This is a genomic window from Prochlorococcus marinus subsp. pastoris str. CCMP1986, assembly GCF_000011465.1.
GTDB classification, from domain to species: domain Bacteria; phylum Cyanobacteriota; class Cyanobacteriia; order PCC-6307; family Cyanobiaceae; genus Prochlorococcus_A; species Prochlorococcus_A pastoris.
Map to the genome: position 1 here is coordinate 1,477,489 of NC_005072.1, position 57,075 is coordinate 1,534,563.

The 57,075-nt window shown below is 32.0% G+C and carries 65 protein-coding genes, 4 tRNA genes and 1 other RNA gene (2 of these 70 cut by a window edge); 18 read left to right on the forward strand and 52 right to left on the reverse strand.

Annotated features, from left to right (window positions below):
* The 20 genes from TX50_RS08245 to rplC form a co-directional block, all read right to left on the reverse strand.
* Positions 1–121, reverse strand: partial view of an adenylate kinase gene (locus TX50_RS08245; protein WP_011133167.1) — the 5' portion only. Its footprint begins 434 nt before the window's first position; only the first 121 of its 555 coding nucleotides appear in the window; its start codon is at positions 119–121; its stop codon lies beyond the left edge, outside the window.
* Positions 121–1,440, reverse strand: coding sequence for a preprotein translocase subunit SecY (secY, locus tag TX50_RS08250; RefSeq protein WP_011133168.1), 1,320 nt, complete (start codon positions 1,438–1,440; stop codon positions 121–123). The genes TX50_RS08245 and secY overlap by 1 nt, the downstream gene beginning before the upstream one ends.
* Before the next feature lie 30 nt (positions 1,441–1,470).
* Complete coding sequence (gene rplO, locus TX50_RS08255) at positions 1,471–1,929, reverse strand: 50S ribosomal protein L15 (RefSeq protein ID WP_011133169.1); 459 nt, start codon at positions 1,927–1,929, stop codon at positions 1,471–1,473.
* A 4-nt stretch (positions 1,930–1,933) separates the two neighbouring features.
* Positions 1,934–2,554, reverse strand: coding sequence for a 30S ribosomal protein S5 (gene rpsE / locus TX50_RS08260; protein ID WP_011133170.1), 621 nt, complete (start codon positions 2,552–2,554; stop codon positions 1,934–1,936).
* A 15-nt stretch (positions 2,555–2,569) separates the two neighbouring features.
* The gene (rplR, locus tag TX50_RS08265) at positions 2,570–2,938 is read right to left on the reverse strand and encodes a 50S ribosomal protein L18 (protein WP_011133171.1); all 369 of its coding nucleotides are present in this window, start codon (positions 2,936–2,938) and stop codon (positions 2,570–2,572) included.
* Between the two features lie 14 nt (positions 2,939–2,952).
* Positions 2,953–3,492, reverse strand: a complete 540-nt coding sequence (rplF, locus tag TX50_RS08270; protein ID WP_011133172.1) for a 50S ribosomal protein L6 — start codon at positions 3,490–3,492, stop codon at positions 2,953–2,955.
* 12 nt (positions 3,493–3,504) lie between these two features.
* On the reverse strand, positions 3,505–3,906 hold the full coding sequence (gene rpsH, locus TX50_RS08275) for a 30S ribosomal protein S8 (protein WP_011133173.1): 402 nt from the start codon (positions 3,904–3,906) through the stop codon (positions 3,505–3,507).
* A 10-nt stretch (positions 3,907–3,916) separates the two neighbouring features.
* The gene (rplE, locus tag TX50_RS08280; protein ID WP_011133174.1) at positions 3,917–4,453 is read right to left on the reverse strand and encodes a 50S ribosomal protein L5; all 537 of its coding nucleotides are present in this window, start codon (positions 4,451–4,453) and stop codon (positions 3,917–3,919) included.
* Between the two features lie 75 nt (positions 4,454–4,528).
* A complete protein-coding gene (rplX, locus tag TX50_RS08285; protein ID WP_011133175.1) occupies positions 4,529–4,885 on the reverse strand; it encodes a 50S ribosomal protein L24 in 357 nt (118 codons plus the stop codon).
* Entirely contained in the window at positions 4,886–5,251 is a 366-nt protein-coding gene (gene rplN, locus TX50_RS08290) for a 50S ribosomal protein L14 (protein ID WP_011133176.1), read from the reverse strand.
* Complete coding sequence (gene rpsQ, locus TX50_RS08295) at positions 5,248–5,514, reverse strand: 30S ribosomal protein S17 (RefSeq protein ID WP_011133177.1); 267 nt, start codon at positions 5,512–5,514, stop codon at positions 5,248–5,250. The genes rplN and rpsQ overlap by 4 nt, the downstream gene beginning before the upstream one ends.
* An 8-nt stretch (positions 5,515–5,522) precedes the next feature.
* Positions 5,523–5,741 (reverse strand): 50S ribosomal protein L29, encoded by a 219-nt coding sequence (gene rpmC, locus TX50_RS08300; protein ID WP_011133178.1) that lies wholly within the window; start codon positions 5,739–5,741, stop codon positions 5,523–5,525.
* Positions 5,738–6,220 carry a 50S ribosomal protein L16 gene (rplP, locus tag TX50_RS08305; protein ID WP_011133179.1) on the reverse strand — a complete coding sequence of 161 codons (483 nt, stop codon included), beginning with the start codon at positions 6,218–6,220 and terminating at the stop codon, positions 5,738–5,740. The genes rpmC and rplP overlap by 4 nt, the downstream gene beginning before the upstream one ends.
* An 11-nt stretch (positions 6,221–6,231) precedes the next feature.
* On the reverse strand, positions 6,232–6,963 hold the full coding sequence (gene rpsC, locus TX50_RS08310; RefSeq protein ID WP_011133180.1) for a 30S ribosomal protein S3: 732 nt from the start codon (positions 6,961–6,963) through the stop codon (positions 6,232–6,234).
* Positions 6,963–7,349 (reverse strand): 50S ribosomal protein L22, encoded by a 387-nt coding sequence (gene rplV / locus TX50_RS08315; RefSeq protein WP_011133181.1) that lies wholly within the window; start codon positions 7,347–7,349, stop codon positions 6,963–6,965. Before rplV ends, rpsC begins: the two co-directional genes overlap by 1 nt.
* Positions 7,350–7,625 (reverse strand): 30S ribosomal protein S19, encoded by a 276-nt coding sequence (gene rpsS / locus TX50_RS08320; protein ID WP_011133182.1) that lies wholly within the window; start codon positions 7,623–7,625, stop codon positions 7,350–7,352.
* Between the two features lie 44 nt (positions 7,626–7,669).
* Complete coding sequence (gene rplB, locus TX50_RS08325; RefSeq protein WP_011133183.1) at positions 7,670–8,533, reverse strand: 50S ribosomal protein L2; 864 nt, start codon at positions 8,531–8,533, stop codon at positions 7,670–7,672.
* 12 nt (positions 8,534–8,545) lie between these two features.
* The gene (locus TX50_RS08330) at positions 8,546–8,848 is read right to left on the reverse strand and encodes a 50S ribosomal protein L23 (RefSeq protein ID WP_011133184.1); all 303 of its coding nucleotides are present in this window, start codon (positions 8,846–8,848) and stop codon (positions 8,546–8,548) included.
* Positions 8,845–9,477 carry a 50S ribosomal protein L4 gene (gene rplD / locus TX50_RS08335; RefSeq protein WP_011133185.1) on the reverse strand — a complete coding sequence of 211 codons (633 nt, stop codon included), beginning with the start codon at positions 9,475–9,477 and terminating at the stop codon, positions 8,845–8,847. The genes TX50_RS08330 and rplD overlap by 4 nt, the downstream gene beginning before the upstream one ends.
* On the reverse strand, positions 9,474–10,127 hold the full coding sequence (gene rplC / locus TX50_RS08340) for a 50S ribosomal protein L3 (RefSeq protein ID WP_011133186.1): 654 nt from the start codon (positions 10,125–10,127) through the stop codon (positions 9,474–9,476). Before rplC ends, rplD begins: the two co-directional genes overlap by 4 nt.
* Positions 10,128–10,419: 292 nt before the next feature.
* On the opposite strand from rplC, the gene ndhN reads away from it, so the two are divergent.
* The 5 genes from ndhN (at position 10,420) to recA (ending at position 14,082) form a co-directional block, all read left to right on the forward strand.
* Entirely contained in the window at positions 10,420–10,890 is a 471-nt protein-coding gene (gene ndhN / locus TX50_RS08345) for an NAD(P)H-quinone oxidoreductase subunit N (RefSeq protein ID WP_011133187.1), read from the forward strand.
* The gene (locus TX50_RS08350) at positions 10,880–11,890 is read left to right on the forward strand and encodes an LdpA C-terminal domain-containing domain (protein ID WP_011133188.1); all 1,011 of its coding nucleotides are present in this window, start codon (positions 10,880–10,882) and stop codon (positions 11,888–11,890) included. The genes ndhN and TX50_RS08350 overlap by 11 nt, the downstream gene beginning before the upstream one ends.
* A gap of 104 nt (positions 11,891–11,994) precedes the next feature.
* Positions 11,995–12,066, forward strand: a tRNA-Gln gene (locus TX50_RS08355).
* Positions 12,067–12,083: 17 nt separating this feature from the next.
* The gene (locus TX50_RS08360) at positions 12,084–12,860 is read left to right on the forward strand and encodes an HAD family hydrolase (RefSeq protein ID WP_011133189.1); all 777 of its coding nucleotides are present in this window, start codon (positions 12,084–12,086) and stop codon (positions 12,858–12,860) included.
* A gap of 109 nt (positions 12,861–12,969) precedes the next feature.
* The gene (gene recA / locus TX50_RS08365) at positions 12,970–14,082 is read left to right on the forward strand and encodes a recombinase RecA (protein ID WP_011133190.1); all 1,113 of its coding nucleotides are present in this window, start codon (positions 12,970–12,972) and stop codon (positions 14,080–14,082) included.
* A 2-nt stretch (positions 14,083–14,084) separates the two neighbouring features.
* Here the strand turns inward: recA and TX50_RS08370 are convergent, their stop codons facing one another.
* Both TX50_RS08370 and TX50_RS08375 read right to left on the reverse strand, forming a co-directional pair.
* Positions 14,085–14,330: a DUF2839 domain-containing protein gene (locus tag TX50_RS08370; RefSeq protein ID WP_011133191.1), complete on the reverse strand. Its 246-nt coding sequence runs from the start codon at positions 14,328–14,330 to the stop codon at positions 14,085–14,087.
* A gap of 27 nt (positions 14,331–14,357) precedes the next feature.
* A complete protein-coding gene (locus TX50_RS08375; RefSeq protein WP_011133192.1) occupies positions 14,358–15,806 on the reverse strand; it encodes a DNA helicase in 1,449 nt (482 codons plus the stop codon).
* Positions 15,807–15,899: 93 nt separating this feature from the next.
* On the opposite strand from TX50_RS08375, the gene TX50_RS08380 reads away from it, so the two are divergent.
* Positions 15,900–16,739: a prephenate/arogenate dehydrogenase gene (locus TX50_RS08380; protein WP_011133193.1), complete on the forward strand. Its 840-nt coding sequence runs from the start codon at positions 15,900–15,902 to the stop codon at positions 16,737–16,739.
* Positions 16,740–16,745: 6 nt separating this feature from the next.
* Here TX50_RS08380 and crtD read toward each other — a convergent pair whose 3' ends face one another.
* On the reverse strand, positions 16,746–18,251 hold the full coding sequence (gene crtD / locus TX50_RS08385) for a C-3',4' desaturase CrtD (protein ID WP_011133194.1): 1,506 nt from the start codon (positions 18,249–18,251) through the stop codon (positions 16,746–16,748).
* A gap of 4 nt (positions 18,252–18,255) precedes the next feature.
* Here crtD and TX50_RS08390 point away from each other — a divergent pair, with 4 nt between their 5' ends.
* Entirely contained in the window at positions 18,256–19,134 is an 879-nt protein-coding gene (locus tag TX50_RS08390) for a fructosamine kinase family protein (RefSeq protein ID WP_011133195.1), read from the forward strand.
* Between the two features lie 7 nt (positions 19,135–19,141).
* Here the strand turns inward: TX50_RS08390 and TX50_RS08395 are convergent, their stop codons facing one another.
* Positions 19,142–19,507, reverse strand: coding sequence for a CAAD domain-containing protein (locus tag TX50_RS08395; protein ID WP_011133196.1), 366 nt, complete (start codon positions 19,505–19,507; stop codon positions 19,142–19,144).
* A 287-nt stretch (positions 19,508–19,794) separates the two neighbouring features.
* Between TX50_RS08395 and TX50_RS08400 the strand changes: the two genes are divergently transcribed.
* Entirely contained in the window at positions 19,795–20,943 is a 1,149-nt protein-coding gene (locus tag TX50_RS08400; RefSeq protein WP_011133197.1) for a ThiF family adenylyltransferase, read from the forward strand.
* A 14-nt stretch (positions 20,944–20,957) separates the two neighbouring features.
* Here the strand turns inward: TX50_RS08400 and TX50_RS08405 are convergent, their stop codons facing one another.
* Positions 20,958–22,118, reverse strand: coding sequence for a cob(I)yrinic acid a,c-diamide adenosyltransferase (locus TX50_RS08405; protein ID WP_011133198.1), 1,161 nt, complete (start codon positions 22,116–22,118; stop codon positions 20,958–20,960).
* A 110-nt stretch (positions 22,119–22,228) separates the two neighbouring features.
* Between TX50_RS08405 and larE the strand changes: the two genes are divergently transcribed.
* Positions 22,229–23,053, forward strand: coding sequence for an ATP-dependent sacrificial sulfur transferase LarE (larE, locus tag TX50_RS08410; RefSeq protein ID WP_011133199.1), 825 nt, complete (start codon positions 22,229–22,231; stop codon positions 23,051–23,053).
* A 15-nt stretch (positions 23,054–23,068) separates the two neighbouring features.
* Here larE and speD read toward each other — a convergent pair whose 3' ends face one another.
* Together speD and recF are read right to left on the reverse strand one after the other, a co-directional pair.
* Positions 23,069–23,497, reverse strand: coding sequence for an adenosylmethionine decarboxylase (gene speD / locus TX50_RS08415; RefSeq protein WP_011133200.1), 429 nt, complete (start codon positions 23,495–23,497; stop codon positions 23,069–23,071).
* Between the two features lie 52 nt (positions 23,498–23,549).
* Complete coding sequence (gene recF, locus TX50_RS08420; RefSeq protein WP_327077678.1) at positions 23,550–24,689, reverse strand: DNA replication/repair protein RecF; 1,140 nt, start codon at positions 24,687–24,689, stop codon at positions 23,550–23,552.
* 25 nt (positions 24,690–24,714) lie between these two features.
* On the opposite strand from recF, the gene TX50_RS08425 reads away from it, so the two are divergent.
* Positions 24,715–24,788, forward strand: a tRNA-Arg gene (locus TX50_RS08425).
* 11 nt (positions 24,789–24,799) lie between these two features.
* Here the strand turns inward: TX50_RS08425 and TX50_RS08430 are convergent.
* From TX50_RS08430 to TX50_RS08465, 8 genes are all read right to left on the reverse strand, one after another.
* The gene (locus TX50_RS08430) at positions 24,800–25,246 is read right to left on the reverse strand and encodes a hypothetical protein (RefSeq protein WP_011133202.1); all 447 of its coding nucleotides are present in this window, start codon (positions 25,244–25,246) and stop codon (positions 24,800–24,802) included.
* 3 nt (positions 25,247–25,249) lie between these two features.
* Complete coding sequence (gene ppc / locus TX50_RS08435) at positions 25,250–28,219, reverse strand: phosphoenolpyruvate carboxylase (RefSeq protein WP_011133203.1); 2,970 nt, start codon at positions 28,217–28,219, stop codon at positions 25,250–25,252.
* Positions 28,220–28,272: 53 nt separating this feature from the next.
* Positions 28,273–29,391, reverse strand: a complete 1,119-nt coding sequence (gene gshA / locus TX50_RS08440) for a glutamate--cysteine ligase (RefSeq protein WP_011133204.1) — start codon at positions 29,389–29,391, stop codon at positions 28,273–28,275.
* Positions 29,392–30,912, reverse strand: coding sequence for an anthranilate synthase component I family protein (locus TX50_RS08445; protein ID WP_011133205.1), 1,521 nt, complete (start codon positions 30,910–30,912; stop codon positions 29,392–29,394).
* Between the two features lie 59 nt (positions 30,913–30,971).
* Entirely contained in the window at positions 30,972–31,394 is a 423-nt protein-coding gene (locus TX50_RS08450) for a photosystem I reaction center subunit II PsaD (protein ID WP_011133206.1), read from the reverse strand.
* A gap of 112 nt (positions 31,395–31,506) precedes the next feature.
* Entirely contained in the window at positions 31,507–32,874 is a 1,368-nt protein-coding gene (locus TX50_RS08455) for a sensor histidine kinase (protein ID WP_011133207.1), read from the reverse strand.
* Complete coding sequence (gene rodA / locus TX50_RS08460; RefSeq protein ID WP_011133208.1) at positions 32,871–34,142, reverse strand: rod shape-determining protein RodA; 1,272 nt, start codon at positions 34,140–34,142, stop codon at positions 32,871–32,873. The genes TX50_RS08455 and rodA overlap by 4 nt, the downstream gene beginning before the upstream one ends.
* Before the next feature lie 5 nt (positions 34,143–34,147).
* The gene (locus tag TX50_RS08465) at positions 34,148–35,215 is read right to left on the reverse strand and encodes an Mrp/NBP35 family ATP-binding protein (protein ID WP_011133209.1); all 1,068 of its coding nucleotides are present in this window, start codon (positions 35,213–35,215) and stop codon (positions 34,148–34,150) included.
* A gap of 161 nt (positions 35,216–35,376) precedes the next feature.
* On the opposite strand from TX50_RS08465, the gene hemF reads away from it, so the two are divergent.
* Positions 35,377–36,405 (forward strand): oxygen-dependent coproporphyrinogen oxidase, encoded by a 1,029-nt coding sequence (gene hemF / locus TX50_RS08470; RefSeq protein WP_011133210.1) that lies wholly within the window; start codon positions 35,377–35,379, stop codon positions 36,403–36,405.
* 29 nt (positions 36,406–36,434) lie between these two features.
* Here the strand turns inward: hemF and TX50_RS08475 are convergent, their stop codons facing one another.
* Entirely contained in the window at positions 36,435–36,995 is a 561-nt protein-coding gene (locus tag TX50_RS08475; protein ID WP_011133211.1) for a cofactor assembly of complex C subunit B, read from the reverse strand.
* Positions 36,996–37,163: 168 nt separating this feature from the next.
* On the opposite strand from TX50_RS08475, the gene TX50_RS08480 reads away from it, so the two are divergent.
* Positions 37,164–37,805 (forward strand): ribonuclease D, encoded by a 642-nt coding sequence (locus tag TX50_RS08480; protein WP_011133212.1) that lies wholly within the window; start codon positions 37,164–37,166, stop codon positions 37,803–37,805.
* Here the strand turns inward: TX50_RS08480 and TX50_RS08485 are convergent, their stop codons facing one another.
* Together TX50_RS08485 and TX50_RS09340 are read right to left on the reverse strand one after the other, a co-directional pair.
* On the reverse strand, positions 37,806–38,072 hold the full coding sequence (locus tag TX50_RS08485; protein WP_011133213.1) for a hypothetical protein: 267 nt from the start codon (positions 38,070–38,072) through the stop codon (positions 37,806–37,808).
* 33 nt (positions 38,073–38,105) lie between these two features.
* Positions 38,106–39,368, reverse strand: coding sequence for a lipid-A-disaccharide synthase-related protein (locus tag TX50_RS09340; RefSeq protein ID WP_225866759.1), 1,263 nt, complete (start codon positions 39,366–39,368; stop codon positions 38,106–38,108).
* A gap of 9 nt (positions 39,369–39,377) precedes the next feature.
* Here TX50_RS09340 and TX50_RS08495 point away from each other — a divergent pair.
* Positions 39,378–39,448 (forward strand) — tRNA-Cys (locus TX50_RS08495).
* Between the two features lie 313 nt (positions 39,449–39,761).
* On the opposite strand, the gene TX50_RS09505 is transcribed toward TX50_RS08495, so the two are convergent.
* The 3 genes from TX50_RS09505 to purM form a co-directional block, all read right to left on the reverse strand.
* Positions 39,762–39,923 carry a hypothetical protein gene (locus TX50_RS09505; RefSeq protein WP_011133215.1) on the reverse strand — a complete coding sequence of 54 codons (162 nt, stop codon included), beginning with the start codon at positions 39,921–39,923 and terminating at the stop codon, positions 39,762–39,764.
* Between the two features lie 16 nt (positions 39,924–39,939).
* Positions 39,940–40,554, reverse strand: coding sequence for a hypothetical protein (locus tag TX50_RS08500; RefSeq protein WP_011133216.1), 615 nt, complete (start codon positions 40,552–40,554; stop codon positions 39,940–39,942).
* Between the two features lie 134 nt (positions 40,555–40,688).
* On the reverse strand, positions 40,689–41,732 hold the full coding sequence (purM, locus tag TX50_RS08505; RefSeq protein ID WP_011133217.1) for a phosphoribosylformylglycinamidine cyclo-ligase: 1,044 nt from the start codon (positions 41,730–41,732) through the stop codon (positions 40,689–40,691).
* Positions 41,733–41,829: 97 nt separating this feature from the next.
* Between purM and TX50_RS08510 the strand changes: the two genes are divergently transcribed.
* Positions 41,830–43,362, forward strand: coding sequence for a bifunctional pantoate--beta-alanine ligase/(d)CMP kinase (locus tag TX50_RS08510; RefSeq protein ID WP_011133218.1), 1,533 nt, complete (start codon positions 41,830–41,832; stop codon positions 43,360–43,362).
* A 1-nt stretch (position 43,363) separates the two neighbouring features.
* On the opposite strand, the gene TX50_RS08515 is transcribed toward TX50_RS08510, so the two are convergent.
* The 5 genes from TX50_RS08515 to TX50_RS08535 are packed head-to-tail and all read right to left on the reverse strand — an operon-like array spanning position 43,364 to position 46,581.
* Entirely contained in the window at positions 43,364–43,837 is a 474-nt protein-coding gene (locus TX50_RS08515; protein WP_011133219.1) for a low molecular weight protein-tyrosine-phosphatase, read from the reverse strand.
* Positions 43,838–43,858: 21 nt separating this feature from the next.
* Positions 43,859–44,632 (reverse strand): phycoerythrobilin:ferredoxin oxidoreductase, encoded by a 774-nt coding sequence (locus tag TX50_RS08520; protein WP_011133220.1) that lies wholly within the window; start codon positions 44,630–44,632, stop codon positions 43,859–43,861.
* The gene (locus TX50_RS08525) at positions 44,633–45,343 is read right to left on the reverse strand and encodes a 15,16-dihydrobiliverdin:ferredoxin oxidoreductase (RefSeq protein ID WP_011133221.1); all 711 of its coding nucleotides are present in this window, start codon (positions 45,341–45,343) and stop codon (positions 44,633–44,635) included.
* A 5-nt stretch (positions 45,344–45,348) separates the two neighbouring features.
* Entirely contained in the window at positions 45,349–46,059 is a 711-nt protein-coding gene (locus TX50_RS08530; RefSeq protein ID WP_011133222.1) for a heme oxygenase (biliverdin-producing), read from the reverse strand.
* Between the two features lie 57 nt (positions 46,060–46,116).
* Positions 46,117–46,581, reverse strand: coding sequence for a hypothetical protein (locus TX50_RS08535; RefSeq protein ID WP_011133223.1), 465 nt, complete (start codon positions 46,579–46,581; stop codon positions 46,117–46,119).
* Positions 46,582–46,766: 185 nt separating this feature from the next.
* Here TX50_RS08535 and TX50_RS08540 point away from each other — a divergent pair, with 185 nt between their 5' ends.
* The gene (locus TX50_RS08540; protein WP_011133224.1) at positions 46,767–48,191 is read left to right on the forward strand and encodes an NADP-dependent isocitrate dehydrogenase; all 1,425 of its coding nucleotides are present in this window, start codon (positions 46,767–46,769) and stop codon (positions 48,189–48,191) included.
* Here TX50_RS08540 and TX50_RS08545 read toward each other — a convergent pair.
* The 4 genes from TX50_RS08545 to TX50_RS08560 are packed head-to-tail and all read right to left on the reverse strand — an operon-like array spanning position 48,188 to position 52,739.
* Complete coding sequence (locus tag TX50_RS08545) at positions 48,188–49,546, reverse strand: four-carbon acid sugar kinase family protein (protein ID WP_011133225.1); 1,359 nt, start codon at positions 49,544–49,546, stop codon at positions 48,188–48,190. The genes TX50_RS08540 and TX50_RS08545 overlap by 4 nt on opposite strands.
* Positions 49,547–49,558: 12 nt before the next feature.
* Entirely contained in the window at positions 49,559–50,413 is an 855-nt protein-coding gene (locus TX50_RS08550; RefSeq protein ID WP_011133226.1) for a galactose mutarotase, read from the reverse strand.
* A gap of 10 nt (positions 50,414–50,423) precedes the next feature.
* A complete protein-coding gene (locus TX50_RS08555; RefSeq protein ID WP_011133227.1) occupies positions 50,424–51,329 on the reverse strand; it encodes an alpha/beta fold hydrolase in 906 nt (301 codons plus the stop codon).
* Positions 51,330–51,371: 42 nt separating this feature from the next.
* The gene (locus TX50_RS08560; protein WP_011133228.1) at positions 51,372–52,739 is read right to left on the reverse strand and encodes a cation:proton antiporter; all 1,368 of its coding nucleotides are present in this window, start codon (positions 52,737–52,739) and stop codon (positions 51,372–51,374) included.
* Positions 52,740–52,892: 153 nt separating this feature from the next.
* Between TX50_RS08560 and TX50_RS08565 the strand changes: the two genes are divergently transcribed.
* Positions 52,893–55,439, forward strand: coding sequence for a glycogen/starch/alpha-glucan phosphorylase (locus TX50_RS08565; RefSeq protein WP_011133229.1), 2,547 nt, complete (start codon positions 52,893–52,895; stop codon positions 55,437–55,439).
* A 478-nt stretch (positions 55,440–55,917) separates the two neighbouring features.
* On the opposite strand, the gene TX50_RS08570 is transcribed toward TX50_RS08565, so the two are convergent.
* Both TX50_RS08570 and TX50_RS08575 read right to left on the reverse strand, forming a co-directional pair.
* Complete coding sequence (locus tag TX50_RS08570) at positions 55,918–56,250, reverse strand: hypothetical protein (protein WP_011133230.1); 333 nt, start codon at positions 56,248–56,250, stop codon at positions 55,918–55,920.
* 79 nt (positions 56,251–56,329) lie between these two features.
* Positions 56,330–56,403 (reverse strand) — tRNA-Arg (locus TX50_RS08575).
* A gap of 38 nt (positions 56,404–56,441) precedes the next feature.
* Here TX50_RS08575 and rnpB point away from each other — a divergent pair.
* Together rnpB and TX50_RS08580 are read left to right on the forward strand one after the other, a co-directional pair.
* An RNA gene (gene rnpB, locus TX50_RS09220) (RNase P RNA component class A) lies at positions 56,442–56,819 on the forward strand.
* 21 nt (positions 56,820–56,840) lie between these two features.
* Positions 56,841–57,075, forward strand: the 5' portion of a protein-coding gene (locus TX50_RS08580; RefSeq protein WP_011133231.1) for a ribonuclease III family protein. It continues 515 nt past the right edge of the window; only the first 235 of its 750 coding nucleotides appear in the window; the start codon lies at positions 56,841–56,843; the stop codon falls past the right edge of the window.

Consider the following 57,075-nt stretch of genomic DNA (forward strand, 5'->3'; position numbering starts at 1 on the left):
TTTCTTTTCTTAATAATTCTCCAGTAGATAAATGTAAATAAGAGTTGGCTGCACTCAAAAGGGCAGCTTGAGTTCCTTTACCTGCTCCGGGTGGTCCTAAAAATAGTAAATGTTTTTTCATTAATTATTAACTAATCCCTCATACCTCTGAGAAATAACATAAGTTTGAATTTGTTTAGCCGTATCGATAGCAACTCCTACAAGAATCAATAGAGAAGTGGCTCCTAAACCTTGAAAAGTTTGAACATTAGTTGCTCTTTCCACAGCCGCAGGAATTATTGCTACTGAACCTAAAAATAATCCTCCTAATAGTGTCAGCCTATTTTGAATACCTGACAAGTAATTTGCTGTATTAGAACCAGGTCTTACTCCAGGAATAGCAACTCCTCCCTTTTTTAAATTAGATGCTACATCTACTGGATTAATGGTAAGAGAGGCATAAAAGTATGAGAAACCTAAAATTAAAGCAAAAAATGTTAATGCATATGGCCATGGATTGGAAGAACCCGGATTTAAACTACCAGCTATTTTAATTAGAATTGGATTCCCGGTAACATTTGCAACTGTTATTGGTAAAAATATCAAGGCAGATGCAAAGATAATTGGCATGACCCCTCCAGCATTCAACTTTAATGGCAAATAACTTTGTCTTGTTGGAAGTAATGAAGAATTACCTATCTGTCTTTTTGCACTAACAATTGGTATGCGTCTTGCTCCCTCTTGAACAAAAATTATTCCTACGATTGTTAGTAAAAAGACTCCGAGTAAAACAGCTATACCTAGAACATCTCCACGATCGCCAGTTTGTGCTTTTTCAATAGTTGAACTCAAAGCTTTTGGCAAGGTTGCAACAATATTTAAGAAGATCACTAATGAGGCTCCTTGACCTATTCCTTTCTCCGTAATAATTTCACTAAACCACATTACTATCATTGAGCCTGTCACAAGGGCAATAGATGTTTGCAAAACAAAAGCGGTTTCACTTATACCCTCGATTGCATACTGTCTAAGAATTAACGAGAATATTATACTTTGTAAAAAACCCCATCCCAAAGAAACATATCTGGTAATCTGAGCGATTTTTCTTCTACCTGCTTCACCCTCATTTTTTTGCAAATCTTCAAGGACAGGTAATGAAGCAGTCAAAAGTTGAATAATAATTGAAGCATTAATAAATGGTAAAATTCCAAGTGCAAATATTCCTAAGGTTGAAATTCCTCCTCCAGTAAAAATATCTAGAAAACCAATTAATTGACCACCCTGGTCAATAAAACTTTTAAACGCAACTCTATCAATTCCAGGCATTGGTATATAAATACCCAGTCGGACCAAAAGCAGAAGACCTAAAGTTGTTAAAACTCGATTCCTTAACTCTTTATTTAAAAATAATTGAGTGACTATTTCTGAAGCACTAGGATTTCTACTTTTGTTAATTAACATCGGCAAATAAAATTAAATTTATGAGTAAATTTATTTATTATTAATAATTTCGCAAGATCCACCTGCAGCTTCTATTTTTTCCTTAGCAACTTTAGTGAATGCATGAGCTTGAACTTTTAATTTCACTTTAACTTCTCCATTACCTAAAATTTTGAGAGGAAATTTCGGCTTAAATAACAACTTTTTTTTCACAAGCGAATCTATATTGACAACTTCACTTTCTTTGAATTCACTTAATTTGCTTAAATTAACTATTGAAAAATTTTTTTGATTAATAATTTCAAAATGCTTTAACTTGGGAACTCTTCTGTAAAGGGGCATTTGACCACCTTCGAATCCAGGTCTTGTAGGTCTACCGGATCGAGATTTCTGTCCTCTCATACCAAAACCACAAGAAGCTCCCTGCCCTGCCGCGATACCTCTACCTTTTCTTAATTTTTTCTTTCTTGAACCTGTGTTTGATTTTAGTGTATTTAAAGTTGAAGTCATAATTTTAAGAGTAAAGCTGTTCAAGAGAAATACCTCTCTCTCTAGAGGCAGATTTGTGGGTTCTTAATTGAGAAAGAGCCACCATTGCAGCTCTCGCATTATTCAAGGGAGTTTTACTACCTAATCTTTTAGCTAAGACGTTTTTAATACCTGCTAATTCTAAAACTGTCCTAATTGACCCACCAGCAATTACACCCGTACCAGGTGCAGCAGGTCTAATAAGTACATTCGCTGCTCCATCTCTCCCTTTAGATAAAGTAGGTATAGAATTATTCGGAGTTAAAGGAACTCTAACAAGATGTTTTTTACCGTCTGAGACTCCTTTCCTTACTGCTCCTATAACATCTCCTGCCTTCCCTACTCCTACTCCTACTTGTCCTTTCTCATTCCCAACAACAACAATTGCTCTAAAACTCATTTTTTTACCACCTTTTACTGTTTTAGATACTCTTCTAATTTGAACAACTCTTTCTTGCCACTCAGAATCCCTCTCATTTTTAGAGTCACCTCTTCGATTTCTCTTTCGATCATTATTACGATTACCTCTCCTCTGTTCATTAGCATTAGATGAGGGTGGATTCTCAGTCTTTGACTGATTTTCTTGTTTTGTTGGAGTGTCTGTCATGATAAAAATAAATATTTAGAAATTCAAGCCTGCATCACGGGCCGCATCTGCAAGAGCTTTAACTCTGCCATGATATAGATTCCCACCTCTATCAAAAATTACTTCTTTAACACCTTTCTTCATTGCTCTTTTAGCTAATAACTTACCAACAATTGAAGAAGAGCTGCAGTTAGAAGAGAGTTTTTCTTTATCTTCCTTAAGTTCTTTATCTACTGTAGAAGCAGAACATATAGTTTGTTGTGCATCGTCGTCAATAACTTGGGCATAAATATGATTATTTGAACGGAAAACAGCTAATCTTGGGCGTGCGGTACTACCGATTAGGTAACGCCTTAATCTTTTATGCCTTTTTTGAGTTTGAAGTTTCCTTGAAATTTTAGCCATGATTTTTAAAGCAATTATTTTTTGCCGGATTTACCAGCTTTTCTGATGATTCTCTCATCTTGGTATTTGATACCTTTACCTTTATAGGGTTCTGGAGGTCTGATTGATCTGATTTTTGCTGCTTCATTTCCAACAATTTCTTTATCAATTCCAGATACAGTTACATTGGTATTACTTTCAACTTTGTATGTTATACCATCGGGGGGGGTCATTTCTACTGGATGACTATATCCAGCACTTACTACTAAATTTTTTCCTTTCACTTGAGCCCTAGATCCAACACCCACTATTTCCAATTTCTTTTCGTAGCCTTCAGTAACTCCTTGAACCATATTTGAAATCAATGTTCTACATAGACCATGCCTTTCCCTTGAATATCTTTTCGTAGTTGCTGGAGTAACAACAATCTGATTTTCTTTCTGATCAAAATTTACACCTTCAGGCATTAGTCTTTTGAGTTCACCTTTTGGACCCTTTACGGTAATGCTTAATCCCTTAATATCAACAGATACCTTTTCTGGTATTTGTACTGGAGATTTTCCTATTCTTGACATAATTAATACCTCTTAATAAACATAACAAAGAACTTCGCCACCGATGCCTTGTTTCCTTGCGTCACGGTCACTCATTACACCCTTTGAAGTTGATACTATAGCAACTCCAAGACCCCCAAGAACTTTTGGTAAGCCCTTTGTATTTTTATAAACTCTCAATCCAGGCTTACTTACTCTTTGCATGGATCTGATAGTAGGAAATTTATTTTTACCACTATATTTAAGTCCTAAAACGATTTGAGACTTGTAACCCTCACCTTCCTCATTAATATCAGTTATGAAGCCTTCTTTTTGCAGAACTTTAGCTATGCTAAGAGACATTTTGGAGGCTGGGATTGCGGTGGATGTATGCTTTTTTTGACTCGCATTTCTTATACGAGTAAGCATATCTGAAATAGGATCGTGATTTGACATGTTTATAAGGTTAATTACTAAAAGGCATTCCTAGCTCTTTCAAGAGAGCTTTACCCTCTTGATCGGTTGAGGCGCTGGTTACGATTGTTATGTCCATTCCTCTAATGGAATCTATTTTATCAAATGAAATTTCAGGAAATATCAATTGCTCTTTTACTCCTAAAGTATAATTACCTCTTCCATCAAAGCTTTTTGGATTAACACCTCTGAAGTCTCTAATTCTTGGTAAGGCTAGATTTATAAATCTTTCTAAAAAAGAATACATCCTATCTCCCCTAAGGGTAACTGTACAGCCAATTGCCATTCCCTCCCTTATTTTAAAGCCAGCAATTGCTTTTTTGGATCTTGTAACTAAAGCTTTTTGTCCCGTAATAGTTGCCATTTCATTTAAAGAGGCCTCTAAAGCCTTTGAATTTGAAGCAGCTTCTCCAAGACCTCTATTTACGTTAACTTTAATAACCTTGGGTACTTGATGAATATTTTTAAGACCAAGGTCTTTTAAAAGCTTTGGTCTTATTGCTTCTTTGTAGCGAGTTTTAAGAGTCATGATTTTTGTAATTAATTCTGGTCTTTGTCAGAATTGTGTAATAAGAAAATTGAAATCTCGTTTTTGATGAAGAATTTAATCAATTAATTCACCAGTTTTTTTTAATCTCCTTTTTTTAACTCCCTCTTTATCAATAAAATATTCTATTTTACTTATTAGATTTTTATCCTTTGAAAAAAACATTACATTAGAAGCATGTAATGATGCTTCTTCTGTCAATATTCTCCCACTTTCACCTTCTTGAGATGGTTTTACATGTTTTGTTCTAAGATTTACTCCCTTCACAACTACTCTATTCTCTAGGGGGATAGTTTTTAAAACTTCACCAGTTTTACCTTTTTCTTTACCGTTAATAACTTTGACTAAGTCTCCTGTTTTAATTCTCATTTTTATTCTTTTGAAGTTTTTCTTTTGTTTAAGTGAGTCCAACATTTAAATAACCTCCGGAGCTAAAGAAACGATCTTTGTAAAGTTCTTATCTCGTAATTCCCTTGCTACTGGACCAAATACTCTTGTACCTTTTGGATTTTTATCTTCATTAATCAAAACGGCTGCATTATCATCAAAACGAATTGAGTTCCCTGTATTTCTTCTTAAAGTATGTCTTGTCCTAACAATAACTGCTTTAACGACATCTGATTTTTTAACCCCCATATTTGGCAATGCGTCTTTTACTGATGCAACGACAACATCTCCCACATGTGCATATCTTCTATTTGAACCCAGCACTCTTATGCATTGAAGTCTTTTAGCTCCACTGTTATCAGCAACAGTTAAGTAAGTTTCCTGTTGAATCATTTTTTATCCTCCTTACTCATTATTGTTTTATTTAGAATTTCCTCTATTGCCCATCTTTTATGAGCACTTAGTGGTCTTGTTTCTTTAATTTTAACTCGATCTCCCAAAACACATGAGTTTTCTGGATCATGTGCCTTGTAACGAGTAGTTTTACTTACAATCTTTTTATAAGTTGGATGTGGGTATCTATTGATTACGGCAACAACAACTGTTTTGTCCATTTTGTCGCTTACAACAGTACCAATTCTTTCTTTAAGTGCCATAGCAATAATTAATCAGCGGGTTTTTGAGAAGTGGATTGACTTTTACTAAGAGTAAGTAATTGTGCAACTTGTTTCTTGATGATTTTAAATTTATGAGTTTCATTAAGCTGTCTTGTTGCCTGTTTGAATCTCAAGTCGAAGAGATCTTTTCGTAGTTGATCAATTTTTTCAGTTATTTGAGAAGAATTTAACTTTTTAAATTCTTTTATAGATTCTGAATTTTTCATTTTTTAACCTCCTCTTTTGAATCTTTCCCTGTCTTACCTTCTCCTGATGAATCACTACTTAGATTTATATCACTAGAAATAAATTTTGTTTTTACTGGTAATTTATATTGGGCTAAACGCATAGCTTCTTTTGCAATTTCTTCTGTAATCTCTTCACCACCCATTTCAAATAATATTCTTCCAGGTTTCACAACAGCTACCCAAAACTCTGGATTACCTTTTCCTGATCCCATCCTAGTTTCAGCTGGTCTCATAGTGACTGGTTTATCTGGGAAAATACGAATCCATATTTTTCCACCACGTTTAACATATCTTGTCATTGCTCTTCTACTTGCTTCAATCTGTCGAGCAGTTACCCACCCACAATCTTGAGCTTGGAGTGCAAACTGACCAAATGCAATTGTATTACCCTTAGAGGCAATTCCTTTCATTCTGCCTCTATGCTGTTTTCGGAATTTAGTACGTTTTGGACTAAGCATTGTTATACCTCCTATGAATTCTCATTTGAACGGTCCTCAAATTGCTGAGGTTTTCGACTTCCTTTCCTTCTTGGAATAGCACCAACAGGAATAGTTTGTTCTTCTTTGGGAAGAACCTCCCCTTTGAAAACCCAAACTTTAATTCCTAGTACACCATAAGTTGTATTTGCTTCGCGCAGTGCATAATCAACCTCAGCTCTCAAAGTATGAAGAGGAACCCTACCTTCTCTAGTCCACTCTGTTCTAGCTATTTCTGCACCATTGAGTCGTCCTCCTACTTGTACTTTTAAGCCTAGAACACCAGCTCTTTGTGCTCTTTGCAAAGCCATCCTTATAGTTCTTCTAAAGGCAACTCTTTTTTCTAATTGTTGTGCTATGTATTCAGCAAGTAAATATGCATCCGCGTCAACTCTCTCCACTTCAACTACATTAATTCGAACTTGCCTTGTTCTATCTCCTATAGTTTTTTGTATACCTGACCGCAATTCTTCGATACCGCTTCCTTGCCTGCCTACAATCACTCCAGGTCTAGCTGTTTTCAATTCAAGTTCTAACTGGTCAGCTTTTCTAGCAATTAGTACATCGCTGATTCCAGCTGAACTATATTTCTTTTGGATAAAAGTACGAATTTTATCATCTTCTTGAAGAAGAGTTGGATAAGTTTTAGAAGTTGCGAACCATTTTGAACGATGTTCTTGTGTGATGCCTAACCTAAACCCTGTTGGGTTGATTTTATTACCCATTAGTTTTGTGCCTCCGTATTAGTTTGATTAGGAGCAGATTCTACAGAAATACTTATATGGCAAGTCTGTTTTTTGATGGAGAAAGCTCTACCTTGAGCTCTCGGTCTGAACCTTTTCATCACCGGCCCGTTATCAGCTGAAGCTGAAGATATTACTAGGGATGAGGGATCCATACCCAAGTTATGTTCTGCATTAGCTACTGCAGATCTTAAAACCTTAGTAATAGGATCAGTAGATCTATATGGCATAAATTCCAACATAATAAGCGCATCTCTATAAGATTTACCTCTAATTTGATCGAGAACTCTTCTTACTTTTGATGCAGAACCACGAATGTACTTACCGTGAGCAATAGCTGTTTTTGTCATTTCAGGTGTTTTTGTCATTTATCTAGCCCCCTTCTTATCTCTTAAGTGGCCACGATAGGTTCTTGTAGGAGCAAATTCACCTAATTTATGGCCAATCATTTGTTCAGTTATAAATACTGGTATATGGGCCTTACCATTGTGAACAGCAATCGTATGACCAATCATAACAGGGAGTATAGTCGAAGATCTAGACCATGTTTTGATGACTGATTTATCATTATCAGTATTTTGTTTTTCTACCTTTTTAAGCAAACTATCTGCAATAAAAGGCCCTTTTTTTAATGAACGTCCCATAATTTATAAAATAGAAATAGAAATAGAAATAGAAATAGTAGTAATCAAGAATCTCTTCCTCCTCTACTTCTCTTAGAAATACGACGACGTCTTCGAACAACTAATTTGTTACTTGGCTTGTTTTTCTTACGTGTCTTTAATCCAAGTGCTGCCTTACCCCAAGGAGTTACAGGGCCTGCCCTACCAATCGGGGCTTTCCCCTCTCCTCCACCATGTGGATGATCACATGGGTTCATAACACTACCTCTTACTTGAGGTCTTCTACCTAACCATCTTCTTCTGCCTGCTTTTCCTAAGCTAGTATTACGTATTTCAGAATTACCTACTTCACCTAAAGTTGCATAACATTCCTTGCGTACAAGTCTAACTTCAGTAGATGGGAGTTTTAAAGCGACATACTCTCCTTCTTTCGCCATTAGTTGTGCACTAGCTCCTGCAGATCTGACCATTTGAGCACCTCTACCAGCATATAGTTCTACACAATGAACATTTGATCCTAATGGCATGGAAGATAGGGGCATTGCATTCCCTTCTTCAATTGGAACACCTTCACCAGAAATTACATTTTGACCTACTTTTATTCCCGCAGGAGCGATTATATATCTTTTCTCTCCGTCTTCATAGAATAAAAGTGCGAGTCTCGCATTTCTATGGGGATCATAATGAATAGCTGCAACCTTTGCATTAATATTTTTTTTGTCTCTTCTGAAATCTACTAATCTGTATTGTCTTTTGTGTCCGCCCCCTCTGTGACGACAGGTGATAACTCCTCTATTATTTCTACCTTTATTTCTATGCTTAGAAACTATTAATGATCTTTCTGGTTTAGAACCCGTAATCTCACTAAAGTCAGTAACAACTCTTTGTCTAGTTCCAGGTGTATAGGGTTTGAATTTACGAATAGCCATAATAAATACTCCTTAAGATTCTGGGAATAGTTGAATTTTGTCTCCTTCAGCAAGACGGACAATTGCCTTTTTAATTTGAGAACGCTTCCCGGAGAATTTACCGACTCTTCTTGTTCTCCTTGGAGGATTCATAGTGTTTATTCCTATAACTTTAACATCAAACAAGGCCTCAATTGCTGCCTTTATCTGAGGCTTTGCGGCCCTATGATCTACCTCAAAAGTATATTGGTTAAGATCTAGAGCATTTGTGGCTTTTTCTGTAATTACAGGTTTACGAATTATATCTGCTAGACGAGAATCAAATAATCTACTCATGATGCATAAACCTCCTGAATTTTATTGATTGCTGATTGACCAATAACTAACTTATTAGCATTGAGGATATCAAAAACATTTAATTGATCGGCAGCAATTAATTTTACCTTTTCAAGGTTGTTAATAGATTTTTTAATGACATCCGAGGGATTATCAAGAATAACTAAAACCTTTTCTGTCTTTTCTATTCCTAATCTAGAAAGACCATTAATTATCTCACTAGTTTTTGGTTGGTCTAATGTTGAACCAAAGTCTTCAACAGTTTTGAAATCAGAAATCCTAGACATTAAGGCTGTTCTAAGTGCTAATCTTCTTTCTTTTCGGTTCATATCTAAGTTATACGAACGTGGTTTAGGGCCAAAAATTACCCCTCCTCCTGGTCTTAATGGGGTTCTAATTGATCCTTGACGAGCTCTACCCGTACCCTTTTGCTTATATGGCTTCCTACCTCCTCCACGAACTTCAGACCTTGTCAAAGTAGATGCAGTTCCCTGTCTTTTGTTAGCTAATTGTCTAAGAACAGCTCTATGGATTAAATCGGCAGAGGAAGTCTCTTTGGCAACTTTTAAATCAATTGAGACTTTGCCAGCTTTTTTGCCATCCCATTTTAAAGTTTCAAGGGTTGTCATGATTTTGCTCCTCCTTTGTTACCTACAACATTATTAGGCTTTATATTTACTATCGAGCCAGGTTTGCCTGGTACAGAACCTTTTACAACAAGTAAATTTTTCTGATCATCAATTTTGACCACTAGTAAACCTTTTGTCGTGATTTTTTTACCTCCATATCTTCCTGCCATCCTTTTACCAGGATAAATTCTACCTGGAGTTGTTCCAGCACCTGTTGATCCTGGAGCTCTATGATTTTTGGAACCATGACTCATAGGTCCTCTACTAAAACCATGTCTTTTTTGATATCCAGAGAAACCTCTACCCATTGATTTCCCACTAATATCAACTTTCTGACCAACCTCAAAATTTGTAACAGTTATTTCCTTTCCAATTTCATAAGAGGAATTCTCTTCGACTCTGTATTCTTTTAGGTGTTTTAAAAGTATTTCACCTGATTTTAGTAGATGTCCTTTCTCAGGCTTACTCAAATGCTTATCCTTTGATACTCCATAACCTATTTGAATAGCAGTATAACCATCCAAAGGTTGAGTTTTTAATTGCGTGACTCGACAAGGTCCAGCCTCTATAAGAGTAACCGGTACTGCATTACCATCCTTATCGAATAATTGAGACATGCCCAATTTTTTTCCTAAAATTCCTATAGACATAAGACTTGAATAGGCTAGCTCGTAAATAATTTTTGGTTTATTGTCGAGTCTCTTAAAAGCTTCAACAACGTTATCAATCAAAAATTTAATTTAATAGTAGGAGTGAGACTTTTCTGAAATTAGAAAGTTTCTCATCGGGTTAAACCCATCCCAAATTTTTTAACGAAACGCTAAAAACGTGAATGTTCCAGAGGCTCGGCTAGCTTGCGAGCTTAAAAAAAATTCATCGAATATAAATTGTACATCATCAAGTACCATAAAATGAAATAATATATAGTTAAAGAGAATCTTTATGCCATTACTTCTGACAGGAAAAAAGTTTCATAATGATTTAAATAAAAATAAATGCTTAGCTATGTTTGCACCTTTAGAGGGAGGGTATGAAACTCGTCTTTTAAGAAGAATGCGAGCTAAAGGTTTTAAAACTTACATTACCTCTGCTAGAGGATTAGGAGATCCTGAAGTATTTTTACTAAAATTACACGGTATAAGGCCACCTCATCTCGGTCATCAAAGTATTGGCAGAAATGGTGCTCTTGGAGAAGTTCAGCAAGTAATTCCTCAAGCGTCTGAACTATTTAATGAGAATGATAAGGATAAATTATTATGGCTATTGGAAGGTCAAGTCTTATCTCAATCTGAGCTTGAAAGCTTAATTAAAATCTGCACTTCAGATAACAAACTAAAAATTGTTGTTGAAATGGGTGGTTCTAGAAAACTTGAATGGAAATCTTTAAATGATTACATATTGAATGAATTCTGAAATTGATTTATTTAAAAAAAATAAAAAAGGATCAGATAAATGGGTTAAATTAATTTGCGGGGCGAGCAATGAAGATATTGTTGCCATAGAAGATTTAAGTGCTATTTATTCCGCTGCTGGAGTTGACTATATTGATGTTGCTGCTGACGAATCTATCGTTGAAGCAGCAAGAAATGGTATCAAATGGGCCAAGAAACTCTATGGTGCCTCTCCTGGATTGATGATAAGCATTAGTGATGGAAAGGATATACATTTTCGCAAAGCTAAATTTGATCCATTGAAATGCCCCTCTAATTGTCCTAGGCCATGCGAAAGGATTTGCCCTACCTTTGCAATTGATTATTCTGGGGTAAAAGAAAATAAATGCTATGGATGTGGAAGATGTATAAATAGTTGTCCCCTAAATTTAATTTCTGAATATGAATATAAATTGTCAAATAATGACTTACCAAAAACTCTACAAACAATAAAACCTGATGCAGTAGAAATTCATACGGAAATCAATCGACTAGATTCTTTTATACAAGTTGCAAATATTCTCAAAACTTCAGGGATAGAATTAAAAAAAATATCTGTAAGTTGTGGATTAAATCAATCCCAAAAAGGACCAAAAGATCTTTTAAAAGCTCTCTGGGATAGATATGAAATTCTTGTCGAACATAATGTGCCGCTTATTTGGCAACTAGATGGAAGACCTATGTCTGGTGATCTAGCTCCATCAACAGGCAAGGATACAGTTAAATTATGGAATAATATAGGATCTCATCTTCCCCCAGGTTTAATTCAACTAGCAGGAGGAACAAATGGAAAAACTCATGAATTTTTGAAAATAAATAATTTTCCTGATGGAATTGCCTTTGGGAGTTCTGCTAGAAAAATAATGCAACCACTTATTGAAGATGCAAACAAAAATAATAAAAAATTATATGAATATCCAGAAAAAATGGATTTAGCAATAAAAAAAGCACAAAAATTGCTTAACCCATGGAAAATCAGCTAATCGCCTTATTTAATTCAATTAAAAAACAATTTCATAAAATCTAGAATAAAAATTTCTATTTTTGATAGAAAAAAATCTAGTAATGTATTAAAATAAAATTTCATTGGGCCGTCGCCAAGTGGTAAGGCATCGGGTTTTGGTCTCGACATTCCTAGGTTCGAATCCTAGCGGCCCAGTTCTAAAAATTAGTTGAGTGAGCTCTCATAAATTATTTCTATTTGATTTTGATGGGGTTATTGTAGATGGAATGAATGAGTACTGGCACAGTTCATTATTAGCTTTTGAAAAATTTATAAATTCTCCAAAAATCTTAATCGATCAAAATCTTTACAAGCAAGTTTCAAATACTTTCATAGAAATGAGACCCTGGGTTAAATATGGATGGGAGATGTTAATCATTGTCCACCAAATTATCAAAAGTGAAGATCCACTAAACAATCAAAACAAAATCAATTTCCTAAATAAATATCATCAAAATTGTCAGAAAGTTTTATTAGAAAATTCTTGGGTGGCTGAAGATTTACAAAAATGTCTTGATAAAGCAAGAAAATATCAAATAGAGAATGATTTTGACAATTGGATAAGATTACATCGCCCATTTTATGAAGTTATAGTTTTTATAGAAAAATTAAAGAAAGAAAAAATCAAGACGGGAATCATAACAACGAAAGGAAAAATATTTGCAGGCAAAATTCTTGAAAAATTAAATATTTACCCGGAGTTGATTTTTGGCTATGAATCAGGAACAAAAGTTGAGATTATTTCAGAACTCTGGAGAGAATATGAAATCATGGGCTTTATCGAAGATAGGAGAAATACACTTCTTGATATAAAGCAAAACCCCGTGACAAGTAACATTCCCTGCTACTTGGCTGATTGGGGCTATTTAAAAAATATAGATAGACTTAATTTGCCACTTGAAATTAAATTATTAAAGTTGAAAAGTTTAGAAGATTTACTTGCAATTTAGTTATCTTCGGCTAAAGTACACATGTACTATGAATTGTAATTATTAATTTTAGATTTATTTAAAAATTATAGATTTAAAAATAATTATGAGAACTTATTAATAAATTAAAATGAGTTTAGAAGAAAGAAGAAAAAAGGATTCAAAGGAATCCTCATCTGAAGAGAAAAACAAAGCATTAAATCTAGTCTTAGGACAAATAGAAAGAAACTTTGGCAGAGGATCAATAATGAGGCTTGGAGATGCCTCCAGAATGAAAGTAGAAACAATATCTACAGGAGCTCTTACATTAGACTTAGCATTAGGAGGGGGATATCCAAAGGGAAGAGTGGTTGAAGTTTACGGACCTGAAAGTTCAGGGAAAACAACCCTAACTCTTCACGCAATAGCAGAAGTACAGAAAAATGGAGGAATAGCAGCATTTGTTGATGCTGAACATGCTTTAGATCCAGTCTATGCGGCTTCTCTAGGAGTGGATGTCGAAAATTTACTAGTTTCGCAGCCAGATACAGGTGAAATGGCTTTAGAAATAGTTGATCAACTCATAAGGTCAACTGCCGTAGACCTTGTTGTTGTTGACTCAGTAGCAGCATTAACTCCTAGAGCAGAAATAGAAGGTGAAATGGGAGATCACGTTATAGGAAGCCAAGCAAGACTAATGAGTCAAGCAATGAGAAAAATAACTGGTAATATTGGCAAATCAGGATGTACAGTGATATTCCTCAATCAATTACGCTTAAAAATCGGAGTTACATATGGAAATCCAGAGACAACTACAGGAGGTAATGCATTAAAGTTTTATGCTTCAGTAAGACTTGACATTAGGAGAATTCAGACTCTTAAAAGAGGTACAGAAGAATATGGAATAAGAGCAAAAGTTAAAGTAGCAAAAAATAAAGTAGCCCCTCCATTTAGAATTGCAGAGTTTGATATTCTATTCGGCAAAGGAATAAGTACGACAGGATGTTTATTAGATTTAGCAGAAGAGACTAATATAATAATTAGGAGAGGTGCTTGGTATAGTTACGAAGGAGAAAACATTGGACAAGGAAGAGATAACACAATTATTTGGTTGGATCAGAACTTAGAAATAAAGAATAAAGTAGAATCTATTGTCAAAACGAAACTAACAGAAGGTACTGAAGTAAGTTCTAATTCGATGAAAGCATTAAATAATAATCCAGAAAATGATGTGATTGCTAATAACATCAAAAAAATAGCTTAGATTCATAATGAATCAGCTGGAGTCCACCAACCTGCGGCTGGTCCAATAAATCTAACAATTACCCACAAGATAACTAAACCTCCAATTCCATACCAACTAGCTTTTATACTCATTTTCATTAAACTGTCTCTCTGATTAATGGTAAGAGGCAGCCAATCAAATATTCTAGGTGATTCGTCTGATTTAGATTTAGTATTTTTTTGTTTAGGAGGAAGACCTAATGATTTTCTCCTTTTTGCTTCTCCCATATTTAAAGATATTTCCTAAATAATAACCTAATCGTAAGGAAGCATATAGTTTATTTGTTTTGAAGGTTGAATACTTTTTAAAATTAATCTACCCCATTTTCTTTTATGTGCTCTTCCATCAAGAATTATTAATTTACCAGCGTTTTTTCTTAAAGGTGAAATAGACCTTTCTAATTTTTTTATTGCCTCAGGAAGTAAAAATTCTCGGAACCAATCTTTAGAAAGATTTCTGTTATGTGAGATAGTCAATTTATTGATAGGCTCTTTAATGCTTGGGATTGGTAGTAATGGAATAATTATTTGTTCTGGACTTTGTATACAATAAGAATTATTGATCCACCAGGTATAGCTAGCACATAGAATTTCATTATTAAACAATGGAATATTCTCTAGCAAAACTCGCTTCCCATAGATAGAGGCTAATTCTGTAGCAAATTTAAGCTTCAAATCAACGTCATCAGATAAAAATAAAGTCAGACCTTTTGAGAAAATTATTAATTTTTTAGACTTATCTAAAATATTTTTTGTAAACATTGGATTATTTGGAAGCATTTGTCTAGGCGGAACGTATATTAAGATTTTATTTTCAATAAAATTACTCCTAAAGTTCATTACCAAATCAATGTTTAAACTTTCTTTCTTGAGATACTTTTGAAAAAAATTATCTTCTCTTAATGCGGACAAAAAAACAAATTTATTATTAATTAGTAAATGTTTTATCTGAGAAAGTTCATCCATAGGTTCTAAATAAAAATTCCACTCAAAATTTATATCATCTAAAGTTACCCAGCATGCCCAACCTGCAGAAAGAGCATTACTTACCCTCAAAAATTGATCAGAATATGAAGAGTTTTCAAAAAAGAAATTAGAAAGAAAATTTATTTCTTCTTTATCTAAAAAAATACTCCTACTATCTAAAACTTTTCTCAAGAAAAACTTCTTTTTAAGTAGGTTGTACGTACTAATTATCTTTTGACTTTTAGATGATGCTTGTTCAAAGTTATGAAACCAATTTTTTTTCAAAAATGAAATTCTAAAATAGTTTTTTAAATCTTCTTTTATATTTTCAATCCCAGAAAAAATAATCCGATGATTTCTAGCATTAAAAATATTTACATCACCTAGCAGTTTTTCCAGAGAGATAAAAGAAACTCGGTGATTTGAAAAAATTATTTGATCATTTTCTAAAATAAAATTTAACCCAAGCCTTTTTAATTCTCCTAAGTAATTATTTTTTAAAAAATTTATTTTGTCTTGAGATAAAACAAAAGTCGAATTTTCTTCGAATAAAAATATAGAAATCAACAGAGCGGGTTGCCAAATATTAGTAGAAAAAATTTCCGAGTTAATCAGATAAGTTTCATTTGTTTGAAGACACTTTGAAATTATTCTCCCGAAAGAATAAATATGATCCCAATCTATATCATGGGATCTAATAAATCTTTTTAAGTACTGATGACTTAAAATTTCAAGCATTATATAATTTTAGTAATATCAAATTGAAAAAAACATGATCTTAATATACAAAAAATTGTTATCAATATAAAAAAGCCTCAAATAAATAAATCAATGAATATTGGAATTGTAGGTCTAGGACTTATTGGTGGTTCAATAGGATTAAAACTCCAAAGATTAAAACACACTATTTACGGAGTCACAAACAATAACCTTAATAAAAAAAAGGCAATAGAGAGAAATCTTGCAAACGTTGTTAGCTGCGATTTAGGAATCCTAAAAGAATGTTCTCTAATTATATTGGCATTACCGATTAAAGATCTAATCTATCCTTCTAACGATCTAATAAATGCGATTCCAAAAGATGCAATAGTGACCGATGTCGGCTCTATAAAAGAACCAATAATTAACACATGGGGGGGAATACATCCATTATTTATTGGTTCACATCCCATGGCAGGCACAGAAGAAAAAGGAGTTGAATCAGGTTTCGAAAGTTTATTAGAAAATGCAAAATGGATTATCACTCCTACTTCGAAAACCAATTCACATTCATTAAAAACGCTGAGTAAATTAATAACTTCTATGCAATGTGAGATTTATAAAGCATCACCAAAAGAGCATGATGAAGCTGTTTCTTTAATATCTCATTTACCGATATTTGTTGCTTCTTCATTAATAAAAACTGCCAATGCAGAGAAGAATGAATCGCTATTGGCTCTGACTCAACGACTTGCAGCTACAGGATATGCAGATACAACAAGAGTTGGAGGTGGAAATCCGAATTTAGGTTTGGATTTGGCTATAAATAATCAGACAAATATCTTAAAAGCAATTAAAGAGTTTAAAAAAAATATTAATGAAATCGAATCTCTAATTAAAAACAATGAGTGGGAATTATTATCTGAAAAACTTACAAAAGCGATAGAAATCAGATCAAATTTTACAAATTAAAAAATCTTATAAATAAAAATCATTAATTCCTTTAGAAGCTAAAATTTGCCTTGCAACCATTACTGCTGACTGACTAACACCCGCTGTCCCTTCTCCTGGATAAATAGAATCGCCACATAACCATAAACCTTTAAAAGGAGTTCTACTTGATAACCCAAATAATCCAAAAATATCAGGATTTTGACCTAGACCACCTACTATCCCATTTGGCCTGTTAGTCCACCTTTCAAATCCTAATGGAGTAGCCAATTCCTTATGAAGCCAATTTTCAGAAGCAATATCAAATTGGTTTTCAAGTGCCATTGATATTTTTTGTAAATACTCCTTTTTTTTCTTTATATAGTCATGTTTATCTAAACTAAACCAGTCATTCGTTTTTGTAAAAAGACTTGCTATCAATGTAATCTCGCCTTTTGGAGCTCTTCCATCTCCCTCCTCACTTATGGATACAAAAAGTGACCCTAATTCATTTGAAACAAACTGATAATGATTGGAAGAGATTACTTTAATATGTTCTTTTTTTAAAGCTGAATAAAAGACTAACGCACCGCTTGGATCAGGAAGACTTTGTATTCTTTTTTTATAATTATAATTATTATCTAGAGGATTTTCTAGATGTTTCAAAAGAGATTGTGGAGGAGGTGTATAAATTACATCATCTGCGAAGTAAACCATCTTCTCTTGCTTAGATGATGCACAAACTTTCCAACTCTTTTTTTCATAATCAAAATTAATGGAATTTACTTTTTGCCCGAAAACAATATTAACTCCCCTTTTTTTTAATGAATCTTCTAAAGCATCACTTAAAGTTTGCATTGATTTTTTTAAATGCCATAAACCATGTGGTTTTTGACACATTTGCAACACTGTAGAACCATATAGAGCTGCAGTGTTATAAACATCTTCTTGTGAATAAAGCTTTAATTGCAAATTAAGAAACTTAATTAATCTTTCATTATTAGATAATCCACAAAAACGTAAAAGATCAAAGATAGTAGATCTAATCAATATTCCTGTAACTAAATTCGTTGGAACTAATGCTGTAAGAAGTTGCAAAAAATCCCAATAATTCTTGACGGGTAATACTGGGTTATTATTAGCAAAAGTCCAATTACTCTGATGAATTAAATTACATAGTTGCCAAAATTGACGACTACCTGGGAACTGCATCTCCCTCTCCTTAATCCATTCATCTTTGTCATACCAGATAGGAATTGGCTTGCTGCCATCTTTTAAGTCAACAATGCAAGCTGGGTTTAAGATGGATGCTTCAGGAAGAGGAATGTCTAAAAATTTAAAAATCTTAGAGTGTATTCCCCCTTCTTCCAGACCGGCGACTTGAGTTGCTCCAACATCAAAAATATATCTTTTTCTTTTAAAGGTTCCTGCACAACCTCCCGATTGAGTATGCGACTCAATCAAAGTCACTGAAAGCCCTAGTTTTGATAAAATTGCCGCAGAAGTTAGCCCGGCTATACCAGCACCAACAACAACAATTTCAGTCTTTGACATTAAAATGCAAAAAATACCACATATCGAACTTAACGAAATTTGTTATCAATTAGGTGAAGGATCACCAAAAAGTATAAAACAAGTTTTTGGGGGAGATATTCATGAGTCGTGGCAAATAGAATTTAAAAACGCTAAATTCTTTCTTAAAAGAAATGCAAGAGAAGGAAGATTTCTCGAATTTGAAAAATCTTGCCTTAATAATCTACAAAAATATCTTAACTATGAAAACTTAATCGTTCCTAAAATCATTTCCTACTTAGAAGTTAATAATGTAGAACTTTTATTATTGGAATGGATAGATATGAAGAATAGTGATCAGGAAAAATTAGGAAGGGGTTTAGGAGAAATGCATATTGAATCAAATAAATTTAATCAACCAAATTTTGGATATCCGATTCATGGTTTTATAGGAACCACAAATCAAATAAAAGGATGGGAAAAGGATTGGATTAAATGTTTTATTAATTTAAGAATTGAACCTCAATTAGCAATCTTGGAAAAAGATTTTTTAGAAATTGATATTAAAAATAAAATAAAGTCAAAAATTGAATCGGTACTACTTGACCATGAACCTATGAAATCACTTGTTCATGGTGATTTATGGTCGGGAAATATAGGAGTAACTCTTATGAATAAAGGTGTAATATTTGACCCTGCATCTTGGTGGGCAGATTGTGAAGTAGACATTGCTATGACAAGATTATTTGGTAATTTTCGAAATGAATTTTACCAAAATTATCATAAAATTATTCCAATTAAAAAAGGATCTGAAAGAAGAACTATTATTTATAATTTTTATCACATACTAAATCATGCCAATATGTTTGGTGGTTCATATTGTCATCAAGTCCAAAGCTACATCAGGAATATATTGAGTATGTAAACTAAATTTATCCTAAATATGTTTTTTTGAGATTTTGGACCTTCTCTAGAACTGCTTCACGATTTTCACTTGTACGGAGATTTTGCCAACTCCATTGACCTACAACAACTACTCCCAGTAATTCTAGAAGGCCAGGTAGAATCGGGAAAAAATTAATCGTGTCAATAATAACTTTAATTATTATTTGAGCGATAACAACAACGGCAATTATGCCTGCTGCTTTACCATACTTTCCCATTTGGGTCCAATCAATAGTTCCAAGTGTTTCATTGATTTTTCCCATTACATCAGAATACTTCTCTGAAAAGCTTTTACTTTCTGAGTTTGTTTCGGAGCCGGAGTCTTGATTTGACTCAGGAGTGTTATCACTCATGAATTCAGTCAACTTAATATATGAACCAGACAGTATCGGAAAAATTGTCAGTTGACTACCTTTTTGTTATGCATAATTCCGAACCGAAACATTTTGTATTCTGAAATATACATTGATACTAGGAAAGTTTTAAGATATTTAACCCTAAATTTGAATTATAAAAAATTCACAATATCATCTTGTTCTAACAAAAAACACTTTAAAACTTCATCAACATAAAAAAAATAAAAAGACTATGATAATTATTTAAATTATTATATTTTCATAGATTATTTTTTATAATAAAAATGGCAATATCAACTGATCTAAATTCTGATTTCTTAACTTTAGATGAAAAGGAAAGATACAAAAAGCATTTAACTTTAAAAGAAATAGGATTGAAAGGGCAATTAAAACTAAAAAATAGTTCAGTAATATGTATTGGAGCAGGCGGACTGGGTTCTTCAGTTTTACTTTATCTTGCCGCTTTAGGAATAGGAAGAATTGGAATAGTTGATAATGATCAAGTTGAAAAGTCGAATCTACAAAGACAAATTATTCATGAAACAAATACGGTTGGAAATTTAAAAATTAATTCTGCCCATGAGAGAATTAAAAGATTTAATCCTAATATTGAAGTAACAACATTTAATAAAAGAATAAACTCTGAAAATGTTATTGAAATCATTAAAGACTTTGATATTATTTGTGATTGTTCAGATAACTTTGGTACTCGGTATTTAATAAACGATGCCTGTTTAATACTTAATAAGGCTTTTGTTTTTGGAAGTGTTCAGGGTTTTGAGGGCCAAATAAGTGTCTTTAATCTCAATAAAAAGAGTCCTAATTTAAGAGACTTACTACCAGAATCCCCGGTAAAAAACAATATCCCAAGCTGTGAAGAGTTTGGGGTTGTGGGAGTTTCAACTGGTCTTATAGGGATTTTACAAGTAAATGAGATAATAAAAATTATTCTAAAAAAAGGAGAGATTCTTGACGGCAAGATTATGATTTTTGACCTACTAAATATGAATATAAAAACTTTAAATTTAAAATCTGACAAGTTAAATAAAAATATTAAAAACCTTTCTCAATTTGAAGATTTTTACAAAGATAATGAATGCCAAGATAATATTAAAATCAAGAAAATTAACGCTAAAGAATTTAATACCCTATACAAAGCAAAATTAAATAAAATACTTCTACTAGATGTCAGAGAAAAAGAAGAGTTTAATCAATGCTCTATAAAAGGTTCTATATCTATACCCATCAATAAGCTCACACAAAAGTCTCACCTAGAATTTATTAAAAAAGAAAGTTTAGTTAAAGAAATTTTCACATTGTGCCAATTTGGAAAACGTTCAGAAAAAGCATCAAAAATTTTGATGAAATTTAAAATTTCCTCAACATCAATAGAAGGGGGACTGAAAAAAATCAATCAAGTCATAATAGGTTAATTATTTAAAAAAAATTAATAATCCACCCCTCTTTTTAAATCAACTCCAACATTTGCGTAATGCTTGTGACAAACCATTTCAGAATATACATCTGCTAGTTCAAAGTATGATGGTTCATTTTTACATCTCCCAGTAATAACAACTTCTGTATCTGCAGGTTTTTTTATGAGAGTTTGATATATAGATTCAACAGGTAAAAGTTCTAAATCAACAGTTGGATTTAATTCATCTAAAATAATAGTCTTATATAGACCACTCAAAATAGCCGCTTTTGCAATTTCCCAGGCTCGTTCAGCTTCAACATAATCAATTGGCTGTTGTTGCCCCCTCCATACTATGGCATCTCTCCCAGAACGTAGATGGTCGACTAAATGTGGGTAACTCTCTCTCAACGCTTCTATTGCAGCATCTTCGGTATAACCATTACCACCTTTTAGCCATTGTAATATTAAAACTCTATGACTTTTATCTTGAGATATTCCTTTGCCAATGGCTTGCAGAGCTTTACCCAATGCACTCGTAGATTTGCCTTTACCTTCGCCGGTATAAACTTCAATACCAGCGGAATTATTCATTTTTCTATGAGATTTATTTAAATCCCCTTTTAAGCGTGATCTCATTTCTGAGTGAAGTTGAGATATGCATATCAGTGAAGAGGGTGCTGCTCTTCCTGTGATAATTATTTCCAAATCTTCAGGTCGATTTTGAAGCGAATTAACCACTTCCTCAATATTAAGCATCCCTAAATCTAAAACAGGATTCAATTCATCAAGAACCACTACAGAATAAAGGGAACTAGAAATTGCTCCTTTAGCAATATTCCAACCTCTCTCAGCCTCAGTAATATCAGATTTTGTAACTTGATCAGCATTAAAAAATTCAGATCTCCCAGTTCTCACATGATCTATTAAATGAGGGAACCCTCTTTGTAATGCTTCTATTGCAGAGTCTTCATCATATGACCTCTCAGGGCCTTTTAAGAATCTGAGCAATAACACTCTTGACTGTTTCTTTTCGCATATCCCTAAACCTATTGTTCTAAGTACCACTCCTAAGGCGGCCTGACTTTTTCCCTTTCCTTCCCCATCGTAAATATGTAATTGACCTTTGGATCTTTCTTGACTGTCACTTGCAGTAACAATACCAATACCTCTATTTCTACCAGTTTTTGTCAATTGAGAAAAAGTTAGTAAATTTAATCTAGGATATAGTTAATAATATTATTAAAACTTTAATAATTAACTCAACCTATGTATATCTTAATTTAAATTTTAATAACAGTCATATGTTCTATAAACTTGAAATCCTCTCTCATGAACAAAGTGAAAAACTCAAGGAAATTAGAAACTTTTTCAAAAATCTCAATAGCGTTTGTGTTGCCTATTCAGGAGGAGTTGATAGTACATTGGTAGCCTCTTTGGCATTTGAGCAATTAGGAAGCAAAGCGATTGCAATTACTGGAGTTTCCCCCGCATTAGCTAAAACATTACTTGAAGAGGCAAAAACTCAAGCAAGATGGATTGGAATACAACATTTAGAAATTGAGACTTCAGAATTAGATCAATCTAGTTATAGTAAAAATCCTAAAAATAGATGTTTTGCTTGCAAAAAAGAGCTTCACAAACACACTACATTTTTATCTAAAAAACTTAATTACAAGATTGTCTGTGACGGAGTTAATCTTGACGATCTTGACGATTACAGGCCTGGGATTAAAGCAGCTAAAGAAGCAGGAGTTTTATCTCCCTTAGCATTATTTAAGTTTACAAAAAAAGATATAAGGGATATATCAAGAGCATTGGGTTTCCCTTGGTGGGATAAACCTGCTCAACCTTGTTTATCATCAAGATTTCCTTATGGAAATCAAATTACAAATGAAAGACTAAACATGGTAGAAAAAGCTGAAGAATATATTAAGAAAGGGAGCATATCAGAAGTCAGAGTTAGATGTCATGGTTCAACAGCAAGAATTGAGATTCCTAAAAATGAATTACAAATATTTTGTAAAGAATATGATTTTAATGAATTAGTTAACTATTTCTCTAATCTAGGATTTAATTGCACAAGCTTGGATCTTGAGGGTTTAATAAGCGGCAAGCTAAATAGATAAGTTTCAAAATTTAATTTATTTTTTTATTTGACTATATACTTCTGAAGGTAGATGTCTATCAACTATACGCAAGAGATGTTCTTTAGCCATTAAAGCTTGAATTAAGTATTTAGACGATATTTCTGGTTTCATATTTTGACCACATGTAAAAATATCAACTGCAGAATAATGGGCTTCAGGCCATGTATGTATTGACATATGAGATTCAGCTAGTAAAGCAATTGCTGTAACACCTTGAGGTTCAAATTTATTACTTATTAGATTCAAAACTGTTGCATTAGCTAATTTGGCAGCATTATTTAACGTACAACGCAAAAAAGATTCGTCATTTAATTTTTCGTAATCACATCTATAAAGCTCTAACAAAAAATGCTTACTATTATTAGCTAATTTCTTCTCATCATTTAATGCTTTGAAAGTTTGATTTTTTTTGGGAACTTCCATTAATTAATTGTATTGGAGTTTGTAGATTAACTAAAACTTAAAAAATTTTTAACTATAAGTATATCATTTGCGAAGAGCTTAAAAAGGATTTATTGAATTTATCCAAATGCGTTGCACTTATCAAACATTGACTATCTTTTCCTACCGAATTCAGTAATAAATTTTGTCTAGTGATATCAAGCTCAGCCAAAACATCATCTAATATAAGAATAGGAGGTAAATCAATCATATTACGTAATAAATCCAGCTCAGCCATTTTTAAAGCCAAAATAAAAGTCCTTTGTTGACCAGATGAGCCATACTTTCTTATAGAGATATTATTAATCAGAAACTCTATATCATCACGATGAGGACCAAAATTACATTTACCAGTCACCGCCTCTAACGGCCTCTGCTTTTGTAGTTGTTCCAATATTTTCTTACTTATAACTTCTTCTTCTTCTTCTTGATTGATATTTTCTAAACCAGAAAGATAATTTATACCAATTTGCTCTTTGGATTTACTTAAATGATTATGCCAATATTCAACATATGGTTTAATTTTTGATAGAGCTCTCCTTCTACGTCTAAAAATTCTTGTACTAATTAATGACATTTGAATATCAAAACTTTCTATAACTTCTGAATATATATCTTTTTGAAAGCTTTCTGAACGCCAAAAATGAGTTCGTTGCTTTAAAAGTCTATTAAATCTATGAATCAGCTCTACGTATACTGGTTCAAGCTGAGATACAACTTTATCAATCCAAGATCTTCTGAAACCAGGTTCACTTTTGACAATATAAATATCATTAGAACAGAAACATACACTCCTAATATAATTTTGTATTTCAGTCTGTTTTTTCAATAAAGAATCATTTACATAAATCTTTTTAGCTCCTTTCCTAAATAAATTCACTTTCAAATTATCAGTGAAATCAATTTGACCAAAAATAGCGGCCATGTCACTATCGTTTTCTATTAAATCTTTATCACTTAATGCTCTATTCGATTTTAATTGACTAAGAACTTCGACAGATTCCAGTAAATTTGACTTACCAACACCATTACAACCAAGAACGATAGCTCTTTGCTCATTAAGGTCGATCTCAAAACTTTTATGATTTCGAAAATTATAAATTTTTAAGTTATTTAAAAAAATTTTTTTAATGCATTCCTTAGTTAAATTAGCTAAATTTAAATTATTTAGAATTTCTTTAAAGAAATTGAAAAATTTAGAGCATGTAGCTCAGTTGGATAGAGCATCAGATTCCGGTTCTGAGAGTCGGGGGTTCGACTCCCTCCATGCTCGTAATAAAAGATTTAAAGTTTAAAGCTCATTACTCTAATACCATTCGGATCTAGTATAAATCCACTTTCTTCTAAACTTTTAAATGAAGTTACTGGCGCTTGAACAGAAATACTACATCCTGGCATTTCCCTATTTATTTTTTCAAGGGTCACTTGAAGTAATATTGAGTAAAAAAGATTTTGATTATTGCCTTTTTCAGCGCATAAATTCCATAAGTTAGCGTTGAGTCCTCTATCTGATGTGACCCTTACAAAACCATAAAGCTTATTTTTAGATTCGTTTTGAATCGTGAAGAAAAAATTACTATTTTTAATAGCAAGAGATATCTTTTGTGTTGGGAATGACTCACAACCACTATTTACCAAAAGTCTATTTAAATCCTTAGCAGTTGGAACTTGTGAAGAATTGATAAAATAACCCTCTGGAAGAATAAGTTTTTTTTGGGAAAAATATTGCAATGATTATCCTGTATTTCTCATCCCTGCCGCAATTCCATTAATTGTTAAAAGTGCTCCTCTTAATAATTCACTACGACTATAAGCTCTTTTAGACTCAATCCTATCCTCAATAAACTCACTAATTGGAGGTTGTCTTGTTTGATCTCGAAGTCTTCTTAAAAGTGAGACTTGTAAAAATCCCAAAGGAATTATAGTTTTATTCCTTAAGTTAACGGATGATCTTAAATCTCTATCAGATTCTAGAAGCTTATTTTTACCAGTTATTTCAAGCACTAAGGATTTAGTAAGATTATATTCTTTAGAGATAACATCAAAAATCTCCTCAAACGACTTTGAATTTTCTTTACTCCCAAGTGTGTCAACGTAATATTTCGCTACTTCTAAATCAACTTTAGATAATGTCATTTCTACCTTAGATATGAGCATTCTAAAAAAGGGCCATCTTTGATGAAGTACTCTAAGTAATTCAATTTGCTCAGGATCTGATTTTAATTCTACAGATAAAGCCGTACCCACTCCAAACCAGCTTGGCAAAAGAAATCTACTCTGTGTCCAGCCAAATACCCAAGGGATTGCCCTTAAACTTGATAAATCCTTTGCGCCTTTTTTCCTTCTTGCAGGTCTACTTGATATTTGTAATTTACTAATTTCCTCGATTGGAGTAACCTCTTGAAAAAAAGTTAGCAAATTTGGATTCTCATGTACTAATTTTCTATATTGGATTCTAGATGTTTCTGCCAACCTAGTCATTAAGTCATTCCATTCTGGTGTAGCATCAAGTCTGTTGTTAACCAAACTATTCTGAATAACCGCTGTTGTAACAGTCTCCAAATTATATAATGCCAATTCAGGAAGACTATATTTTGAAGCTAAAACCTCTCCTTGTTCTGTAATTTTTATTCTTCCTTTGAGCGTCCCACTTGGTTGAGCCAATATTGCTTGATAAGCAGGACCTCCTCCTCTTCCTACGGAACCTCCTCTACCGTGAAAAAGTCTTAAAAGTATATTATTTCTGCTTGAAAGATTTTGAAGAGCAATTTGAGCTCTATGAATTTCCCAGTTACTAGATAGGAATCCTGAATCTTTATTGCTATCTGAATAACCTAACATTAACTCTTGAAGAGGTTTAAAACTTTCTCCAACTTTTGGTAATAATGACTTATAAAAATCTAATTGAAATAATTGCTCCATTACATCAGGGGCTCTTTGCAGATCTTCAACAGTTTCAAAAAGAGGGACGACCAACAATGTCGATTTTTGAGAACCTTGATCAATTAGTCCCATCTCTTTTGCTAAAAGAAGGACTTCAAGCAAATCAGATGCACTGTGACTCATTGAAATAACATATGAATGACAAATACGACTTCCAAATTCTTCTTGCAATCTTTTGACCATTTTAAACACTGAGAAAGTTTCTTCAGTACTTTTATTCCAGTTAACTTCAGAGGGAATCAAGGGCCTTTTTGTATTTAATTCCTCATTAAGCCATTGTATTCTATCTTTTTCAGACATTTGATCATATTGTTTTGGCAACTCAAGATAATTAGTTAATTCTTGTATTGCGTCACTATGTCTAGTACTCTCCTGACGTATATCCAAACTTGCTAAAGAAAAGCCAAAAATATGTACCTGAGTTAATAATTTATTTACGGCCTCACAAGTTAAATCTGTACTATTAAGACTATTTTTTATTAATTCTAGATCATAAGTAAATTCATCAACAGACTTGTAATGTAATTTTTCAACTAGCTCTAAATTTTTGTTATCAGATTCCCTTTCTAAAGATAACTTCCATCCACCTTCAGATAGTAAATTATTTCTTTCATGGGTCAATCTTAATTTTTCTAAAATATAACTCAATTTCAATCTATAAGGCTCTGATCTATATCTTGTTGCCCTTGCTTCATAAATTTCAGGAAACTTAACCCTATCGGTTTCTAATGATTCCAAAAGAGATGAGCTTACTTGACTCCATTGCATTGAGACGCTTAGTTGATCTCTAAGATTAGAGGTCGCTTTGATATACCTCTCTAACATTAATTGTCTTTGGTAACAGGCAGTCCTCCAAGTAATTTCAGGAGTAACTGATGGATTCCCATCCCTATCAGAGCCTACCCAAGATCCAAATGTACAAAAAGATTCAGTTGGCATCTGAACGTCTGGATAATTTTCAGTAAGGGCTGAAGAAATTCTCCCTCTTAACTGGGGCATCGCATCAAAGAGTACTTGTTGAAAATAATGTAGTGCATAATCAACTTCATCTATTACTGATGGTTTGAATTGATGTAACTCATCTGTTCTCCACCAAAGTCTTATCTCTTCTTTTAGTTGTATTTTGAGAGATTTAATATCTTCAATTGTTAAAAATTTTTCAACTTGTATTTTTTGCAGCAGATTAGCTACTCTTGTTTGCTTATGCCTAATTGTATGTCTAACTATCTCTGTAGGATGTGCGGTAAAAACTAAGCGGATATCCATTTCTTGTAATAATTCCTCTAGTTTTCCTGGGGGGACATTTAATCTTCTAAGCCTAAAGAATAATTCTTTAAATGTTACGGGAGCATTTTGCCTTGCTAAAGCAGGAGCAAATGGGTCTAGATTATCATGTGATTTTTTAACATTCTGATTAGTAAAGCTCTGTATATATCTATCTTCCTCCACTCTTTGTTCTAAAATATTAACTAGCTGGAAATATAATGAAAAAGCTCTGGCTGCAGAAATTGATTCAGCTAAATCCATAGAATTAACAATATCAACTATTTCAGTTTTAAAATTTTTGGGACTATATTCTTCAACTTTATTTGAATAACTTAATTCCTTCAGCTGTATTAAACGATTTGCTTGATCATCTGGACATTCTTCCCTCAATACAGATTCCCACAAATCTTCTATCAATGCACGATTTTTATCCAACGGATCATTGTTGCTTATAAGATCCACATTATTATTTTTAAACTGTTTCATAGATTCCATACAATTATTATGTCATAAGTAAATATATTGGGATCAAATATTTGTTTATATTATTAAATACTTTCTTCTTCACTTTGAATCATGTTCTGAGCAGTAAATTTCATAATATCCTCAATAGACAATCCTTCTTTGTATTGTTTTATCCATTTCATAGATTGATTTCCTTCCTCAAGAACTTTATAAATAGGTTTCAAAAGATGAGTCATATTTAACTTTTCTGCAGTTAAAGATAAATCAGCTAATACATTTTTTATCCATTCTCTACAAATCATTTTCTTGCCATCTCTCCAATGAGTCAATTTAGCGTCTAGACTCATTTGTGCAGCTTTAATTTCGTTTTGATCACATATTTTTGTTAATTGATCCATAGAAAAGTTACTAGTATTTAAGGGATCTAAAGTCTTCAGATTTTCGAATAAATAAATCACTCTAAGTTCAAGTAAAGCTGTTATTGCCAACAACAACTCAATATCAGAGATGTAATCGCAAATTCTTAATTCCAGACGATCTAAGACATGAGGCCTTTGAGGTCCATTTGGGCGAATAGAAGACCAAAAATGTCTAATATTGTACATATTTCCATTCTTAATATTTTCTTCAATCCATTTTATATAGTCATTATGATTATAAAAAAAAGGAACCTTATTTGGTGTTTTAGGGAATTGAATCCATCTCTGTGAATGATTAGTAGTAAGTTTATTATTTAAAAAAGGAGAGCTTGCACTTATTGATAAATACAAAGAAGCCTCACACCTTACAAGTCGGATAGCTGCAAAAAGTTTATCTAAGTTATCAATACCTAAATTTATATGAACACTGGAAGTGGCGATTGATATACCGTAGTTCTCTTGAATAAATTGATGATAAACGTTATTTTTATCAGAACGTTGAAACTGATTATTGTGTTTAAAACATAACGTAGATGAAGGGATTATTGTTAAATCTCTTTTGTTTAACCATTTCCTTAAACTTATTCTAGGTTCTAATAAATTCTTATAACTGACTTTATAGTCTTTTTCTGGATTCGTAATATACTCAACATTTCTATTATCCGGCTCTTTGACAAAATTCGAAAACGTTTTTTCAATATCATCAGAAACTCCAACATGATTATTTTGAGAACCAGTAAAGAGTTCTACTTCAAAGCCTTTATATAAATTATTATTATTCATTTATCTATCCAAACAAGCCAATGCCATTAATATGCCTTTGGCTTTATTAATAGTCTCTTGATATTCATTCGCAGGAGAGGAATCTGCAACTATCCCAGCACCAGCCTGAACAGAAACTATATATTCCCCATCATTTGAAGGCTGAACTATCATTGTTCTTATTGTTATCGCAGTATTTAGTGCACCATTTATATCTATAGACCCATAAACTCCAGCATAAGGACCTCTAGCATCTTTCTCAAAGTCTTTAATTAATTGCATAGCTCTAATTTTTGGAGCCCCAGTTACTGTACCAGCAGGAAAACATGCTTTAAGTAAATCCCATACCCCAGTATTACTTTTTAAGATACCTTCAACTTCACTAACTATGTGCATTACGTGTGAATATTTTTCAATTATCATCAAATCTTTAACCTCTACTGTGCCTGTTTCACATACTCTTCCTAAATCATTTCTTCCCAGATCAATAAGCATTACATGTTCTGATATCTCTTTAGGATCTTTTAATAAATCTTTCTCAAATTTTAAATCTTGTTCAGCATCTTGACCTCTTGGCCTTGTACCAGCTATCGGTCTTAAGCTTGCAACAATTTGATTAGTTTTATTCTTCTCTGCTTTGACCATTACTTCAGGACTAGAACCTATTAAGTACCATGATCCAAAATCAAAGAAAGCCATATAAGGTGAAGGATTAACAATCCTTAAGCTTCTATATAGATTAAAGGGATCACTTTTAACTTTCGATTGAAATTTTTGGCTAATAACAATTTGAAAAATATCTCCTTTTCTTATATATTCCTTTGCAGAAACAACAGCTTCTTCAAACTCTTTTCTTTCCCAATTACTTGAAATTGCAATATTCAAATCTTTTTTTTCATCCCAGTTAAGAGCATGTCTTTCATTAATTGGAGCACTCATTAAATCTTTGATTCTATTAATTCTTAAAATCGAATCTTGATAAATTTCTTGAACATGAGTTTCTGATGTTCTGGAAGTGTCAGCATATACAACTACAGTGATACATCTTTTCATTTGATCAAATATTACTAATTGATCAAAAAACATCCAAGATCCATAGGGTATATTATTATCTTCTAGAGGATTAATAGGCACATTAGGCTCTATGCGATTGATTAATTCATAACCCCAAGAACCATATAACTGACCAACATAAGGTAAATTATCGATATTATATGACTTATATTCTTCGGTCCAAGTTCTTAATAAATCAAAAGGATCGCCTTTATATTTTTCACTATTTCCATTATTCCAAGTCTTAATAGTTTCTTCTCCAAGACAAACTGCTTCCCAAAGAGGATCAGTAGCAACGATACTCCATCTACCTAAATTTTCCCCACCTTCGACGGATTCAAAAAAGACCCCATGTGAATCTTTATTTGATAATTTAAGCCATGTAGATAATGGAGTCTCTAAATCAGCAGGCCATGTTTTGAAAATAGGTATAAAATTTTTACCTTCTTTATAAGCCTTTAAAAAACTATCTTTTTGAGAACTGATCATACTAGTATATTCAGTCCAAATTATAATTATATTTGTTTGTTATATCAACTTTTGATAAGTTATTCAAAAGTTTCTTTAGTAGTAAATTTTAAACCTGCAGGATTCGGATTCTCTCCAATTCTTCTTGGATTATGACCAACTTTTTCTCTACCTTCATTAACTTTCTCGGAGAATACTCCATCCTTAGGATGTAAGAATTCAATATCTCCGCCAGGGAATATTCTATAAATTTTAAAATTTTCAATCCTAGGTTTAAAACCCCTTAATTGTGTCCCAAGAGCAAGACATTGTTCTTTTCTTGCAAAGTACATTAAATTATCTCCCTCGTGCATAATAGCGGCTCCACCAGTTGGCAACTCAAATGCTTGTTCCTTGGAGCTATTCCATGAAATCGCATATTTTTCTTCAGTTTCTGCAGAGTTTAATAAACCCCCAGTACTGCCTATATGCTTTGGAAATTGACCAACTAAAGTTTCAGTCATCCTAAATTTTGAAATTATTTCTTATAAGAAACTAGCATTCATGTTTTACAAATTTCTTAATTATTTAAAAAGTTTCTACATTATTTAATAAATGTAAAAAAGAAATATGCATTTAAATATGATCTATATCTGCAATTGGGAAAAATACTGTCAAGCCAGTATCCCTTCTTTGTGTAACGTGACCTCCTAAACTCGCTAATAATTTTTGAGTTGCAACTTGACTTAATTGTAAACTTCCTGTTTGAGGATTCCAATTTAATACTGGACCAATATCAGAACCATTTTCTGTATTGAAAATTTCGTTTTTACCCGTATCAAATTTTTTTACTTTTAATTGAAGTTTTAATTTTTGTCCCGCGGGCCTTAACTCTAAGATTAAAGTACTACCTTCTCTTAATCCTCTGGTATTTTTATCGATTAGCCCTCTTAACATTAATTCTAGTTTTTCAGAATCACTCAAAATTTCGGGAAGTTGTTTAGGTATATCAGTTTCTATTGAAATCCCACGTCGCTTTAATTGTTTACTCCAAACAGGTGATAATTTATAAAGAATTTCCCCTAAATTTATTCTTGCCAACTGATTGGGGGGGGAGTTATCGTTACTTACAAGTTCCGCAGCATTGAAAATAAGACCAAATCTATCTATTTGCTCATTACACTCATTATCAATTTGAATTAAACGGTTTCTCATTGATTCGTCCATATTATATTTCCTGAGAGTAGAGCTTATTAAAGTCCTTATAGTTGCTAAAGGAGTTCTGACTTCATGAGAAATTGCTTGTAATAACTTTGCCTCCGTTAATTGATCATTTTTATCATCATTTTTAACTGCATTCTGAACACTTAATTTAGGAATTAAATTTGCCAACTTAATTGATAAACTGGGCCAAAAACTCTTGTCAAATTCATTATTAATATTAAGATCTCCTAAATTTTTAATTGCATTACGAAAATTAATTGCCTCTTCAAAATTTTCTTGATTCAATTTTGCATCAATCAATTCAATTGCAGTTTTTAGGCTACTTTCATCGCATCTCATAAGTAAAGTTCTCTCGTCTTTTTCTCCTGCAATTGTTAAAAGACATTGAAAATTAGTAGTAATAATTATTAAAAAAGGTTCATAACCATCTTTAGTATTTAAATTTAAGACTTTGTAATTCCTAACAAAATTACTGTCTTCTTTAATTTTTATGGAATGATCTACTGGTAGGAAACCAGCATTATCCATCTGAAAATATGGAAAACCTTCTGGAGACCATAACCAACCTTGCATTTTTGCAAGACATTTTTTATCTGTGAGAGCAGGCAAAGGAGAAGCTACCCAAAATCCTCCTTCTTGAGTGTGGGAGAGGAACTCTTTTTGAATAACTTCTAAAGAAGCCCACCACATCCGTCTAGAAGTTTCATCATCAACATATGAGGTATTTAATCCTTGCAGAAGTAAATCTTGAATTTTTTTTATAGTTATCAGAGATTTCATTGATTTCTTAATGATCTAGAGCGATTTAAAGTAGATAATGCCAGACCAATGCATATAAAGTTAATCAATAAAGAAGTCCTACCATAACTCATAAAAGGTAGCGGAATGCCAGTTACTGGACCTAATCCAATAGTCATGAATAAGTTAATAATGATCTGAAATAAAAATGTTGACGCTATTCCAATAATTATTAATGACTCAAAAGGAGTTCTGGCATTTTCAGATACCTTTACAAGACGACCAATCAAAACAAAAAACAAAAAAAGAACCAGAATGCATCCTAAAAAACCTAATTCTTCCCCTAACGCACTAAAGATAAAATCTGTATGTTGTTCAGGTATAAATTGTAAATTTGTAAGTTTACCATTTAATAAACCAGTCCCAAGAAGACCTCCAGAACCTATTGCTATTTTACTTTGCAATAAATGATATCCTCCTCCTAAAGGGTCCCTACTAGGATCTAGGAACAGAACTAATCTATCTTTTTGATAATCTTTTAAGCCAAATTCCCAAATAAAAGGTGTCAACTTTATAACTAATGAATGAAGAGCTAATGTAAACATCGAGAAGATGATTTTCTTTTGCGAGGACCTATAGGCTAAGTAACCCATAAAAGGAAGCCAGACAATAAGCAAGTTTGGAGAAATTAAATAAAATAGAGAGGTAAAAATACAACAAACCAAAATGAGAAACCATTCTATCGGCATTTGGGACCAATAAAGCATTCCAAAAGTCAATACTATTAAAACTAGAGAAGTCCCTAAATCAGGTTGAAAAAATATTAATAACCAGGGAATGACTACAATTAAAAAAGGTAATATTAGATCTTTTATCGAAGAAATAGACTTCCTTTCTAGAACTAAAGCAAGAGTTAATATAGTACTCAATTTCGCGACTTCAGAAGGTTGAAAAGAAAAAATCCCCAAGCTCAACCATCTTTGAGCACCATAAATTGAAATCCCAAAAAAATAGATGAAAATTAATGAAAGTAAAGAGCAAAAATAGAATGGAATCAAATATTTTTTAATTCTCTCTATTGGTATATATGAAATAAAAATAGCTAAAAAATATCCTAATAAGCCTGTGAAAAGATGATTTAAAAAATCTGATTGTAAAAATTCTCTTTGTACACTTTTTATTAAAATACTTGAAATAAAAACTAACGCTAAAGGGATAACTAGTAAAGGTGAAAAAATAATTTTTCGATTAATTTTATGTTTTTTTTCAAAAAATCTCTTTTTCTTTTTTAAAGAAATTTCCTTAAACATTAATACTAATTAATAAATTGTTTTTTAATCAATTGAGCTAACTCTTTAAATCTAATTGAACTTTCTTTATCTGGTTCACTTATTGAAATTGGAACACCCTTATTACTATCATTGACAAGTTCTATTTCGATAGGAATTTGAGCAAGTAATGGTAAATTATTTTCCCCAGCTAAGATTTTCCCGCCACCTTTACCAAAAATTTCATATTTTTTATTAGGCATATCTGGTGGAATAAAAACAGACATATTTTCTACAACACCCAATAGTGGAACACCAAGTTGCTTAAACATTGCCAACCCTCTTCTTGCATCTTGCAAAGATACCTTTTGAGGCGTCGTTACAACAATTGCACCAGAAATAGGAACAGATTGAGATAAAGATATTTGAGCATCTCCTGTACCTGGAGGTAAGTCAATAACTAAGAAGTCAAGATTATTCCATTCAACTTGATAAAGAAATTGCTTTATTATGCTATTTAACATTGGTCCTCTCCATATTACTGGTTGTCCTTCTTCTATCAAAAAACCCATTGAGACTAATGAGATACCATATTTATTAATTGGAATTAATCTTTGATCATTACCGCTACCATCAGTTACTTTTGGATTTTCTTCGGTAACTCCCAGCATTGAAGGAGTATTAGGCCCATAAATATCAGCATCTAATAAACCAGTTTTTAAACCTAATTTAGCTAACGAGCATGCGATATTAACTGCAATTGTACTTTTACCGACACCCCCCTTACCACTACTTATAGCGATAATATGTTTTATGCCTTTAATGTTCTTCAACTCAGGAAAATTATTTTCGCTTGTAGAATTCGATTGAGATACTTTATTGTCAATTTCTATTTGTACATCATTAACATCCTCAAATTTAAGGAGTATATTTTTAACCTCTTTTACTATTCGCTCTCTCTGAGAATTTGCAAATGAAGGTAAGGATAGTGTGATTATTATTCTGGGTAAAATTACTCTAACATTCTTAATCCAGGCAAGTTCAATAAGATTTTTCTTTGATCCAGAATCTAGAATCTTTGATAATGAATAATTCGCATCTTCGACTGTAGTCATCAAAATTTTTAAATGTTTTTATAGGTTAGTCGACTCTTTAAAAGATTAAGAACTATGTCGAACTATCGAATAATAAGAAATTACCACCCCCTTAAACGAAATTATAAAGGGAAACTACTAATTAACCAAAAATTTTATTCTTCAAATATCAAGTTAAATAAATGTCTAAAGAACCACCTAAGAATTCAAGAGAAAAAACGAAGAATCTCTTACTCAAGTTACAAGATAATATTTGCAAAGGCCTGGAAAATATTGATGGAAAAGCTAAATTTACTGAAGAATCTTGGCTCAGAGAAGAAGGTGGAGGGGGAAAGTCAAGAGTTTTAAAAAACGGCTCAATTTTTGAGCAAGCTGGAGTGAATTTCTCAGAAGTACATGGGAAAGAACTACCTCAATCGATAATCTCACAAAGACCGGAAGCTAAAGGCCATAAATGGTTTGCTACGGGCACTTCGATGGTCTTACACCCTAAAAATCCATTTATACCTACAGTACATCTTAATTATCGTTATTTTGAAGCAGGACCAGTTTGGTGGTTTGGTGGAGGTGCAGACCTAACGCCATATTATCCATATTTAACTGACGTAAGAAATTTTCATAAAGAACATTGTAATGCCTGTGAAAAAGTGAATAAAAATCTCCACAAGGTATTTAAGCCATGGTGTGATGAATATTTCTTTTTAAAACATAGAAATGAATCTAGAGGTATTGGAGGCATCTTTTATGATTATCAAGATGGTTCTGGCAGAATTTATAAAGGTAATAATAAAGAGAGTAAGGCCTACAAAGAATCTATTAATATTGGAGAATTAAACTTAAATTGGAATAATTTATTTTCATTAGCAGAAAATTGCGGTGGAGCATTCTTAGATTCGTATCAGCCAATAATTGAAAAGAGAGTTAACCAAAACTACACAAAAGAGCAGAGAGAATTTCAACTATATAGACGAGGAAGATACGTTGAATTCAATTTGGTTTGGGACAGAGGAACAATTTTTGGATTACAAACAAATGGTAGAACTGAATCTATATTAATGTCATTACCACCATTGGCTAGATGGGAATATGGGTATAAAGCCAAAAAAGGCTCAAGAGAAGATTATCTTACAAAAATTTTCACAAAACCTCAGGATTGGCAAAATGATAAAATTTTAGAAAAATTTTGTAAGGAAAATAATATTTTTGATTAAATTGCTTGAAACCAATTAAGAAAATTTGACTAAATTGGTGTTTTGAACAAAGAACCATCACTTTTTAATTTGAGCCTATCTCTTAATTCATTTTCTAAAGATATTAATTCATCTCTATGAGCTCTTAATCTTATTAACGTCATTTCTTCATTATCTTCACTACTTATCAATCTCAATTCAAATTTTTCTTCCCTAGCTGATTTCCTAAAATAAATCATTCCTGATAAAGGTCCTCCAATTAGACCTAAAAGAATAGGCCACCATCCCAAAGTTGGATAAATTTGAATAATTACTAACCCTAGAGCACAGGATCCTAACCCACCAAGCAAACCTAAAAAAATTGCTAAAAATTTGCTAGATACAACTTGGCCTTTAAATATTAAAATTCTTTGATCAAAATCTCCACCTGTCTGGTTCCAACCTCTTAGATTAAGCCATTCGTACATAACTTTTAAAACTTCTATAGGTTTTTGACAGGAAGTTATTTCAACTATTGTCGTTCTATCTTTACTTGAAGCTCTTAGGAAAAAAAATAAACCTATTGCAAGAAGAATTGTAAGTAATAATGTTGAATTAAGAGAATAAGTCATTTATACACATCTAATAATATTCACTATTTTGTCTAATAAGAAATTCATCATAATATAAATTTAAATTTTTTATGATTAAAAATTTACTTTAAATCCTTAGAAAAAATTTAATCACAAACTTAAAAAATAATGTAAAGTAAAAATTGAAATAAATTATCGTTAATACTTATGAATAATGGTGAAAAAAATAAAAAAATAAATTTTTCCCATAATGATATTAATACTGATTTATATAATCTTTACAAGGACTCATCTTATTTAGCTGTAGATACTGAGGCAATGGGATTGATCCATGGAAGAGATAGGCTTTGTTTAATACAAATATGTAATGAATTAAATTTGACTGCATGCATAAAAATAGAACTTAACAACTCAGATTCACCCAATATAAAAAAATTATTTGAAGATAAAAACATAATGAAAATATTTCATTATGCCAGATTTGATGTGGCAGCTCTAAGATGTAATCTTGAAATTAATACAAGAAATATTTTCTGTACAAAAATAGCCAGTAAATTAGCAAGGACTTACACAAATAAACATGGCTTAAAAGATTTAATCAATGAATTACTAGAAGTAGAATTAGATAAAAGTTCGCAAAGTAGTGATTGGGGAAGCTTGGAAGATTTATCTAATAAGCAAATTGATTATGCTGCCAACGACGTTAGATATTTAATTGAGACAATGCACAAATTAAAGCTGATTCTTGATAGAGAAGGAAGATATGAGTTGGCTCAAAAATGTTTTAAGACTATTCCAGTTCATTCTGAATTAGATATATTAAAATTCTCGAATATATTTGAACATTAATTAATCTTCAGTTATAAAATTATCCTCATTTTCTAGAGTCGACATAAGTTTATCTAGTATTTTAGATGAACTTAGTTTTTTTCTATTATCATTTTCACATGTTTTCAAAAGATCTTGTGCAACTTGTCTTTTTTCTTCAATAGTTTTAGAACCTTTTTTTGCAATTTGAATTTCTACTTTTTTTTTGGCTGAGGACAAACTTACACTGAGTAACTTAGCTATCTCAGAGCATATTGCTATATATTGACGATCATTAATAGGATACATAAAAATTTATAAAACCTTTTAAATATTACTTGATCAAGTTAACAAATTTAAATTTATATGATCCACAATTTTTTTACTAGCCCCCCTTTTACCCATTCTTTTCATTCCGATTTTTACTTGTTTTAATCTGTAATCTTTTTTATTTAGTAAAACCTCTAAATTATCAATAAGAGTTTTTTTATTATCACAAACTAATACACTTCCTCCTAATAATCTAGACTGTCTTTTTGCAAATGATTTTGTGAATTGAGGGCCAGCGCCTGGAATAGAAATAGAGGGTATACCAAGGCCAGTTATTTGTTCTGTAGCAGTGCCTGCATTTGACAATCCAACACAGGCCATATTAGCCCACTGATTAAAAGTACTTTTGCCTAACAAAATATATTTATCTTTATTTTTCCAAACTGAATCTTCACCAACCAAAAAATTCACATTATTTTCTTCCAAATAACCATTATGAGATAGGTGACGCTTAATCGTAAAAACATTTGCATTAATACTTAGAGGCAAAAGAATAATCAAATCATTTGATATTTTTACATCTTCTAAACATTTTAAAAAAATATCAAGATTATTTAGAGCCTCAGGGAATCGACTTCCTATTATTAAAATTAACCTATTAAACATAATAATATTAGAAATATTTTCATTTTTTGTATCTACAAAATCCATCATTGGGTTCCCAAAATATTTAGCACTAATCTTTTTTTTATTTAAATTATTTGCTGTAATTTCATCTCTCATTATTAAACTTTTACATCTAGGAGACCTCATTATAAAAATTTCCCAAGGGTCCCATTCAGAGCCTTTAATTTTATGATAAAAATCACTCAATGCCCATCCAGGTCCGTTACTCCATGTATGATCACTTTTAGGCATGCCGAGAAAACTAAATTCGCATTTTGAGATCCACGCAAAAAATAAAGGCAACAAATCACCCACGGCAATAATTTTATAATTATCTTTTGACTTGCCTCTTACAATTAAAAAGTTTTTAAAAGCATCTACTAAAAACCCTGCAAAAAAATCAAGAATAAATCCTTTTAAGCTTTGATTACTAAAACCTCCGCTTGGTAATTCCTTGAGATAACCAATTTTGCTAAAATTCTTGGATTTTATGCAGTCAAAAATCTTACCATTGCCAACCAATGGCATAACTTCAACTTTTTTAATTTTTATTTTTTTTAAGAATCTTTTTATTATTTCTAATGCGATAACATCTTCCCCATGTCCATTACATATAATTAATACAGAATGAGACGCGATACTGGTAGGATCATTATGTGATTGAATCATTTCTCTATCGGCGGCATGGCCAAGTGGTAAGGCAGAGGATTGCAAATCCTTTATCCCCAGTTCGAATCTGGGTGCCGCCTTTTTCAAATCAGTGATAATATCCGCTATAAAGCTTTCAAAGAAATGAAGTTTTTCGTAGCGATTTTCGTATTTCAATTTCTTCAGGCTGAATTTTATGGAAGATAAGTTACTTGATAAATTATCGGGTTTTATGAACCTATTTTTATTATCCCATTATTATCCCATTGAGAAAGCTATCAAGTCATAAAGAAATATCGACTGTAGATTCTAGGATAATAAAAGTATTATTTTTTTATTCTTTCAGAAGATGATTAAAAAATTAAATAAGCTAAAAAAGAGAATCTAGTAATCATTTTTTTTACATTAATCTTTCTAATAGTCATTATCCGCAACACATATACCTAAACAACGTATACCATTCGAAGCAGTCCTTTTACAGTGATTACACAAAATCTTTTCTTTATCTAAAGAAACTCGAGATTCTTTTTTGGTTTTATCACTTATCGAGTTATGGTTAAGCTCACAAGCTTCCATTATCTTATATTTGTTTTTAATCGATATTAACAACAAAAGAAGGATTAGCGTTAGAAGAGGGTATATCCATAATTTTTACAGATTCTTTGGGTTCATCAATAACTTCGCTTTCCTTAGGTTTCTCATCTACTGCGCAAGCCTCAAGTGCTTCTCTAAGAAGCGAATCAAAAGTTGCCCCAGGTAATCTATGTCTTGCAACCTCAAGAAAAGTTCTTGGTAATGATTCAGAAGCAGCATCTCTTAAGGCAGGATTATTTTTTCTATGGTCTTGCTCTTCTTCTATTGATTTGATAAATCTCAGTGTTACATCTCTTTTAGTAGAGGCTTTTATCAAAGTATCATTTTCAGAATTTGTAGAACCTGAGTCATTCTCAATATCACTTAGCCTTTTCTCAAGACTATTTAAAACCTCATTAGCTTCTTTACTTATATGAGCTAATTGTCCGTCAGATAGATTTGGTAAATCAGCAACAAAAACCTTTCCATGATCCCTTAAACTTAAAAAAGTTGGACGGGGGCCTTGATTTTGACGCCCGTTAAAATCTGAATTATTACCTATTGGTCTTTTAGGAGGTGTAGGTCCAGCTGAGCTACGTCTACGTGTAATTCTTTGATTATTTTCAAAGGGCATTGAATTAAAGTTAAATCTACTTACTTAAATTTCCGATATAATTCGGCTGTAGTTTTATTATATTACACCTAACTTTTTCATTTGTGTAGATAAATTTAATTTGTAATTTCTCAAAAAAATTTTATTCAGACGATTTAAATTATTATTTCAGGCAAAAAATTATTCTCTTTTGAATTATTTTTCTTGAGAACCTTTCCTAGGACCCAACTTGATATATCAAAAGCATTACAAATATTTAAGATCTTATCCTTATATTTCTTATCAATTATTAAACAAAATCCCACCCCAAGATTAAAAGTGTTCCAGAAATCTTTTTCAGGAATCTGACCTACATCCTTTAAAAATTCAAATAAAACAGGAATCTTCCATGATTTCTTATCTATGTAAGGAATAAAATCAGAAGACATACACCTTGGTAAATTTTCAGGAATTCCTCCTCCAGTGATATGCGACATTCCCTTTATTTGAATATTTTGAGATAAAATTTGATTTACAATTTTAAAATAAATTTTTGTAGGTTTTAATAATTCATCATAAAAATCTAAGTTATATTTTTTTTCAAATTGCTTATCAATTTGATTATTATTTTCAATTATTTTTCTAACTAAACTAAATCCATTACTATGCATTCCGTTACTTTGTAATGCAATTATCAAATCATTTTCACATATTTTTTTGCCATTAATTAATTTTTCTTCGTCAGCTATTCCAACGCAAAATCCTGCCAAATCATACTTATTCTTTGAGTAAAATCCTGGCATCTCCGCGGTTTCTCCTCCAAGTATAGAGCATTTATTTTCTCGACAACTATGCGCAATACCATTAATAACTTCTAATAATTGATTTTTTTCAAGCTTGCCTGTAGCAATATAATCAAGAAAAAAAAGCGGCTTTGCTCCAGTTGTAATAATGTCGTTCATACACATTGCTACTAAATCAATCCCAACTTCAAAGTGAAAGTTTTTGATTTGAGCTAATTCCAATTTCGTGCCAACACCATCAGTTCCTGATACTAAGACGGGTTTCTTTAAACCCTCAAGAGGAATTTTAAATAAACCTCCAAATCCTCCAATCCCCTCCAAAACATTAGATGAATATGTTGATTCGACAGATTGCTTTATTTCTGATACAAATTCTCTTCCAGCTTTTATGTCAACTCCTGATGTTTTGTAATCCATGAAATAAAAATGATAGAATCCCCTTATATAGATATTCCTCCGTAGATTGCTTTTGTCCAGTAATTATTTATTAAATAGATTTATTTTTTAAAACAAAGTGAACAAAATAATAATAAGAAAAACAGAGGATCTTAAAGAATGGAGACGAAATCTCAAATGTGATATTAACTTTATCCCAACTATGGGAAATCTTCATGATGGTCATCAAAAATTAATATCAACTGCACAAAGTTCAAATTGCAATACAAACTTATTAAGTATTTTTGTTAATCCACTTCAATTTGATAGCAAAGAAGACCTTAAAAGCTACCCCAAAACTGTTGATAAAGATATTGAAATTGCTTTTTCCAATGGGGCAGATGCAATTTTTATTCCAAATGTAACTGATATCTATCCAAAAAAGAATAAAAGCATAAGTTATTTGAAAGCCTCTAAAGAATTATCTTCAGCTTTATGTGGGCTTACAAGAGTGGGGCATTTTGATGGGGTTTGCACTGTTGTTTATAGATTACTGAAACTCATACAACCCAAAAATCTTTTTTTAGGAGAAAAAGACTGGCAACAACTATTAATCATAAAAAACCTTATAGAAGAAAAAAAATTCAACATCAAAATTATCCCTGTTCCTACTCAAAGAGATTCTGATGGGGTCCCATTTAGTTCGCGTAATAAGCATTTATCTAAAAGTGAAAGAAAAAGTCTTAAATTATTCTCAAATGAACTAGAAAATGCAAAAATAATTTTTAAAAAGGATAAAAGAATTGACTTAAAACAACTAACAAACAAACTCAAATCAAAAAATATTTCAATTGAATATTTAGAACATTTACATCCCTACAGCTTGAAAAAAGTTCAATCAAACGATAATATTTCAATTTTAGCAGGTGCGATAAAATGTGGGAAAACAAGACTAATTGATCACGTTTTTCTTATGAAAAGAAAGCCAATTATTGCAATTGATGGGCCAGCTGGTTCAGGGAAAAGTACCATAACAAAGTTAATTGCCAAGGAGTTAAATCTTTTATATCTAGATACTGGAGCAATGTATAGAGCAATAAGTTGGCTCTTTAAAAAAGAAAAGATTGATTATGCTAAAGAGTCAGAATTAAAAAAAATTCTTAATAATATTTCTATTATTTTTAAGTCAAATTCTATTTCTCAGCAAGATGTATTTATAAATAATTTTTGTGTAACTGAAGAAATTCGTTCACAAGAAATAAGTTCTATTGTATCTAAAATTTCATCAATAAAAAAAGTGAGAGAATTTTTAGTTTATGAGCAAAGAAAAATTGGCCAATCTGGAGGATTGGTGGCTGAAGGGAGAGACATAGGAACAACAGTTTTTCCAAATGCAGAACTTAAAATATTCCTAACAGCTAGCATTGACGAAAGAGCTAAAAGAAGAAAGTCAGAGTTAGATTTAAGAGGGACTGAAGAAATAGACTTCAATCAATTAAGAGAACTTATAAGAAAAAGAGATTTTGAGGATTCAACAAGAAAAATTTCTCCTCTCAAAAAAGCAAACGATGCAATTGAACTTCTTACTGACGGATATTCAATTAATGAAGTAGTAGAAAAAATTGTTAACATCTACAATTTAAACATTCCCAAAGAAATTCAACTCGAATAAATTAATAAATAGTATCTAGAAAACCACTGACAGAGTCTTCTAAAATATCAAGGACATTATCAAATCCCTCATCTCCTCCAAAGTAAGGATCAGGGACTTCTATTTCGTGAAAAACTGATCTGAAATTTTGTATCTTTTTTATTGATGCAAAATCAGATAATGATTTTCGAGATTTCATATCAATAATATTTTCATAATTTGAATCATCCATAGCAACTATATAGTTAAATTTTTCAAAATCATTAGAATTTATTTGTCTAGCTCTACTAAAGATTTCTACGCCCCTTTTTCGTGATGCTATTCTCATTCTAGTATCAGCCTTCTTCCCTATATGCCAACTACCAGTCCCTGCAGAATCAACAATAAAACTATCATTTAATCCTTTTTTATTAATTAAATCTAGGAATATTGCTTCGGCAGCAGGAGACCTACAAATATTACCTAAACATACAAAAAGAACTGTTTGTTTTTTCATCTAATCTAAAATATCAAAAAATTATAAAACTTTATTAGTAGAAAATAATACTTTATTAATTAAGGATTCTGTAAAATCTTTACCAAATAAACTTGATAACATTGGCCTTGCTGGGTCATTATCCCTTCTATAGTTCAAATAATCATTTTGACCATTAATTAACTCTTGTTGTAAGCCGTGGCCAACTTCCTCACTTTCAAAAAGAGTTTTTAGATACAAATTTAAATATTCTTTGAATGAATCATAAAGCTGATTTTCTATCAAATTATCACTATCTTGATGCTTTGCTAATCTAGACCAAATCAATCCTGGGGAAAAAAATTTTGCTACATCTTCAGACATTTTTTCAGCTACAGGTAGAGATGAATGACATGATTTTTTAAGTTTTATTATTTGTTCTAGTAATTCAGAATTAAACTGATTTTCGACTTTTAAAGATGGCTGAAAATCTAAAACTAATAAATGACTAGTAGGTAAAGAAACAAAATCTACGCCTAGGAATGGAATGTTATAGGAAGTTTTTGGGATAATTAAAAAATTCAAAACAGAATAATTTGGACTATTTATACATACAGCTCTTGCGAAGTTAATCCTTTTTTGATGAGTTGCTCCCCATGTGAAAAGATTAATATTCTTTTTTGATTTTTTTGAACCATAGCTTGACTCTTTGTAAGAAAAATCAGAAGCTATTTTATGTTCGACGCAATGATAGTTGTCTAACTGAGAAATTAAGAATTTTATAAATTTAGCCCATCGCCATTCTTGGCTATAAAAAATAGTATTTTGAATTAACATTTATTTTAGAGGATTATGATTTAAAGTAAAAAGAAAATTATTAATAAAATTTTCAGTCCAGGTTTCACCAAAAAATGTTTTAAATAACTTGTCAGCAGGATCTTTTTCAGCACTATATTTATCGTAATCTATTTGATTATTTTTTATTTGTTCCAAATCCAAAAATTGATTATTTTGATGTAGTTTATTAATTGTTAAATAATTACTAACAAAGGAACAAAAAATATTATTTAAATCTCTATCAAGATTTAATTTATTACCTCTACAAATCATTACCCAGGGCGAAAAATATTTTTTTGAATCATATATATTCTTCATTTTATGATTATCAAATACAGAATACTGATTTTTTATAAAATCTAAACTTGAGCAATATTTCTGAAGATATTTTTTTTCCTGAATTAATGGTTGATAATCAAAAATAGCTAGTAATTTTTGAGAAGTTCCAAACCATAAAATATCAGCGCCTAATATAGGAAACTCACTTTTGAAATTTGGATAAGCAACAGTGTTAAAAACCTGGAGCTTATCTCCTCCATCTAATTTAGTAATTCTCCACTTTCTATATTGTTGGGATTCAAAAATCCAATTTTTAATAATATATTTCGAGTCTTTATTATGATGTTCTTTGAATTCTTTTGATATTTCTAATTCTTTACCATCTAAATCTTCAATATTGGTCTTCACAAAATTTTTTAATGATTCAAACATAGATATTAAGTTTCTGTACTCCCCTTCCTAACTTTCTTTGTAAGATAATTGAAGACTATTTTTCCTAATACTGCTATTAAGTTACCCTCAAGCTCCTTAAACATTTTCATATTATAAGTAAAAGCTTGGTTAGCTTCATCAATTATTTGATCAGCAATATTTTGATTTATCGGGAGCTGATTAAGAGTCTTAGAATATTCTTCTTTAAATTTTTTTTCATCGTCAATATTTTTAAATTCATAAAAGTTTAACCCGTTATCTCCATCTAAATTTAAAGCTTTTTTTGCTATTTTTTTTAAAATTTGGCCGCCAGATAAATCTCCTATATAACGGGTATAGTGATGGCCAACCAGTAATTCAGGAGATTTTTTTGCTACCAAGTGAATTCTGTTGACATATTCTTTCGCTGATTTAGAAATATTAATTTCCTTCTGCCAATTATCTCCAAAATAAAATTTGAGATCATTTTCAAGTGTTTCTTTTCTAAAAAGTGATTTAAAGCCGATATGTTTTATTACCGGATGTTCCTCTTGAACCAATCTCTCAATTTCTTCTTCCATTGCTTCATAAACAAAATATAAATCACTTATCAGTTTTCTGTAGGATTTTTTTTCAACAACGCCTTTCAAAAAACAAGCGACAAAGCCAGTATTTTCAGCCATAGTATGGGATTTCTTTGTCCCCTCTCTCAATTGTCCTGCAAGAGCAACTGCCATTTATCTTTTTTCGGAATTGTACATATATTTAATCTACAAGGAAAATATATAAAACAGCTAATTATTGTTACTAGTGGATGTTGTAGAGAATAAATTGTAAAGTTCTTTACAAACTAAAAAAAGATTATCCTTTTGTTCCTGCTGAGGTAAATGTGTCCCCGTCATCTCCCACTCCCCAATAGTAGCTACTCTCCATCTTTCAGCAGGAATTATCATTCCGCGCATTATTATTCCTAACAACTTAGGTACTCCATTTTCACAATTATTTTCAATTCTCAACTGAAGTAAAACTGCTCTACATTCTATACTTGGACTCCAACCTGGAAAATGGAAAGAAAAATCAAGGGTATCAAACCAATCTCTATCATTTGTTTTATCCCAAGGACTAAAATTAACACTGGCATCTGGGAAATATTTACGAAACAATGCTGCTGTAGTAGCTACCTTATTAGCTATTTCAAGATTGCTAACATTTGAACTTGCATTCATAAGCGGTAATAAACCTTTGATTGAAGTTGACATAATTTCTTCAACCTTGCTTATTAAATTCTTTTTCTTTTAACAAAGATGTTGAAATGCTGATTAACAACCTATTATCTATTCACATTTAAATAATTAATTTCTAGTTTTTAAAGAATATCCTTAATTTCAATTTAAGATACAAAAATATTTTATTAATTGACTTTTTTACTATTCAATCAAGTGCTATGCCTAAATTTGAAAAATTAAATTTACCAAAAGAAGGAGAGTTAATTACTTTTAATCAAGGTAAGCCTAATGTTCCTAATAATCCTATTGTCCCTTATATAAGAGGTGACGGTACTGGGGTAGATATTTGGCCAGCTACTCAACTTGTTCTTGATGAAGCAATAAAAAAAAGTTATGGAGATGAGAGAAAAATAAATTGGTTCAAAGTCTATGCTGGTGACGAAGCTTGTGAAATATACGGAACTTACAACTATTTACCACAGGATACTATTGAAGCAATAAGACACTTTGGAGTTGCAATTAAAGGCCCATTAACAACTCCTATAGGAGGGGGAATTAGATCTTTAAATGTCGCTTTAAGACAAATTTTTGACTTATATAGCTGCGTTAGACCTTGTAAATACTATTCAGGGACTCCTAGCCCTCATAAAAATCCACAAAATTTAGACGTAATTGTTTATAGAGAAAATACAGAAGATATTTATATGGGTATTGAATGGGAAGCCGATGATCATACATGCATTGATTTAATTAATCATCTAAATAATGTTGTCATTCCAAATAGCAAAAATTTAAAAAATAGATCAATACCGGACGGTTCAGGTATTGGGATAAAACCCGTAAGTAAGTTAGGAAGTCAAAGGCATATAAGAAAGGCCATAGAACATGCAAAAAGATTATCAGGAAATAAAAAGCATGTAACTCTTGTTCATAAAGGAAATATCATGAAATATACAGAAGGTGCATTTAGAGATTGGGGATATGAATTAGCAGTAAATGAATTCAGAGCAGACTGCATTACGGAAAGAGAAAGCTGGATTTTAGACAATATTCACAAAAATCCAGAAATTACAATCGAAAATAATGCCAGAAAGATAGAGCCAGGCTATGACAAGCTAACAAGTAATAAAAAAGCATTTATTTGCGAAGAAATAAAAGAAGTAATAGCCTCAATATCAAATTCTCATGGAAATAATAAATGGGAAGAACTCATTATGGTTGATGATCGAATTGCTGACAGTATTTTCCAACAAATTCAAACAAGGCCTCAAGAATATTCTATTCTTGCGACCTTGAACTTAAACGGAGATTATGTTTCTGATGCTGCTGCTGCAATTGTGGGAGGCCTAGGTATGGCTCCCGGAGCTAATATTGGAGATAATTCCGCAATTTTTGAAGCAACGCATGGAACAGCTCCAAAACATGCAGGATTAAACAAAATTAATCCGGGTTCGGTAATTCTTAGTGGAGTAATGATGCTTGAATATTTTGGTTGGAATGAAGCAGCGAAGCTGGTGACTTCTGGAATTAGTAAAGCTATTGAAGAAAAAAAAGTCACCTATGATCTAGCACGCTTAATGGAACCAAAGGTAGCACCACTATCCTGTAGTGGTTTTGCTGAAGCAATTATCTCAAATTTTTAATTGGAAGAATTGTTTTTATTTTCTAAAATTCTCCATACTTTTACCAATGAATCTTGGTTACCAATATTTCCAGGAAATGTCACGATTGGAAGATTCTCATCATTTTCAAGTTTAAAAGTAACTAAAGAAACCCCAGTAATTATTTGTCCTTGCAAATAAACATAATTTGCTTTAAATCCATTACTGAGAATTACATTTGACGTGATTCCCCCCTTAGATACTAAATACCCTATTTCATTTTTCAAATCTGAAACTAATTCAGAAATAAAATGAGCAAGAGAATTATTAAAATTTACTTGCTCATCGTTCCTAGCTAGAGAAACTTCTTTTCTTGAGGTAAATAAAACGGGAGTATTTTCTTGCTTTAATATAGATCTGATTTGCGCTAGTAATTTGTTTTTAAACACCTCCAATTGATCCTGATTACTTTTTAATTTAGAAATTTTGAGAAATTCAAAAACATCCAATTCTATTGGTATACAATCACTTATTTCTAAGAATTCCTTTAATTGCATTGTTGTAAGTTCTATATAAGATCCAATTACTAAAAATCCTGGAAGAAATTTTTTTTCACGATTTTTTCTTCTTATAAGGGAGTAAAAAAATGGTTCTTTAGGATTATCTTTTACAGCAGATATTGAACTTATAAAACTTGCAGCGGTCCTAAAGAGAAATTTCTTTTGTTTACTTAGTTTTTTTATTGATAATGAAAACTTTTGAAGTTGTGAATAATTCTCAATATCAACAATTACATGAGAATTTTCTTTTAAATTTCTGATCTTATTAAAAACAATATTTTTTTCTTTACTTTCAAGAACTTTTAATTCGGATATTTTTAAATTTTGAATATCATTAAATTTAATTTGAGATTTACATTTCTGAAATAATAATTGTTTGACATTACTTGTTTTGTATCCAAAAATTTTATCTTTGGCAAAAATCGTTTGACTTACTGGAACATTATCAACAAAATGCTCTCCATCAATTGTCTTTCTTTTACCTTCAATAAATGCTGGAATATGGAAGGTAGCATCAAAAGGTCCTAGACAATCGTTCATAATTTTAGGCTCTAAAAAATTATGACCACGAAGGGTGGAATCACCTCTACTTACAAAAATAAATTCCTCTTTATATGATTCCTTTGAGATAACTTTTTTTAGGGCATTACAAATTTCTACTAATCTTAATTTTGCGTCGTTTTCTGATAAAGACCTAGTATTAGCCAAAATGAAAAATAAATTAGATTTGCTTTGAAATCCTTTGATTAAAGTAGAATAATCCCATTTCAGAAGCAATAAACAATTATTTACTGTTTGAGAACCTGTTGGATCATCATCAATCACTATAACTTTCATAATTATCAGTAGTTACTTCAAAGTATTTATTAGTATTGAGGCATCTAGTATTTGGGAGGAATTTGGAGGAATCGAAATTTTCCTTAATCCATTAACTAAAGAATTGCGTGGACTAGTCCATGGCTCAAGACATACCATTTTCCTTGGAGGATCACTCCAAATCACACCCAAATCAAAAGGCGTAGGATGTATTAAAGTAACTTGTCTTTTAAAAAAATTATCTCGGAAAGAACTTCTTCCTGAGGTATACATAAGTAAATCAATTCCATTATTAATATTTTTTAACTCGTCAAAAGTATTTCTCAACAAATTATTTTTTTGATCCTGACAATTTAGCGGGTTATCTATAAAATTTAAGTTTTTAAAATCTGAAATATTAAAATAAGGATGCAATCCAAAATTTATTGGCATCTCAATATTAGTTTTATTCTTAATGTTAATAATAAATTTTAAGCAATTAATGTTTAAAGAAACCTCAATTTTGAGCTCAAAATTAAATGGATAAAAAGTTTTTGTTTTTTCAGTATCTTGTAAAATCAAACAAAGAGAATTTTTTTGCTCATTTAGGCAGTGTTGCCATTGTAAATTCCTTGCAAAACCATGTTGCATAAATGGCATATAATTTTTCCCAAATAAAGAATTTGGGATATCAAGATTTCCACAAATCGGAAACAGAATTGGGATTCCTCCTCTGATACTTTTTGTTTTATCAATAAATCTTTTTTGATCAAAATATAATATTTCTTTTCCTTCAGAAACCCAGTTGGTTATAAGCCCTCCTCTCTTTGGACAAAATTTAATATAATTTTTTTCGTCTAATTGAAAAACATAAATACCTTTTTTATTATCAACGGAATTAACTTTCACAAAAATTTCTCTACAAAGAATCAATCCAGTCAAGTATATGTTGATTAACTAATTCGGGGACTTCATCATGGGGGCAATGGCCAGCATCAAGAATTACTTCTTTAGTATTTTCAGGAGCATATTTTTTATAAAGAAGTCTTTTGCTTCCTGTGTTCATCCAAGGATCTTTACCTCCCCATAGGAGTAAAAGTGGAGATTTCAACTTTTTGAATAATTTATCAAATGGTTCTCCTTGGACACCTGCAGGATTGAAAACACTTTTAAAAACGTTAAAGGCACCTGGATCCAGTGAAGGTTTTCTTATTGAATCAATAAGATAATCATCAACATTAGTTTGGTTTTTATAAACATTGTTTAATGCTTTTTTTATATTGACTCTTCGTCTCATGCTTTCAAATATAGTTCTTTGAAGAAAAATATTGCCTCGCAAAAATGTTTCAAAAAAAGTTTTTAAAGATTTTTGTAAAAGGCTGTTATTTGATACTTTTTCTTCACTAAACATTCCAGCAGCGTTAAGTAACACTACTCCAGCAGATAATTCTTTTAGTTCTGCACTTGCTGCTAGAGATGCATAGCCACCTAAAGAATTCCCAACAATAAATGTTGGTTTTTTAATTACTTCTTTCACATATGTTGCAACTTGATCTTTCCAAAGATGACTTGAATACTGGACATCTGTTGGCTTGGGACTTTTTCCAAACCCCAAAAGATCTATTGCATGAACTTCATATTTATCACTCAAAACAGGGATATTAAAACGCCAATGATCAGTAGAAGCTCCAAAACCATGTATCAACAAAATTGCACATGATTTTGGATTTTCTTCTTTGGGTTTTACAGTAATAGTATGTATTGGATAGTTCAAAAAATTCCATGCATAATTTACCTCATCACTTATTAACACTGGTTTTTCCATTTAATTAAAAATTATATCTATCAATTCTAATAAAATTATTCGTTAAAGAAGACCTACTGGATCAGCCGCAACATCATCTGAAATTTTATTATCACCACCAGGGGGCTTATCTTTCAAAACAATTCTTAAGAGAACAGGAGCGAGGAATGTCGTTCCAATGACCATTAATAAAATTGCTGCCTCAAGGGATGGAGTTAAAAGCTTAGCGCTTGTTCCTAATCCAAGAAAAATTAATCCCACTTCTCCTCTAGGCATCATTCCTAAACCTACAACTAATCTATTTGTAGGCTTATCGCTTGAGAAAACCCATCCAGCAGCAATTTTTCCAATAATTGCCACAACTAATAAAAATCCTGCTACCACAAGAGCAGACCTACTTGCTGGATCAAGTGGATTAATAACTGATAAATCCATACCAGCCCCTACCAATACGAAAAAGATAGTCGCGAATAATGAAACCAATGGCAAAACTGATTGCTGGATAGCATGGTTATTTTTAGAACTACTAAGAATTAAACCCGCTGCAAAAGCACCTAAAGCTGCTTCAAGACCTATCGCTGTAGCGACAAAACAACATAAAACAAGTATCACAAAGGAGGCTACAACTACTGCTCCAGGTGCTTTCAATCTATCAAGAAGCCAATCAAAGCCAGGCGCTGCTGTACGACTTAATGCAATAGCAGCAATTACAAATACAACAGCTGCTGCGACTAATTTAACTATTGGGGCTATTTCTAAGGAACCTCCAGCAGCAAGAGCTACAACTACCGCAAGAATAACAATGCCTAAAATGTCGTCTAAAACTGCTGCTCCAATAACGATTTGACCTTCCCTAGTTTTTAAATATCCTAATTCACCAAAAACACTTGCTGTAATACCAATACTTGTAGCCGTCATTGATGCTCCTGCAAATACTGCTGGAATAAGATCAACTTGGAAAATAAACATTAATCCAAAAGTACCAAAAGCAAAAGGCAAAATTACCCCTGCCATAGCAACTGTAAAAGCTTGCGCACCGACAGCAACTAATTCCTCTAATTCACTTTCTAATCCTGTTAAGAAAAGAAGAGCGTATAATCCAAGTGTTGCTACAGCTTGAAGAGAAGGAAAACTCTCAAAATAGACATCAGGAACAACTTCTGGAGGTATTGATGCCAACGAACTTATTACGTTTACCAATCCTTGATTTAATTCTGTATGAGCAGAGGGTGGTATTAATAAATGGAAACCAGATGCTCCTATAACAACTCCTGCTAATAGCTCTCCAACAATTGTAGGTAAACTTAGTCTGACTAATACTTCCGCTAATGCTCTAGCAGCTAAAAATATCAATAGAAATCTAATTACTCCGATGAGCGTCTCAGCAACTTCTAAATCATGTGCACTTAATTCAGCAACTAAAGGATACATTTTAAATGCGAGAAAAATTAAACTATCTAATTGGAAGATAGTTTATGGAGGGCCCACTTTACCAAGTATGTAAAAAAAAGCAAAAATACTCAACAAGTGTGGATCTGAAGTTACAACAAAGAATTTATAAAAAAACTGGCTAATGTCATATATATGTCAAATCTAATGAACTCCAACGAACCCTTTGATCTACGCTTGCCTACTCCAGGCTGCTATTTAGATCCTGAGAAAGCTGGCATGGATTCTGATGCGCTCTTCAAAGGAATGACAGAGCACTTATTCTTTACTCTTGGCAAATTAGCAACTTCCGCTAGTCCTCATGACTTGTATATGGCGCTGAGTTACGCGGTAAAAGATAGATTAATGACAAGATATTTAGCCAGTCAAGAAGTAATAAGAAAAAAACCTCAAAAAACAGTCGCTTACTTATCAGCAGAATTTTTAATCGGCCCACAATTAAGTAATAATTTACTAAATCTTGGCATAACAAAAGAAGCAGAAGATGCCTTAAAAAGGTTTGGAATTGAATCACTATCAACGATTCTTGAAGTTGAAGAAGAGCCAGGCCTTGGTAATGGTGGTCTTGGAAGACTTGCAGCTTGTTATATGGAGTCTTTAGCTTCCTTACAAGTTCCTGCAGTTGGTTATGGTATTAGATATGAATTCGGAATATTTAACCAGTTAATACGAGATGGTTGGCAAGTTGAGGTTACTGATAAATGGCTCAAAGGTGGTTGGCCATGGGAATTACCTCAACCTGATGAATCATGTTTTGTTGGTTTTGGAGGACGAACTGAAAGTTATAGAGACGATAAAGGTAAATATCGATCAAGATGGGTTCCCTCAGAACATGCAATTGGTGTTCCTCATGATGTTCCAGTATTAGGCTACAGAGTAAATACCTGTGACAGATTAAGATTATGGAGAGCTGATGCAACAGAGAGTTTTGATTTTTATGCTTTCAATATTGGTGATTATTATGGTGCGGTAGAAGAAAAAGTTGCCTCTGAAACTCTATCTAAAGTCCTTTATCCAAATGATGGAACTGATGAAGGGAGAAGATTAAGGCTCAAACAACAACACTTCTTTGTCAGTTGTTCTCTCCAAGATATGTTGAGAAGTCTGGAAAAAAGATCTATCCCAGTAACAGAATTTGCAAATCATTGGACTGTTCAATTAAATGATACTCATCCAGCAATTGCTGTTGCCGAGTTAATGCGTCTGTTAATTGATCAGTATCAAATAGGTTGGGACAAAGCATGGAATATAACTACTTCATCAGTAGCATATACAAACCATACATTGCTTCCTGAAGCATTGGAGAAATGGGATTTAAGTCTATTTAGTGATTTACTTCCCCGTCATTTAGAAATTATTTATGAAATAAATTGGAGGTTCTTACAACAATTAAGACTTCGTTACCCAGGTGATGACAAGATTCTTCAAAAGCTTTCTATTATTGATGAAGAAGGTTCCAAGTCAGTGAGAATGGCACATTTAGCTACTATCGGAGCTCATCATATTAATGGTGTTGCTGCACTTCACTCTGACCTAATAAAAAGACAACTTCTCCCAGAGTTTGCAGAACTATGGCCTGAAAAATTTACTAATGTAACTAACGGAGTAACTCCTAGAAGATGGGTTGCATTAGCAAATCCATCTTTATCTAATTTGTTAGAAAAAGAAGTTGGTCCAGATTGGATTACGAATATGGAACTACTTAAAAAATTAGAAAATAAGAAAGATGATGCAAATTTTCTTCAAGAATTTGAGGAAACTAAATTGCGTGGAAAACGAAAGCTAGCAAGTTTTATTCATACAAAAACAGGAATACTTGTTGATCCATCAAGTCTTTTTGACGTCCAAGTTAAAAGGATCCATCAATATAAAAGACAACATTTAAACGCTCTGCAAATTATTGCTCAGTATCTAAGAATCAAAAATGGTACAAGTAACTATAAAGCTCCGAGGACAGTTATTTTTGGAGGAAAGGCTGCTCCAGGTTACTTTATGGCTAAATTAATTATCAGGTTTATTAATGGCATCGCTGATGTAGTTAATTCAGATCCTGATATGGAAGGACTTTTAAGAGTAGTTTTCTTACCTGACTATAATGTCAAACTTGGTGAAATAGTTTATCCAGCAACAGACCTTTCTGAGCAAATTTCAACTGCTGGTAAAGAAGCATCAGGAACAGGAAATATGAAATTTGCAATGAATGGAGCTTTAACTATAGGAACTCTTGACGGAGCAAATGTAGAGTTAAGAGATCTTGTTAAAAAAGAAAATTTCTTCCTTTTCGGAAAGACTGAAAGTGAAATAATGCATTTAAAAAATAATAGTTATTCTCCCAAGACTTTCATTGAAAAATGTCCTGAGTTACAAGAAGTAATTCGTTTAATCGAAATTGGCCATTTTAGTAATGGAGATAAAGAATTATTCAAACCTTTATTAAATAGTTTGACTGGAAATGATCCATTTTTCGTAATGGCTGATTTCGAAGACTATTTAAACAAGCAAGATGAAGTAAGTAACTTCTGGAATAATAAAAAAGCGTGGAATAAAATGGCTCTACTAAATACTGCAAGATCAGGATATTTTTCTTCAGACAGATCTATAAGAGAATATTGCGAATCGATTTGGAAAGTTTCACCTATGCCAGTAGAAATTACATGTGATATTGAAGAAATAACTACTTAAAGTTATTCTTATAAGGTAAACTTGGTATTTGAATAAATAATCAATTCAATATTAATTTATCAATATTTAGTAGATCAGGAGCAAATTTTTGAAATTTATTTAAATTCTAGTCACACATTTTTAGCAACTTTAATATCAAAAATTTTCTCCATTAAAGCTTCAATAGAGTATGAATAAGCATTTACATTTTCAAGTTCTTCTATTGCATCTATAAATTCTATATCAGAAATATGTTTATTATTTTCAAAAGATTTATTATAAAAATCCTTATCAGATAATTGATTATATAATATTTCTATACCTTTGCTGCAAAGAGTAATAGAAGAATGGATAGAAGCCCAGTTAAATTATTGTTGTTGTTTAAATGTAGGAAATTCTCGAATAAAAGATAATGTACTTTGATAAAATTTCTGATAATCAGGGGATTGACATAGTTCTTCTTTCAAAAGAATAAATAACTCTAATTCATATCAATGCATTATTTAGGCACAATTGTAGGCCCATCAAATAATTCGTCATTTTCATCGAGAGAGTCTGGACTATCAGGTAAAGGAATTTCAATACTAGTCACCAAATTAATAACATCTCTTAATCTCATTGAATCTGCAAACCATCCCATTGCTTGTTCAGCATCTCCTCTCTTTTCAGCATCATTTGCTTGATCTTCATGAGCTTCTGCTAATAAAGAAAGCCAACAAAGGCATCTTGCTTGAACTATTGACAGATCTAGATCATTAGGTTGAGATTTAGAAATACGCTCATGCTCTTGCTGAATTAAGAGTTTTAAACGCATATCGTGCAGCTTAGCCATAAAAGCTTAATTACTAATTACACGCTAGCTAGAGAGTGGTAAATATGCACGCATACTACATATAGTTTATCAACTGAAACGGGACTGGAGGGAATCGAACCCACGACCTACGGTTTAGGAAACCGTCGCTCTATCCTACTGAGCTACAGCCCCAAGAGATGTTTTTTGGGTAAATAAGCATTATGCTAAATGAAAGCAGGAGAGGCAATCGCAAAAATGTTTTATTTTGTTTTGAAAATAAATCTTTTTGAGGAAAGTCCGGGCTCCCATATGGTCAGGCTTGCTGGGTAATTCCCAGTGCGGGTAACCGTGAGGATAGTGCCACAGAAACATACCGCCTAATACTTTATGTATGGCAAGGGTGCAAGGGTGCGGTAAGAGCGCACCAGCAACATTGAGAAGTGTTGGCTAGGTAAACCCCGGCTGGGTGCAAGGCTAAGTAGATTTATGACCATTAAAAAATCTACTTTTAAGCGCCGCTTGAGGCTGTGAAGTAATTCCAGTCCTAGATAGATGATTGCCCATCTTATTAAGATGAACAGAACCCGGCTTATGACCTGCTTTCTACTTAATGAAAAAACTTAATTTATATGGACACCTTAATTGATGACAAAAGACTTGAACAAATTATTAAGTTTTTAAATTCGCTTGAAATAAACTCAAAAAGATTTATCAAAATTATCAACGAAAAAGATAAATTAATACTTCATACTTTCAATGAAGCATTAACACATTCCTCCGCAAACAATATAGTTAATTATGAAAAATTGGAATTCTTTGGGGATGCTGTTCTCAGATTATCAGCATCAGATTTTATTGAGAGAA

Coding starts and splice junctions, on each gene's coding strand:
- TX50_RS08530 (WP_011133222.1), bottom strand. CDS start 46,059: ATGGCAGTTGCTCTTGCAGGACAATTGAGAGAGGGGACAAAGAAATCC.
- recA (WP_011133190.1), top strand. CDS start 12,970: ATGAGTTTAGAAGAAAGAAGAAAAAAGGATTCAAAGGAATCCTCATCT.
- rpsH (WP_011133173.1), bottom strand. CDS start 3,906: ATGTCAAATCACGATCCTATTTCAGATATGCTTACTCGTATAAGAAAT.
- TX50_RS08555 (WP_011133227.1), bottom strand. CDS start 51,329: ATGGAAAAACCAGTGTTAATAAGTGATGAGGTAAATTATGCATGGAAT.
- TX50_RS08565 (WP_011133229.1), top strand. CDS start 52,893: ATGTCAAATCTAATGAACTCCAACGAACCCTTTGATCTACGCTTGCCT.
- rplB (WP_011133183.1), bottom strand. CDS start 8,533: ATGGCTATTCGTAAATTCAAACCCTATACACCTGGAACTAGACAAAGA.
- TX50_RS08380 (WP_011133193.1), top strand. CDS start 15,900: ATGAATATTGGAATTGTAGGTCTAGGACTTATTGGTGGTTCAATAGGA.
- TX50_RS08560 (WP_011133228.1), bottom strand. CDS start 52,739: ATGTATCCTTTAGTTGCTGAATTAAGTGCACATGATTTAGAAGTTGCT.
- rplC (WP_011133186.1), bottom strand. CDS start 10,127: ATGTCTATAGGAATTTTAGGAAAAAAATTGGGCATGTCTCAATTATTC.
- TX50_RS08465 (WP_011133209.1), bottom strand. CDS start 35,215: ATGACTACAGTCGAAGATGCGAATTATTCATTATCAAAGATTCTAGAT.
- purM (WP_011133217.1), bottom strand. CDS start 41,732: ATGGATTACAAAACATCAGGAGTTGACATAAAAGCTGGAAGAGAATTT.
- rplV (WP_011133181.1), bottom strand. CDS start 7,349: ATGACAAAAACACCTGAAATGACAAAAACAGCTATTGCTCACGGTAAG.
- rplO (WP_011133169.1), bottom strand. CDS start 1,929: ATGACTTCAACTTTAAATACACTAAAATCAAACACAGGTTCAAGAAAG.
- rpsQ (WP_011133177.1), bottom strand. CDS start 5,514: ATGGCACTTAAAGAAAGAATTGGTACTGTTGTAAGCGACAAAATGGAC.
- larE (WP_011133199.1), top strand. CDS start 22,229: ATGTTCTATAAACTTGAAATCCTCTCTCATGAACAAAGTGAAAAACTC.
- TX50_RS09340 (WP_225866759.1), bottom strand. CDS start 39,368: ATGATTCAATCACATAATGATCCTACCAGTATCGCGTCTCATTCTGTA.
- rplX (WP_011133175.1), bottom strand. CDS start 4,885: ATGTTGGACTCACTTAAACAAAAGAAAAACTTCAAAAGAATAAAAATG.
- speD (WP_011133200.1), bottom strand. CDS start 23,497: ATGGAAGTTCCCAAAAAAAATCAAACTTTCAAAGCATTAAATGATGAG.
- TX50_RS08480 (WP_011133212.1), top strand. CDS start 37,164: ATGAATAATGGTGAAAAAAATAAAAAAATAAATTTTTCCCATAATGAT.
- TX50_RS09505 (WP_011133215.1), bottom strand. CDS start 39,923: ATGGAAGCTTGTGAGCTTAACCATAACTCGATAAGTGATAAAACCAAA.
- TX50_RS08570 (WP_011133230.1), bottom strand. CDS start 56,250: ATGGCTAAGCTGCACGATATGCGTTTAAAACTCTTAATTCAGCAAGAG.
- rplP (WP_011133179.1), bottom strand. CDS start 6,220: ATGCTTAGTCCAAAACGTACTAAATTCCGAAAACAGCATAGAGGCAGA.
- rpsE (WP_011133170.1), bottom strand. CDS start 2,554: ATGACAGACACTCCAACAAAACAAGAAAATCAGTCAAAGACTGAGAAT.
- TX50_RS08395 (WP_011133196.1), bottom strand. CDS start 19,507: ATGAGTGATAACACTCCTGAGTCAAATCAAGACTCCGGCTCCGAAACA.
- ppc (WP_011133203.1), bottom strand. CDS start 28,219: ATGGAATCTATGAAACAGTTTAAAAATAATAATGTGGATCTTATAAGC.
- rplR (WP_011133171.1), bottom strand. CDS start 2,938: ATGGCTAAAATTTCAAGGAAACTTCAAACTCAAAAAAGGCATAAAAGA.
- rplD (WP_011133185.1), bottom strand. CDS start 9,477: ATGACAACCCTTGAAACTTTAAAATGGGATGGCAAAAAAGCTGGCAAA.
- TX50_RS08500 (WP_011133216.1), bottom strand. CDS start 40,554: ATGCCCTTTGAAAATAATCAAAGAATTACACGTAGACGTAGCTCAGCT.
- TX50_RS08535 (WP_011133223.1), bottom strand. CDS start 46,581: ATGTCAACTTCAATCAAAGGTTTATTACCGCTTATGAATGCAAGTTCA.
- TX50_RS08350 (WP_011133188.1), top strand. CDS start 10,880: ATGAATTCTGAAATTGATTTATTTAAAAAAAATAAAAAAGGATCAGAT.
- hemF (WP_011133210.1), top strand. CDS start 35,377: ATGTCTAAAGAACCACCTAAGAATTCAAGAGAAAAAACGAAGAATCTC.
- TX50_RS08370 (WP_011133191.1), bottom strand. CDS start 14,330: ATGGGAGAAGCAAAAAGGAGAAAATCATTAGGTCTTCCTCCTAAACAA.
- TX50_RS08445 (WP_011133205.1), bottom strand. CDS start 30,912: ATGATCAGTTCTCAAAAAGATAGTTTTTTAAAGGCTTATAAAGAAGGT.
- TX50_RS08375 (WP_011133192.1), bottom strand. CDS start 15,806: ATGCTTGAAATTTTAAGTCATCAGTACTTAAAAAGATTTATTAGATCC.
- rodA (WP_011133208.1), bottom strand. CDS start 34,142: ATGTTTAAGGAAATTTCTTTAAAAAAGAAAAAGAGATTTTTTGAAAAA.
- rpsS (WP_011133182.1), bottom strand. CDS start 7,625: ATGGGACGTTCATTAAAAAAAGGGCCTTTTATTGCAGATAGTTTGCTT.
- secY (WP_011133168.1), bottom strand. CDS start 1,440: ATGTTAATTAACAAAAGTAGAAATCCTAGTGCTTCAGAAATAGTCACT.
- rplN (WP_011133176.1), bottom strand. CDS start 5,251: ATGATTCAACAGGAAACTTACTTAACTGTTGCTGATAACAGTGGAGCT.
- ndhN (WP_011133187.1), top strand. CDS start 10,420: ATGCCATTACTTCTGACAGGAAAAAAGTTTCATAATGATTTAAATAAA.
- rpsC (WP_011133180.1), bottom strand. CDS start 6,963: ATGGGTAATAAAATCAACCCAACAGGGTTTAGGTTAGGCATCACACAA.
- TX50_RS08475 (WP_011133211.1), bottom strand. CDS start 36,995: ATGACTTATTCTCTTAATTCAACATTATTACTTACAATTCTTCTTGCA.
- TX50_RS08485 (WP_011133213.1), bottom strand. CDS start 38,072: ATGTATCCTATTAATGATCGTCAATATATAGCAATATGCTCTGAGATA.
- rplE (WP_011133174.1), bottom strand. CDS start 4,453: ATGACTCTTAAAACTCGCTACAAAGAAGCAATAAGACCAAAGCTTTTA.
- TX50_RS08330 (WP_011133184.1), bottom strand. CDS start 8,848: ATGAGTAGATTATTTGATTCTCGTCTAGCAGATATAATTCGTAAACCT.
- TX50_RS08515 (WP_011133219.1), bottom strand. CDS start 43,837: ATGAAAAAACAAACAGTTCTTTTTGTATGTTTAGGTAATATTTGTAGG.
- TX50_RS08450 (WP_011133206.1), bottom strand. CDS start 31,394: ATGACTGAAACTTTAGTTGGTCAATTTCCAAAGCATATAGGCAGTACT.
- TX50_RS08545 (WP_011133225.1), bottom strand. CDS start 49,546: ATGAAAGTTATAGTGATTGATGATGATCCAACAGGTTCTCAAACAGTA.
- gshA (WP_011133204.1), bottom strand. CDS start 29,391: ATGAATAATAATAATTTATATAAAGGCTTTGAAGTAGAACTCTTTACT.
- TX50_RS08455 (WP_011133207.1), bottom strand. CDS start 32,874: ATGAAATCTCTGATAACTATAAAAAAAATTCAAGATTTACTTCTGCAA.
- TX50_RS08520 (WP_011133220.1), bottom strand. CDS start 44,632: ATGTTAATTCAAAATACTATTTTTTATAGCCAAGAATGGCGATGGGCT.
- rplF (WP_011133172.1), bottom strand. CDS start 3,492: ATGTCAAGAATAGGAAAATCTCCAGTACAAATACCAGAAAAGGTATCT.
- TX50_RS08540 (WP_011133224.1), top strand. CDS start 46,767: ATGCCTAAATTTGAAAAATTAAATTTACCAAAAGAAGGAGAGTTAATT.
- TX50_RS08400 (WP_011133197.1), top strand. CDS start 19,795: ATGGCAATATCAACTGATCTAAATTCTGATTTCTTAACTTTAGATGAA.
- TX50_RS08525 (WP_011133221.1), bottom strand. CDS start 45,343: ATGTTTGAATCATTAAAAAATTTTGTGAAGACCAATATTGAAGATTTA.
- TX50_RS08390 (WP_011133195.1), top strand. CDS start 18,256: ATGCAAAAAATACCACATATCGAACTTAACGAAATTTGTTATCAATTA.
- rpmC (WP_011133178.1), bottom strand. CDS start 5,741: ATGAAAAATTCAGAATCTATAAAAGAATTTAAAAAGTTAAATTCTTCT.
- crtD (WP_011133194.1), bottom strand. CDS start 18,251: ATGTCAAAGACTGAAATTGTTGTTGTTGGTGCTGGTATAGCCGGGCTA.